At 67.2% G+C, this 56606-nt stretch carries 50 protein-coding genes and 3 tRNA genes; 26 read left to right on the plus strand and 27 right to left on the minus strand.

Annotated elements, in window-relative coordinates; translation table 11 throughout:
• Positions 1-153: 153 nt before the first annotated feature.
• Positions 154-1371: an RNA polymerase-binding protein DksA gene (dksA, locus tag DI041_RS16570; RefSeq protein WP_136639856.1), complete on the minus strand. Its 1218-nt coding sequence runs from the start codon at positions 1369-1371 to the stop codon at positions 154-156.
• Between the two features lie 272 nt (positions 1372-1643).
• Here dksA and yidD point away from each other — a divergent pair, with 272 nt between their 5' ends.
• Genes yidD through DI041_RS16585 form a run of 3 tightly spaced genes read left to right on the plus strand, consistent with a single transcriptional unit; the run spans position 1644 to position 4091 of the window.
• Entirely contained in the window at positions 1644-1898 is a 255-nt protein-coding gene (gene yidD, locus DI041_RS16575; RefSeq protein ID WP_005414016.1) for a membrane protein insertion efficiency factor YidD, read from the plus strand.
• Between the two features lies 1 nt (position 1899).
• Positions 1900-3246, plus strand: coding sequence for a dihydroorotase (locus DI041_RS16580; protein WP_136639855.1), 1347 nt, complete (start codon positions 1900-1902; stop codon positions 3244-3246).
• Positions 3246-4091, plus strand: coding sequence for a M23 family metallopeptidase (locus DI041_RS16585; protein ID WP_046988150.1), 846 nt, complete (start codon positions 3246-3248; stop codon positions 4089-4091). Before DI041_RS16580 ends, DI041_RS16585 begins: the two co-directional genes overlap by 1 nt.
• Positions 4092-4178: 87 nt before the next feature.
• On the opposite strand, the gene DI041_RS16590 is transcribed toward DI041_RS16585, so the two are convergent.
• The 5 genes from DI041_RS16590 to efp form a co-directional block, all read right to left on the minus strand.
• Positions 4179-4883, minus strand: a complete 705-nt coding sequence (locus DI041_RS16590) for a squalene/phytoene synthase family protein (RefSeq protein WP_136639853.1) — start codon at positions 4881-4883, stop codon at positions 4179-4181.
• Positions 4884-4894: 11 nt separating this feature from the next.
• A complete protein-coding gene (locus DI041_RS16595; protein WP_046988148.1) occupies positions 4895-5590 on the minus strand; it encodes a phosphoglycolate phosphatase in 696 nt (231 codons plus the stop codon).
• Entirely contained in the window at positions 5587-6303 is a 717-nt protein-coding gene (ubiG, locus tag DI041_RS16600; RefSeq protein ID WP_046988147.1) for a bifunctional 2-polyprenyl-6-hydroxyphenol methylase/3-demethylubiquinol 3-O-methyltransferase UbiG, read from the minus strand. The genes DI041_RS16595 and ubiG overlap by 4 nt, the downstream gene beginning before the upstream one ends.
• A 25-nt stretch (positions 6304-6328) precedes the next feature.
• On the minus strand, positions 6329-7672 hold the full coding sequence (locus DI041_RS16605; protein WP_136639852.1) for a TRZ/ATZ family hydrolase: 1344 nt from the start codon (positions 7670-7672) through the stop codon (positions 6329-6331).
• 219 nt (positions 7673-7891) lie between these two features.
• The gene (efp, locus tag DI041_RS16610; protein WP_046988145.1) at positions 7892-8458 is read right to left on the minus strand and encodes an elongation factor P; all 567 of its coding nucleotides are present in this window, start codon (positions 8456-8458) and stop codon (positions 7892-7894) included.
• Positions 8459-8555: 97 nt separating this feature from the next.
• Here efp and epmB point away from each other — a divergent pair, with 97 nt between their 5' ends.
• Positions 8556-9596, plus strand: a complete 1041-nt coding sequence (gene epmB, locus DI041_RS16615; RefSeq protein WP_211195226.1) for an EF-P beta-lysylation protein EpmB — start codon at positions 8556-8558, stop codon at positions 9594-9596.
• A gap of 60 nt (positions 9597-9656) precedes the next feature.
• Here epmB and DI041_RS16620 read toward each other — a convergent pair whose 3' ends face one another.
• The 3 genes from DI041_RS16620 to DI041_RS16630 form a co-directional block, all read right to left on the minus strand.
• The gene (locus tag DI041_RS16620) at positions 9657-11783 is read right to left on the minus strand and encodes a putative bifunctional diguanylate cyclase/phosphodiesterase (protein WP_046988143.1); all 2127 of its coding nucleotides are present in this window, start codon (positions 11781-11783) and stop codon (positions 9657-9659) included.
• Positions 11780-12682 carry a phosphate/phosphite/phosphonate ABC transporter substrate-binding protein gene (locus DI041_RS16625; protein WP_426355553.1) on the minus strand — a complete coding sequence of 301 codons (903 nt, stop codon included), beginning with the start codon at positions 12680-12682 and terminating at the stop codon, positions 11780-11782. The genes DI041_RS16620 and DI041_RS16625 overlap by 4 nt, the downstream gene beginning before the upstream one ends.
• Before the next feature lie 76 nt (positions 12683-12758).
• The gene (locus DI041_RS16630) at positions 12759-13529 is read right to left on the minus strand and encodes an RNA methyltransferase (protein WP_136639850.1); all 771 of its coding nucleotides are present in this window, start codon (positions 13527-13529) and stop codon (positions 12759-12761) included.
• 120 nt (positions 13530-13649) lie between these two features.
• On the opposite strand from DI041_RS16630, the gene DI041_RS16635 reads away from it, so the two are divergent.
• Positions 13650-14477 (plus strand): inositol monophosphatase family protein, encoded by an 828-nt coding sequence (locus DI041_RS16635; RefSeq protein ID WP_136639849.1) that lies wholly within the window; start codon positions 13650-13652, stop codon positions 14475-14477.
• A gap of 787 nt (positions 14478-15264) precedes the next feature.
• Here DI041_RS16635 and htpX read toward each other — a convergent pair.
• Positions 15265-16131 (minus strand): protease HtpX, encoded by an 867-nt coding sequence (gene htpX / locus DI041_RS16640; protein ID WP_136639848.1) that lies wholly within the window; start codon positions 16129-16131, stop codon positions 15265-15267.
• A gap of 93 nt (positions 16132-16224) precedes the next feature.
• On the opposite strand from htpX, the gene gluQRS reads away from it, so the two are divergent.
• From gluQRS to phaR, 3 genes are all read left to right on the plus strand, one after another.
• Positions 16225-17145 carry a tRNA glutamyl-Q(34) synthetase GluQRS gene (gene gluQRS / locus DI041_RS16645; RefSeq protein WP_136639847.1) on the plus strand — a complete coding sequence of 307 codons (921 nt, stop codon included), beginning with the start codon at positions 16225-16227 and terminating at the stop codon, positions 17143-17145.
• A gap of 17 nt (positions 17146-17162) precedes the next feature.
• Positions 17163-17903: a beta-ketoacyl-ACP reductase gene (locus DI041_RS16650; RefSeq protein WP_136639846.1), complete on the plus strand. Its 741-nt coding sequence runs from the start codon at positions 17163-17165 to the stop codon at positions 17901-17903.
• A gap of 183 nt (positions 17904-18086) precedes the next feature.
• Positions 18087-18632 (plus strand): polyhydroxyalkanoate synthesis repressor PhaR, encoded by a 546-nt coding sequence (gene phaR / locus DI041_RS16655; RefSeq protein WP_012511655.1) that lies wholly within the window; start codon positions 18087-18089, stop codon positions 18630-18632.
• Positions 18633-18707: 75 nt separating this feature from the next.
• Here the strand turns inward: phaR and DI041_RS16660 are convergent, their stop codons facing one another.
• The 6 genes from DI041_RS16660 to DI041_RS16685 all read right to left on the minus strand — a co-directional run bounded on the left by DI041_RS16660 (position 18708) and on the right by DI041_RS16685 (position 26218).
• Positions 18708-19661 carry a TraB/GumN family protein gene (locus tag DI041_RS16660; protein WP_046985043.1) on the minus strand — a complete coding sequence of 318 codons (954 nt, stop codon included), beginning with the start codon at positions 19659-19661 and terminating at the stop codon, positions 18708-18710.
• 1 nt (position 19662) lies between these two features.
• On the minus strand, positions 19663-20592 hold the full coding sequence (locus tag DI041_RS16665; protein ID WP_136639845.1) for a DUF1684 domain-containing protein: 930 nt from the start codon (positions 20590-20592) through the stop codon (positions 19663-19665).
• A gap of 11 nt (positions 20593-20603) precedes the next feature.
• Complete coding sequence (gene mutL, locus DI041_RS16670) at positions 20604-22508, minus strand: DNA mismatch repair endonuclease MutL (RefSeq protein ID WP_136639844.1); 1905 nt, start codon at positions 22506-22508, stop codon at positions 20604-20606.
• Positions 22509-22606: 98 nt separating this feature from the next.
• Positions 22607-24172, minus strand: a complete 1566-nt coding sequence (locus DI041_RS16675; protein WP_136639843.1) for an N-acetylmuramoyl-L-alanine amidase — start codon at positions 24170-24172, stop codon at positions 22607-22609.
• Between the two features lie 82 nt (positions 24173-24254).
• Positions 24255-24737, minus strand: coding sequence for a tRNA (adenosine(37)-N6)-threonylcarbamoyltransferase complex ATPase subunit type 1 TsaE (gene tsaE, locus DI041_RS16680; RefSeq protein WP_046985047.1), 483 nt, complete (start codon positions 24735-24737; stop codon positions 24255-24257).
• Positions 24734-26218 carry an NAD(P)H-hydrate dehydratase gene (locus DI041_RS16685; RefSeq protein WP_136639842.1) on the minus strand — a complete coding sequence of 495 codons (1485 nt, stop codon included), beginning with the start codon at positions 26216-26218 and terminating at the stop codon, positions 24734-24736. Before DI041_RS16685 ends, tsaE begins: the two co-directional genes overlap by 4 nt.
• Positions 26219-26241: 23 nt before the next feature.
• On the opposite strand from DI041_RS16685, the gene queG reads away from it, so the two are divergent.
• Complete coding sequence (queG, locus tag DI041_RS16690; protein ID WP_136639841.1) at positions 26242-27312, plus strand: tRNA epoxyqueuosine(34) reductase QueG; 1071 nt, start codon at positions 26242-26244, stop codon at positions 27310-27312.
• A gap of 44 nt (positions 27313-27356) precedes the next feature.
• A complete protein-coding gene (gene xseA, locus DI041_RS16695) occupies positions 27357-28688 on the plus strand; it encodes an exodeoxyribonuclease VII large subunit (protein ID WP_136639840.1) in 1332 nt (443 codons plus the stop codon).
• Positions 28689-29232: 544 nt separating this feature from the next.
• Here the strand turns inward: xseA and DI041_RS16705 are convergent.
• Together DI041_RS16705 and DI041_RS16710 are read right to left on the minus strand one after the other, a co-directional pair.
• Complete coding sequence (locus DI041_RS16705) at positions 29233-30129, minus strand: M48 family metallopeptidase (protein ID WP_046985306.1); 897 nt, start codon at positions 30127-30129, stop codon at positions 29233-29235.
• Positions 30130-30217: 88 nt separating this feature from the next.
• Positions 30218-32104, minus strand: coding sequence for a formylglycine-generating enzyme family protein (locus DI041_RS16710; RefSeq protein ID WP_136639756.1), 1887 nt, complete (start codon positions 32102-32104; stop codon positions 30218-30220).
• An 84-nt stretch (positions 32105-32188) separates the two neighbouring features.
• On the opposite strand from DI041_RS16710, the gene rnd reads away from it, so the two are divergent.
• Together rnd and DI041_RS16720 are read left to right on the plus strand one after the other, a co-directional pair.
• Positions 32189-33265 carry a ribonuclease D gene (rnd, locus tag DI041_RS16715; RefSeq protein ID WP_046985304.1) on the plus strand — a complete coding sequence of 359 codons (1077 nt, stop codon included), beginning with the start codon at positions 32189-32191 and terminating at the stop codon, positions 33263-33265.
• A 177-nt stretch (positions 33266-33442) separates the two neighbouring features.
• Positions 33443-34195 (plus strand): hypothetical protein, encoded by a 753-nt coding sequence (locus tag DI041_RS16720; protein ID WP_248298509.1) that lies wholly within the window; start codon positions 33443-33445, stop codon positions 34193-34195.
• Positions 34196-34284: 89 nt separating this feature from the next.
• On the opposite strand, the gene DI041_RS16725 is transcribed toward DI041_RS16720, so the two are convergent.
• Together DI041_RS16725 and DI041_RS16730 are read right to left on the minus strand one after the other, a co-directional pair.
• On the minus strand, positions 34285-36615 hold the full coding sequence (locus DI041_RS16725; protein WP_136639755.1) for a TonB-dependent receptor: 2331 nt from the start codon (positions 36613-36615) through the stop codon (positions 34285-34287).
• A gap of 180 nt (positions 36616-36795) precedes the next feature.
• Positions 36796-37377 (minus strand): TetR/AcrR family transcriptional regulator, encoded by a 582-nt coding sequence (locus DI041_RS16730; RefSeq protein WP_046985302.1) that lies wholly within the window; start codon positions 37375-37377, stop codon positions 36796-36798.
• A 101-nt stretch (positions 37378-37478) separates the two neighbouring features.
• On the opposite strand from DI041_RS16730, the gene DI041_RS16735 reads away from it, so the two are divergent.
• The 4 genes from DI041_RS16735 (at position 37479) to DI041_RS16750 (ending at position 40528) form a co-directional block, all read left to right on the plus strand.
• On the plus strand, positions 37479-38534 hold the full coding sequence (locus DI041_RS16735) for a sugar phosphate isomerase/epimerase family protein (RefSeq protein WP_136639754.1): 1056 nt from the start codon (positions 37479-37481) through the stop codon (positions 38532-38534).
• A 20-nt stretch (positions 38535-38554) separates the two neighbouring features.
• The gene (locus tag DI041_RS16740) at positions 38555-39448 is read left to right on the plus strand and encodes an alpha/beta fold hydrolase (RefSeq protein ID WP_046985300.1); all 894 of its coding nucleotides are present in this window, start codon (positions 38555-38557) and stop codon (positions 39446-39448) included.
• The gene (locus tag DI041_RS16745) at positions 39438-40364 is read left to right on the plus strand and encodes an alpha/beta hydrolase (protein ID WP_136639753.1); all 927 of its coding nucleotides are present in this window, start codon (positions 39438-39440) and stop codon (positions 40362-40364) included. The genes DI041_RS16740 and DI041_RS16745 overlap by 11 nt, the downstream gene beginning before the upstream one ends.
• Before the next feature lie 88 nt (positions 40365-40452).
• Positions 40453-40528 (plus strand) — tRNA-Ala (locus DI041_RS16750).
• Positions 40529-40589: 61 nt separating this feature from the next.
• Here DI041_RS16750 and DI041_RS21275 read toward each other — a convergent pair.
• On the minus strand, positions 40590-40763 hold the full coding sequence (locus tag DI041_RS21275) for a hypothetical protein (protein ID WP_169050363.1): 174 nt from the start codon (positions 40761-40763) through the stop codon (positions 40590-40592).
• Between the two features lie 160 nt (positions 40764-40923).
• On the opposite strand from DI041_RS21275, the gene DI041_RS16755 reads away from it, so the two are divergent.
• Entirely contained in the window at positions 40924-41409 is a 486-nt protein-coding gene (locus tag DI041_RS16755) for a hypothetical protein (RefSeq protein WP_136639752.1), read from the plus strand.
• Between the two features lie 6 nt (positions 41410-41415).
• Here the strand turns inward: DI041_RS16755 and DI041_RS16760 are convergent, their stop codons facing one another.
• On the minus strand, positions 41416-42177 hold the full coding sequence (locus tag DI041_RS16760; protein WP_136639751.1) for an SDR family oxidoreductase: 762 nt from the start codon (positions 42175-42177) through the stop codon (positions 41416-41418).
• A 132-nt stretch (positions 42178-42309) separates the two neighbouring features.
• Here DI041_RS16760 and DI041_RS16765 point away from each other — a divergent pair, with 132 nt between their 5' ends.
• Positions 42310-43152: a bifunctional transcriptional activator/DNA repair enzyme AdaA gene (locus DI041_RS16765; RefSeq protein ID WP_046985297.1), complete on the plus strand. Its 843-nt coding sequence runs from the start codon at positions 42310-42312 to the stop codon at positions 43150-43152.
• 71 nt (positions 43153-43223) lie between these two features.
• On the opposite strand, the gene DI041_RS16770 is transcribed toward DI041_RS16765, so the two are convergent.
• Positions 43224-44249 carry an NADP-dependent oxidoreductase gene (locus tag DI041_RS16770; RefSeq protein ID WP_136639750.1) on the minus strand — a complete coding sequence of 342 codons (1026 nt, stop codon included), beginning with the start codon at positions 44247-44249 and terminating at the stop codon, positions 43224-43226.
• A 334-nt stretch (positions 44250-44583) separates the two neighbouring features.
• Between DI041_RS16770 and DI041_RS16775 the strand changes: the two genes are divergently transcribed.
• The 5 genes from DI041_RS16775 to DI041_RS16795 all read left to right on the plus strand — a co-directional run bounded on the left by DI041_RS16775 (position 44584) and on the right by DI041_RS16795 (position 48009).
• Positions 44584-44659: transfer RNA gene (locus DI041_RS16775), tRNA-Phe, on the plus strand.
• Positions 44660-44732: 73 nt separating this feature from the next.
• Positions 44733-44808, plus strand: a tRNA-Phe gene (locus DI041_RS16780).
• Between the two features lie 159 nt (positions 44809-44967).
• Positions 44968-45519, plus strand: coding sequence for a lipocalin family protein (locus DI041_RS16785; protein ID WP_136639749.1), 552 nt, complete (start codon positions 44968-44970; stop codon positions 45517-45519).
• Between the two features lie 162 nt (positions 45520-45681).
• Positions 45682-46158 carry an LEA/WHy family protein gene (locus tag DI041_RS16790; RefSeq protein ID WP_006380397.1) on the plus strand — a complete coding sequence of 159 codons (477 nt, stop codon included), beginning with the start codon at positions 45682-45684 and terminating at the stop codon, positions 46156-46158.
• 60 nt (positions 46159-46218) lie between these two features.
• Complete coding sequence (locus DI041_RS16795; protein ID WP_136639748.1) at positions 46219-48009, plus strand: acyl-CoA dehydrogenase C-terminal domain-containing protein; 1791 nt, start codon at positions 46219-46221, stop codon at positions 48007-48009.
• 392 nt (positions 48010-48401) lie between these two features.
• Here the strand turns inward: DI041_RS16795 and ppk1 are convergent, their stop codons facing one another.
• The 4 genes from ppk1 to DI041_RS16815 form a co-directional block, all read right to left on the minus strand.
• Positions 48402-50489 carry a polyphosphate kinase 1 gene (ppk1, locus tag DI041_RS16800; RefSeq protein ID WP_046986953.1) on the minus strand — a complete coding sequence of 696 codons (2088 nt, stop codon included), beginning with the start codon at positions 50487-50489 and terminating at the stop codon, positions 48402-48404.
• A 4-nt stretch (positions 50490-50493) separates the two neighbouring features.
• Positions 50494-51825, minus strand: coding sequence for a phosphate regulon sensor histidine kinase PhoR (gene phoR / locus DI041_RS16805; RefSeq protein ID WP_046986954.1), 1332 nt, complete (start codon positions 51823-51825; stop codon positions 50494-50496).
• Between the two features lie 106 nt (positions 51826-51931).
• Positions 51932-52621, minus strand: a complete 690-nt coding sequence (gene phoB, locus DI041_RS16810; RefSeq protein ID WP_004146035.1) for a phosphate regulon transcriptional regulator PhoB — start codon at positions 52619-52621, stop codon at positions 51932-51934.
• Between the two features lie 116 nt (positions 52622-52737).
• A complete protein-coding gene (locus DI041_RS16815) occupies positions 52738-54438 on the minus strand; it encodes a M48 family metalloprotease (protein WP_211195224.1) in 1701 nt (566 codons plus the stop codon).
• Positions 54439-54526: 88 nt separating this feature from the next.
• Here DI041_RS16815 and grxC point away from each other — a divergent pair, with 88 nt between their 5' ends.
• The 3 genes from grxC (at position 54527) to DI041_RS16830 (ending at position 56568) form a co-directional block, all read left to right on the plus strand.
• Positions 54527-54817 (plus strand): glutaredoxin 3, encoded by a 291-nt coding sequence (grxC, locus tag DI041_RS16820; protein WP_004146039.1) that lies wholly within the window; start codon positions 54527-54529, stop codon positions 54815-54817.
• Positions 54814-55206, plus strand: a complete 393-nt coding sequence (locus tag DI041_RS16825; RefSeq protein ID WP_136639747.1) for a carboxymuconolactone decarboxylase family protein — start codon at positions 54814-54816, stop codon at positions 55204-55206. The genes grxC and DI041_RS16825 overlap by 4 nt, the downstream gene beginning before the upstream one ends.
• A gap of 357 nt (positions 55207-55563) precedes the next feature.
• Positions 55564-56568, plus strand: coding sequence for an isocitrate dehydrogenase (locus tag DI041_RS16830; RefSeq protein WP_136639746.1), 1005 nt, complete (start codon positions 55564-55566; stop codon positions 56566-56568).
• Positions 56569-56606: the final 38 nt, after the last annotated feature.

Raw genomic sequence — 56606 nt, forward strand, 5'->3', positions numbered from 1 at the left:
TACAGGGATGTACTGGCAGCGTTTCCTGCCCGGACCCACCCGCAGCCCCCCCCCCCCGATACCCGGAAGGCGCCGTTCTACCCAGCCAACCACCACCCAACAAAAAACCCGGCCGAGGCCGGGTTTTTCGCATGACCATACAACGACCGGGAATCAGTCGCCCTGCTGCTTCTGCAGGTGCTCCCAACGCTCCTGGGCGTCGATGGTGCGCTCGGCGGTGAGGCGCGCTTCCAGGCGCTCCAGGCCGATTTCTTCACCGGTGTCCACGCAGTAACCGTAGTCGCCCGCTTCCAGGCGCTTCAGGGTGCTGTCGATCTTGCCGATCAGCTTGCGGTAGCGGTCACGGGTACGCAGTTCCAGCGAGTTCTCGGTCTCGCGGGTCGCACGCTCGGCTTCGTCGCCGATGTCACGCACTTCCTCGCGCAGGTTCTCGATGGTCTGCTTGGACTCTTCCACCAGGTCCGCACGCCAGTTCTGCAGGCGCTGGCGGAAGTATTCCTGCTGCAGCGGGCTCATGTATTCCTCTTCCGAGGACGGCTTGTAGCCAGCCGGCAGGATCGGGCGGCCAGTGGCCTCATCGGTCTTGTATTCGACCACCTTGTACTTGCTGCGCGGGGCCGGCGCGGCCGAGCGGGCGGCGACGGCCACGGCGACCTTGCCGACAGGACGCGGCACGGTCTTCGGGGCGGAATCGGATTTCACGGCGGTTTTGGCAGGCGATTTCGAAACGGGCACGGGATTCTTGGATTGCGGGGCGGTCGATGCTGCAGGAGCGGCGGCCGGGGCCGGCTTGGGAGCCGGTTGGGCTGCTGCCACTGCCGCGGTCTTGGCCGGGACAGACTTGGCCGGAGCCGGCTTCGCAGCTGGCTTCGGTGCGGACTTCACAACGGGGGCCGGGGTCGGCTTTACGGCCGGCGCGGCGACATTCTTGGCAACTTTCTTTACAGCAGCAGGCTTGGCCGCAGCGACTTTCTTCGCTACAGGCTTGGCGACCGGCTTGGCCGCAGCCTTCTTCACCACCGCCTTCGGCGCTGGCTTGGCTGCTGCCTTCTTCGCCACCGGCTTGGCGGCGGCCTTCTTCACCGGTGCAGCCTTGCTGACGGCTTTCTTCACCACCGGCGCCTTCCTGCCGGCAGCGGCAGGCTTGGCCTTGGCAGGCGCAGCGGCCTTCTTCGCCACCGGCTTGGTTGCCTTCACCGGCGCTTTCTTTGCGGTGGCCTTCCTGGCCGCCGGTTGCGAGGACGCTGCCTTGGTCACCGGCTTGCTGGCCGGTTTCTTGGCAACGGGCTTTGCCGCCAACTTCTTCACAACAGGCTTGGCGGTTTTCTTGGCGGCCGTTACGGCCTTCTTTGCAGTTTTTTTAGCAGCCACGAAACGCTCTTCCTTGGATTCCCCGGGGCCCGGGAAAGCGGGCCTTTATAGCCTACCCGACCCGCAGCAGCAACCTCGGTGGCCCACTCCATTCAGTCCAGGAGACAACGGGCCCAAGGTGCGGTCCGACCAACACGGACCGCCCTGCGCGGTACGGAACCTGTCCGGCACCTGGAGGGTGCCGCGAGCGGTCGCAGGCCATTGGCGACATGCGACCAACGGCCCATCCTGCACAAATGCGGCCTTCATGCCAACTGGCATAAGATGACTGGGTGATCTCGCGCCTGCTCATCGCCCTGCTGCGCTTCTACAAGCGCTTCATCAGCCCCCTGCTTGGGCCGCGCTGCCGTTTCGTACCCAGTTGCTCTGAATACGCGATGGAAGCGATCTCGCGCCATGGCCCGCTGCGCGGCAGCTGGCTGGCGGCGCGACGGCTGGGCCGCTGCCATCCGTTCCACCCAGGCGGCTTCGATCCAGTGCCCGAATCTCCCAACGCCCCCTCTTGCCGTTGCACAGGAAAACACTGACATGTCCTCCACGCTCATCACCAACGCCCGCATGGTCAACGAAGGCCGCACCTTCGACGGCGACCTGCGCATCGAGAACGGCCGCATCGCGCAGATCGGTTCCGGGCTGGCGCCGCGCGACGGCGAGCAGGTGGTGGACGCGGCCGGGCGCTGGCTGCTGCCCGGCATGATCGACGATCAGGTGCACTTCCGCGAGCCGGGCCTGACCCACAAGGGCGACATCGCGAGCGAATCGGCGGCGGCCGTCGCCGGTGGCCTGACCAGCTTCATGGACATGCCCAATACCAATCCGCCGACGCTGGATTCGACCATCCTGGAAGCCAAGTACGAGCTCGCGCGCGGCCGCGCCTGGGCCAACTACGGCTTCTACCATGGCGCCAGCAATGACAACCTGGAGGCGATCCGCGCACTGGACCCGAAGAAGGCACCGGGCGTGAAGGTGTTCATGGGCGCCTCCACCGGCAACATGCTGGTGGACAACCCGGAAACGCTGGACGCGATCTTCCGCGAATGCCCGACCCCGATCATCACGCACTGCGAAGACACGCCGATGATCGATGCCAACCTGAAGGCGTTCCAGGAGAAATACGGCGACGCGCTGACCCCGGACATGCACCCGGACATCCGCTCGCGCGAGGCCTGCATCAAGTCGACCCGCCTGGCGATGTCGCTGGCACGCAAGCACGACACCCGCCTGCATGTGCTGCACATCTCCACCGCCGACGAGCTGGCGCTGTTCGAGAAAGGTCCGCTGATCCGCGCCGACGGCAGCCGCAAGCAGATCACCGCCGAGACCTGCGTGCACTTCCTGCACTTCGCGCGTCCGGACTATGCGACCAAGGGCAACCTGATCAAGTGCAACCCGGCGATCAAGGAAGTGTCCGACCGCGAGGCGATCACTGCCGCGCTGGCCGATGACGTGCTGGACGTGCTGGCCACCGACCACGCGCCGCACACCTGGGAAGAGAAGCAGAAGCCCTACGCGCAGGCGCCGTCGGGCCTGCCGCTGGTGCAGTACGCGCTGGTGGCCGCACTGGAACGCGTGCACGAAGGCAAGCTGACCCGCGAGCAGGTGGTGCAGAAGTTCGCCCACGCCCCGGCGCAGCTGTTCGACGTGGAAGAGCGCGGCTTCCTGCGCGAAGGCTACTTCGCCGATCTGGTCCTGGTCGAAGACGTGCCGTTCACCGTCAAGCGCGAGGACGTGCTGTCCAAGTGCGGCTGGTCGCCGTTTGAAGGCACCACCTTCCGTTCGCGCATCGCCTCCACCTGGGTCAACGGCCAGCTGGTGTGGGATGGCAGCAAGCTGGTGGGCGAACCCGCCGGCCAGCGCATGACCTACGACCGCTGATGCGCTCCGTTCTCCTGATCGGGGCGCTGCTGGCGGCGCCCTTGTTTTCCGCACCTTCGGCGCAGGCACAGGATGGCATCGGCAGCCTGATCGACAGCCGCGTGGTGTTCCCGGCCAGCGCGTCGCAGGGCGCGCTGGTGATCGGCAAGGTACCCGCCGGCAGCCGCGTGCAATACGCCGGCCGCCAGTTGCGGGTGAGCGGCTATGGCAGCGTGGTGTTCGGCATCGGCCGTGACGAGAAGGGTCCACTGCGCGTGCAGGTGCAACGCCCCGATGGTGGCAGCGAGACCGCAACCATCACGGTGACACCGCGCGACTGGCCCACCGAACGTGTCAACGGCGTGCCGCCGAAGACGGTCAATCCACCACCGGCCATCGCCGAGCGGATCAAGCGCGAGCAGGCGCAGGTGACGGCTGCACGCGCCCGTGATGACGACCGCACTGACTTCACCCAGACCTTCATCTGGCCGGTGCAGGGCCGCATCAGCGGCCGCTTCGGCAATGCGCGCGTATACAACGGCCAACCCGGTGCCGGGCATTCCGGCATGGACATCGCGGTGCCGACCGGCACTCCGGTGAAAGCACCGGCTGCCGGCATCGTCACCTTCGCCGGCCCGGACCTGTACCTGACCGGCGGCACGCTGCTGCTCGACCACGGTTTCGGGGTCAGCTCCAACTTCCTGCACCTGTCACGCATCGACGTGAAGGTCGGTGACCGTGTGGAACAGGGCCAGGTGATCGCCGCCGTCGGCGCCACCGGCCGCGCCACCGGCCCGCACCTGCACTGGGGCATGAACTGGTTCGATACCCGTATCGACCCGCTGCTGGTGCTGGAACGCAAGTAACGCGCGCAATGCACTTTGGTGGGTGCCGACCTTGGTCGGCACAATCTCATACAGCGTGCGGACCAAAGTCCGCACCCACCTAAGCAGTCAGCCGCGCGCGGCCCACCACACGCGCAGCAGGGTGCGCACCGGCGTCGCTTCAACCGGCTTGCCTGCGGCCTGCGCGGCGACGCGGGCACGCGCCAGGCTGGACCACACGCGGCGCGGGCGCGGGCCGGGCACCCGGCTGCCCCACCCCTTCAACAGATGCTGTGCCCAGCGCTGCGCGGCGGTGCTGGAATCCTCGTCCAGCAGGCTGCGCGGCACACCAGCCACGCCGGCGTCCTGCAGGCGCTGGGCCAGGGTCTGCAGCAGCACCGCACGGCCTGCGCCGGTGCGCGGCTTGTCGGCAAAAAGCGCCGCTTCCACGGCGGCTACGGCCTCGGCGTAGTTGGCCAGCGCACGCTCGGCACCAGCCGCATCCAGCGCGACGGTACGCGCTTCAACCAGATCCGGAAGTGCTTCGGCCAGTTGTGCCCACGGCGCACGCACCGGCTCCAGCAGACGGCCCAGCGGATGGCGCGAACGATGCGCGGCCCAGCTGCGCAGCTCCTCGCCCCACCACGCCAGCTTGGCGTCGGCCGGCAGCGGGTCGCCGCTGGTGTTGAGCATGTCGTCGAATTCCTGCAGCAGCGCAAACCACGCCACTGCGATATCGCGTTGCGGTTCGGCCACGAACGGGGCGGCCACCGACCATTCCGGCCAACGGCTGCGCCACTTGTCGAGGAAACTGTCCAGCGCGGTACTGCTCACTACGTGATTCCTTACGGCTGGGCCGGGGCTGCCGGCCGGGTCGGCCAGAGGCTGGCCAGTTGCAGAAGTTCGGCGTTCTCGACCAGCACGTCGGCCTGCCAGGCCAGCGGATCGTCGCTGTGCAGGCGGTAACCCCACAACGCCGCGACCGACGGCATGGCCGCAGCACGCGCGGCGATGATGTCGCGCTCGTCGTCACCCACGTACACGCAGTCTTCGGCGGCGATGCCGATGGCCTGCGCGGCGTGCAGCAACGGCAGCGGGTGCGGCTTGCGCTCGGCCAGGCTGTCACCGCCGACCAGCACCGCACAGCGCTGCTGCCAGCCGTACTGCGGCAGGATCAGCCGCGCCAGGTACTCGGGTTTGTTGGTGACAATGCCCCACACCGTACCGGCCTCATCCAGCGCGGCGAGCATGCCGGCCACGCCGTCGAACAGCACTGCGTGCTGGCCGATCAGCGCTTCGTAGCGCTGCAGGAACTCGGGGATCAGAGCATCGCGTTCAATGGCTTCCAGCTCAGGGAAGGCCACCGACACCATCGCGCGCGAGCCCTTGGACACTACCGGCCGCAGCAGCACCGGATCGACCGGCGGGCGACCACGCTCGGCCAGCATCGCATCAAGTGTGGCGACGAAGTCCGGTGCGCTGTCCAGCAGGGTGCCGTCCAGGTCGAACAGCACCGCGCGCGGGAACTGCACGGTGGTCATGCAGCCTTGACCGCGTGGGCCAGGTAGTTGATGTCGGTACGGCTGCTCAGCCGCGCGCGGTTGCGCCAAGGCTCGTAGGCCATGCCGCTGACGTCGGCCAGCTGAAGGTCAGCCTCGCGCAACCAGCGCGCCAGCTCGGCCGGCTTGATGAATTCCTGGTAGTGATGGGTGCCCTTGGGCAGCAGCCGCGCCACGTACTCGGCACCAACGATCGCCACGGCAAAAGCTGCAGCGGTGCGGTTGATGGTCGACAGGAACAGGTGACCGCCCGGCTTCAGCAGGCGCATGCAGGCCTCGATGATCGCGCCCGGGTCCGGCACGTGCTCGAGCATTTCCATGCAGGTGACCACGTCGAAGCTGCCCGGCTGCTCGGCGGCCAGGTCCTCGGCGGCCTGTACCCGGTAATCGACCGTGGCACCGCTTTCCAGCGCGTGCAGCCGCGCGACCTTTACCAGTTCCGGGGCCAGGTCGATGGCGGTGACCTCGGCACCGGCCTGGGCCAGTGCTTCACTCAACAGACCACCACCACAACCGATGTCGAGCACGCGTGCGCCGCGCAGCGGCACGCGGTCGGCCACGTACTGCAGGCGTACCGGGTTCAGCGCATGCAACGGCTTCTGCGGGCCGTCAGCGTCCCACCAGCGGTTGGCCAGTGCGGCGAACTTGTCCAGCTCGGCCTGATCGAAATTGGAAGATGCTTGGGGGGCAGTCATGAGGGAGTCCTTGCGGCGCCGGGGTTCAGGCGCGGATATGACGGATGCGCTCGCGCCACAGGCGCGCGTTGGCGATGATGCCCGGCAGGTCCATGCCGACCAGCTCGCGCTGCACCAGCTTCGGCTTGCCGGCAATCCAGACGTCGCTGACCTGCTGGCGGCCGGTGGCGTACACCAGCTGCGACAGCACGTTGTGCAGCGGCTGGGTTTCCAGCGCGGACAGATCAACGCAGACCAGGTCGGCCTGCTTGCCGACTTCGATCGAACCGATGCGGTCGCCGAAGCCCAGCGCACGGGCGCCACCGAGCGTGGACGCGCGCAGTGTGGTCGCCGCGTCCAGCGCGGTGGCATCGTCGGCCACGGCCTTGGCCAGGATCGCCGCGGTGCGGTTCTCGCTGAACATGTCCAGGTCGTTGTTGCTGGCGCAGCCATCGGTACCGATGGCCAGGTTCACGCCTGCGCGTTGCAGGGCGCAGGCCGGGCAGAAACCGGAAGCCAGTTTCAGGTTCGATTCCGGGCAGTGCACCACGCTGACGCCACGCTCGGCGCACAGGTGGATCTCTGCTTCGGTGAGCTGGGTCATGTGCACCGCGATCAGGCGGTCATTGACCAGGCCGAGCCGATCCAGCCGTGCCAGCGGGCGCTGGCCGTGCAGCTTGATCGAATCGGTGATTTCCTGCGCGGTCTCGTGGGTGTGCAGGTGCACCTGCATGTCGAGCTGGTCGGACAGCATCCGCACCCGCTCGAAATTGGCATCGTTGACCGTGTACGGTGCATGCGGGGCAAACGCGGTGCCGATCAGCGGATCGTTGCGCCACTGGTCATGCAGTTCACCGGCCTTGGCGAAGTACTCGTCGTCGGTCCTGGCCCAGGCGGTGGGGAAATCGATGATGACCGCGCCTACCAACGCGCGGAAACCGTGCTTCTTGTAGATCGCTGCCTGCACGTCGCCAAAGAAGTAGTTCTCGTTGGCGCAGGTGGTGCCGCCGCGCAGCATCTCGGCAATGGCCAGCGTGGTGCCGTCGGCAACGAATTCGGGGCCGATCACCGCCGCTTCCACCGGCCAGATGTGCTGCTGCAGCCAGGTCATCAGCGGCAGGTCGTCGGCGACGCCGCGCAGCAGGGTCATCGGGTTGTGCGTGTGCGCGTTGACCAGGCCCGGCATCAGCGCGGCCTCGGGGCGGCTCACCACCTGGGTGGCGCGGAAACGCGCACGGGCTTCGGCACGCGGCAGGATGGCCACGATCTCGCTGCCACGGATGGCCACGGCATGGTCTTCCAGCACCACCGCATGCGGCTCGATCGGAACAACATAACCGGCTTCGATGAGCAGGTCGCAGGCTTCAGGGAGGTGCGGGCTATCGCTCATGCGGGCTCACTGGGCTGTGGGAGGAGGGACCATTGGCGGCCTTGGGTCTGCCGGGCGACTGATCTCCGGCCGAACGGCTACCGCTGAGCTTCTGGAGGACGAGCCCCTGAGTCAGGGGCGGCCGCGAAGCGGCGGGGTGTGGGTGCTGGTAAGTGGGGCCCACGATCCGCATCGCGGATCGTGGGAGCGCCAGCGCGAATGCGCCAGCGCGTACCCGGATTACTTGACGCGCGAGGAGTACTCGCCCGAGCGGGTGTCGACCTTGATGATTTCATCCTGGTTGACGAACAGCGGCACGCGGACCACTGCACCGGTTTCCAGGGTGGCCGGCTTGCCGCCGCCACCGGAGGTGTCGCCACGGACGCCCGGATCGGTCTCGGTGATCTTCAGTTCGACGAAGTTCGGCGGCTGCACGAAGATCGGCGAGCCGTTGAACAGGGTCACGATGCAGGACTCTTCGCCCTTCAGCCACTTCTCAGCGCCGCCCATGCCGGACTTGTCGGCCTGGACCTGCTCGAAGGTTTCCGGGTCCATGAAGTGCCAGTACTCACCGTCGCTGTACATGTAGTCCATGTTGGTATCGACCACATCGGCCACTTCCACGTCATCGGTCGCCTTCATGGTCATTTCGACCGTGCGGCCCGACTTGATGAAGCGATAGCGCACGCGGGTGAAGGCCTGGCCCTTGCCCGGCTTGATGAACTCGGTCTCGGAGATGACGGCCGGTTCATTGTTGACCAGGATCTTCATCCCGTTCTTGACATCGTTCATGCCCGCAGTGGCCATGCTCAAGCTCCTCAAATGGCGAAACCGCCGCGCGTGCGGCGAGCCGGATAGAATGGAAAGCCCACCGGAACCCCGGCGGGCAACTGTTTATGTGTCCATGATAACCGCAGGCCCCCTGTCCATGCAGCTTTCCGCCTTCCCCCGGACCCCGTCGCCAGGCGCGCCCGCACGCTGGCAGCAGCTCTGGCGCCAGGCGCTGCGCGACCCGCACGCCCTGCTGGCCCGGCTGCAGCTGGACCCGGCCGCGTTGGGTGTCTCGGACGAAGCCATGGCCCAGTTCGCGCTGCGCGTGCCGGAGGGCTTCGTGGCCCGCATGCGCAAGGGCGATGCGGCCGACCCATTGCTGCGCCAGGTGCTGCCGATCGACGAGGAAATGCGTCCGGCGCCCGGGTTCAGCTTCGACGCGGTGGGCGACGGCGCGGCAAAGAAGGCCACCGGCGTCATCCAGAAGTACCGCGGCCGTGCCCTGCTGGTGGCCACCGGCAGCTGTGCGATCAACTGCCGCTACTGCTTCCGCCGGCACTTCGACTATGGCGCGGAGAATGCCGCCAAGGGCGGCTGGCAGGAGGCGGTGGCGGCCATCGCGGCCGACCCGGACATCGACGAGGTGATCCTGTCCGGCGGCGACCCGCTGTCGCTGGCCACGCACAAGCTGGCTGAGCTGACCGAAGCGCTGCGCCAGATCCCGCACATCCGTCGGCTGCGCATTCACACGCGGCTGCCGATCGTGCTGCCGGAGCGGGTGGACGAGGAGCTGCTGGCCTGGCTGGGCGGGCTGCCCTGGCCGCTGGCGATCGTGGTCCATGCCAACCACGCCAATGAATTCGATGCCAGCGTCGATACGGCGATGGCCCGCCTGCGCGGCATCGGCGCCCAGCTGCTGAACCAGGCAGTGCTGCTGCGCGGGGTCAACGACAGCGTGCAGGCGCTGCAGGACCTGAGCGAACGCAGCTTCGCTGCCGGCGTGCTGCCCTATTACCTGCATCAGTTGGATCGGGTTGATGGCGTGGCCCACTTCGAAGTGGACGACATCCAGGCCAAGGCGTTGATCGCCGGCCTGACCGCGCACCTGTCCGGTTACCTGATCCCTAAGCTGGTGCGCGAACTGCCCGGCGACCCTAGCAAGCGCCCGCTATAACACGGGGCCGAGGTCAGATCCCTTTTCCCGCGGAAAAGGGATCTGACCCCAAGACAACGGCTACAGGCCCGACTCGATCATCCGTACCACTTCGGTGGCGGTCACCGGGTGGCTCAGCCAGTAACCCTGGCCGAGGTCGCAGCCACGCTGGGCCAGCAGTTCGAATTGCGCCTGCTGCTCGATGCCCTCGGCCACCACCGTGATGCCCAGCGCATGGGCCATGGCGATGATCGCCGTGGTCAGAGCAAGGTCGTCGGGGTCGCGCTGCATGTCGGCGACGAAACTCTTGTCGATCTTTACCCCATCCACCGGCACCTGGCGCAGATGGCTGAGGCCGGAGAAGCCGGTGCCGAAATCATCCAGCCAGACCTTCACACCGGTGCGGTGCAACTTGTCCAGCAGTTGCGCGGCCACCATCTCATCGCCGATCACCGCGGTCTCGGTCAGCTCCAGGTGCAGGCGCGAAGCCGGCAGCCCGGACTCATGCAGGCACTGTGCCACCAGTGCCGGCAACTCGCCGCCGCGCAGCTGCCGAGGCGATACATTGACCGATACGAACAGGTCATCGCCGCCCGCTCCGCGCGGCCACTGCGAGGCTTCCATGCAGGCCGCGCGCAGCACCTTCGGGCCGATGATCTCGATCAACCCGCTCTGCTCGGCCACTTCGATGAACACCGACGGCGGGATCGTACCAAGGGTCGGGTGCTGCCAGCGCAGCAGCACTTCGACACCTACCATGCGGCGGTCGCGCATGCGGAAGATCGGCTGGTAGGCCAGGCGCAGCTCGCCGCGCTCCCAGGCACCGCGCAGCTCCTGCTCCATGTGCACGCGGCGCTCGACTGCATGGTCCATCGCGCGGCTGTAGTAGCGATAGCAGTTCTTGCCGGCCATCTTCGCCTGGTACATGGCGATGTCGCCGTTCTTCAGCAGCGTGGTCGCATCGGCCGCGTCGTCGGGGAACAGGGTCACGCCGATCGAGGTTCCGAGGAACAATTCCCTGCCCTGCACCACCAGCGGCTTGCCCAGCTCGCGCACCAGCACTTCGGCCAGCAATCGCGCATTGGCAGCCACGTCACCGTCGCCGACCAGGATCACGAACTCGTCGCCACCGAACCGCGCCAGCAGCGCCTCATCGCCACCGGCTTCGGTCACTGCGCGGCCGATGCGCTGTGCGAACTGCAGCAACGCCTCGTCGCCTGCCTCGTGGCCAAGGGTATCGTTGACCCGCTTGAAGTCGTCAATGTCGGCAAACAGCAGGCCCAGCCTATGGTTGGAAGCGCGCGCAGCCATCAACCGGTGATCCAGCGCCTCGCGGAACGCCAGCCGGTTGGTCAGCCCGGTCAACGCATCGGTATAGGCCATGCGCCGCACTTCGCGATCATGGCGGGCGATCGCATCCCGCATGCTGGCGAAGCCGCGTACCAGCTCACCAACCTCGTCATCGCGGCTGTTCTCCGCCAGCGGCGCCTGGTAGTCCCCGGCTTCGATACGGCGTGCCGCCGCGGCCAGGTCACGGATCGGCGCCACCAGGGTGCGCTGCACGTAGAGGATCACCACCACGCCGATCACCACCAGCAGCCCCAGCATCAGCAGCAGCCAGCCCAGGTGGCGGCTGCCGACCTGCTGCAGGCGCTCTCCGAGCGTGGCGTTGGCAGCCTGCTCGCGCTGCTGCACCTCGTCCAGCGCCATGCCGACGCGGACGCCACCGATGCGCTGGTTGCCGACCATGATCGGCATCGCGTTGTCGAGCACCTTCGGCGATTCCTGCACCACCAGGGCCCGCGCGGCCACTGCTCCGGGCGCCAGCGGGTCGGCCATGGGCTGCCCGAAACCGGCAACCTCGACCGTACCGTCATGCACCAGCCGGCCATGGTCATCGAACACCAGCACGTAGCGCACCACCTGCTGGCGGGCAGTATTGCGCACCAGCGCACCGATCTGGTCCAGATCGCGGTAGTACAGCGGGTTGGCCAGCGCATCGGACAACTCGCGCGCCATCGCCTCGCCACGGCTGCGCACGCCGCGATCGAACAGTTCATGGATGACACTGCCACTGAGGTTGCGCACCTCGCTCTGCATCGCCGTCTGCCGCCCCAGCAGTACCGCCAGGATCGCCACGACCACGATCATCGCCCCGCCCATCGCAAGCAGGAACCGGGCCTGCATTCCCGAGCCGAGCCACTTCATTCCACTTCCATCCGCACGCGCGTCAATCCTTGTTTCAATTCATCCAGCCGCTGCTGCGCATGCGCATCGACGCGGTGGAAACCGGAAGTGCCAAAAAACCGATGCAACGCCCCCTGCGCCCGCGGATCGCTGGCCGCCTCCAGCAGTACCTGCTGCAGGCGGTCACGCACCCTCGGATCGAGGTCGGCGCGCACCATCTCCACCGCACGCGGGTACGGCTCGGTGCGCAGCAGTTCGCGGAAGTCGCGACGGAACGCCGCCGGCACCCGCCGTTCGTCGTTCCAGTCCACGCTGCTCACCGCTCCCACATCGGCCATCCCCTTGTGCACGTAGGTGGCGATGTTCAACTCACTGCGCACGAACACATAGCCCACGCTGTCCCGGCCCGGCATATCCCAGACCCCGGCAAGGATCTGTGGTGACAGCCCGTCCTGCAGCAGGGTCATCACCGGCACCAGGTAGGCACTGGTGGACGCGGTGTTCTGCAGGGCCAACCGATGGCCGCGCAGATCCTGCACGCGCTGGATCGGGCTGTCGCTGCGCACGAAGAACACCGTCTGGTATTCACGCACGCCATTGCGCTCGGTCAGCAGCAGCGGACGAGCGCCACTGCGCTGGCCCAGCGCCATGGCCGTGCCCGATGTTTCGGTGACCCAGTCGACCCGTCCCCGCCGCAGGTAGCTGGCCATCTGCTGGGGGTCGCGCGCCATCAGGATCCTCCCCTCCTTGATCCCGACGTCGTGCATGCGCGGCACCACATAGTCCAGCAGTGGCTGCAGCTGCTCGTAATGGGCCTTGGGATCATCGCTGATCCGGCCCAGCACCAGCACCGGGTCCGGTGCTGCACGCACCGTCCCGGCCAGCAGGACCATGGCCAGGCTCAGCAGTCCCCCCTGCATTGCCTTTCGAAGACCTGACACAGGCTTCATCCCCCCTGGGTATCCGGACAGACTACCCGAAAAAATGAGAACGTCGTCAGCTGTCCTTGTTGCCCGCCTGGGCCAGCCGCGCCATGCGCTGGGTATCGGCGAGGATGCCGCGCAGCAGGCGTACTTCCTGCTCGCTCGGCTCGCTACGCAGGAACAGGCGGCGCAGCTTGCGCATCGCCGATTCCGGCGCGCGGCCCTTGTGGAAATCGATCTCGTCCAGGGTGTCGCCGAGCTGGGCGAAGAAGCTCTCCATCTGCTCATGGCTGGCGACCTGTTCGCGGACGCCGGTCCCCGGCTCAGCCACCGGCTGTGCGCCAAGCAGCTGCATGCGGGTTTCATAGGCCAGCACCTGTACGGCTGCCGCCAGGTTGAGCGAGCTGAACTCCGGATCGGACGGGATGTGCACCGCCGCGTGGCACAGCTGCAGCTCTTCGTTGGTCAGCCCGGTACGCTCGCGGCCGAACACCAGCGCTACCTCGGCACCTTCGCCGGCCTTGGTCACGGCGCGGGCAGCGGCCTCGGCGGGCAGGTACTCCTCCAGCTGGACGCGGCGCGCGCGGGCAGTGCAGCCCAGCACCAGGCGGCAGTCGGCCACGGCCTCGGCCAGGGTGGCCACCACCGGGGCGTCACCGAGTACGTCTTCGGCACCGGCCGAGCGGCGGAAGGCCTCCTCGTCCAATGGCTTTTCGGGCGCGACCAGCACCAGGCGGGCCAGGCCCATGGTCTTCAGGGCACGGGCGGCGGCGCCCATGTTGCCGGGGTGCTGGGTACCGACCAGGACGAATCGGAGGCGGGTGGCGACGGGAAACTGGGACATGAACAGGGAAAATGTCGAGCTGGACGAAGACCAATGGTAAACTGTGCGGCCGGCCACTGCGCCGGACCCGCTCTTTTCCCCCGCCAGCCCTTCTCTTCTGCCTTTCCGGGAGCCCACGCCATGCAGAAACCCGCCGTAACCGTCATGGTCAAGGCCGCCCGCCTCGCCGGCAACGTCCTGTTGCGCAACATCAACAAGCTCGAGGCGCTGAACGTGGTGCAGAAGGGCCGGATGGACTACGCCAGCGAAGTGGACGCGGACGCGGAAAAGGTCATCGTCAAGGAACTCAAGCGCGCCTATCCCGAATACGGCATCTTCGGCGAAGAAGGTGGCGTGCAGGGCGAGCGTCGCCAGATGTGGGTCATCGACCCGCTCGATGGCACCAGCAATTACCTGCGCGGCGTGCCGCACTACTGCGTGTCGATCGCCCTGGTCGAGAACGGCGAGCCGACCGATGCGGTCATCTTCGACCCGCTGCGCAATGAACTGTTCACCGCCAGCCGTGGCGCTGGTGCCGTGCTGAACGACCGCCGCATCCGCGTTGCCGACCGCAAGGACCTGGAAGGCACCATGATCCACACCGGCTTCGCCCCGCGTGAGCGCGCCCGCGCCAGCGCCCAGCTGAAGTCGGTCGACACCCTGCTGGTCCAGGCCGAGGACATCCGCCGCACCGGTTCAGCCGCGCTGGACCTGGCCTACGTGGCCTGTGGCCGCGCTGATGCCTACTTCGAAGCCGGTGTGAAGGCATGGGACATCGCCGCTGGCCTGCTGCTGGTCCGCGAGGCCGGTGGCAAGGTCTGCGACTTCAAGGGCGCAACCCTGGGCCGGATGGACAACCGCGGCCCGGACAACCACCAGATCGTGGCCGGTAACCTGAAGGTGGCCGAATCGCTGCAGAAGGTGCTGGTGAACACCGGCTACGCGGCGGAGTTCGACGCGAAGTTCTGAGGTTCCGTGTAGAGCGGTTCATGGAAACGGCACCTGCGAAGGTGCCGTTTTTGTATCCGCGGTGATCGTGCTTGTCACTTTCTTTGCTCGTGCACCGCGCTGCAGGAGCAGCGTGGAACGGCGTAGCCGGCCCGTAGGGTGGCGCACATGGATGTGCGCCATCAAGAAAGTAACCAAAGAAACACGCCGCCAGGCCGCGAGCCGTCGCTCCGCGCCGGCACCCTGCGCTTCTCGGCGAATCAGGGGACGGCGCCGAACTCGCTTCGCTCAGACACCGGCGCCTCTGCGCCCCTGATTCCCCTGCGATGCTCGGCTCGCTCAAGGCGGACCCAACATCAAGAGCAACAGCTACACCCGGAAGATCCACGCCATGCATGGATGCTGTTGCCGTTGATCTTGATCTTCCAGTCCGCCTTGAGCGAGCCGAGCACCGCAGGTCCGGCGAGGGCGAAGAGGTGCGGGTGTCTGAGCGAAGCGAGTTCCCGCACCGTCCCTCGACGGACCGAGGAGCACAGGGCACCGGCGTGCGCAGCACGGCGGCTCGCGGCCGGCGGAGCGTTTCTTTGGTTACTTTCTTGATGGCGCACATCCATGTGCGCCACCCTACGGGCCGGCTACGCCGTTCCACGCTGCTCCTGCAGCGCGGTGCACGAGCAAAGAAAGTGACACCTCTCCGCAGACGCGGAAACGATCCGCCGGGCACGACCCGGCATCAGCAATGCATCCCCGCAAACAAAAACGCCCGGCGCGAGGCCAGGCGTTCCTGCACTACCTTGGAAGCGGAGGCTTACGCCACCGTAGACGCCCGCAGTGCGGCAATGCGCTCTTCCAGCGGCGGGTGGCTCATGAACAGCTTCTTCGCCGTCGAACCGGCAATACCGAAGGCGGCGATCTGGGTCGGCAGCGTGCTCTGGCCGTGGTTGAGCTGCAGGCGCTCCAGCGCGGCGATCATCTTCTGGCGGCCGGCCAGCGAGGCACCGCCGGCATCGGCACGAAACTCACGGTGACGCGAAAACCACATCGCGATCATGGTGGCGAACAGGCCGAACACCATCTCCAGCACGAACACGATGATGTAGTACGCAAAACCGCGGCCGCCGCCTTCGCGGTTGCCCGACAGCGCGCTGTCGATGATGCCGCCGACCACGCGGGCCAGCACGATCACGAAGGTGTTCAGCACACCCTGCAGCAACGCCATGGTGATCATGTCACCGTTGGCGACGTGGGCGATCTCGTGGCCCAGCACTGCTTCGGCCTCGTCTTCGCTCATGTTGTGCAGCAGGCCGGTGGACACCGCCACCAGCGCATTGTTGCGGTTGGCACCGGTGGCGAAGGCGTTGATCTCCGGGCCGTCATAGACCGCCACTTCAGGCATGCCGATGCCCGCCGCCTTGGCCTGGCGCTCGACGGTGGCCAGCAGCCAGCGCTCGGTCTGGTTGCGCGGCTCGGTGATCACCACCGCACCGGTGGAGCGCTTGGCCATCCACTTGGACAGCAGCAGCGAAATGAAGGAGCCACCGAAACCGAAGATGCCGGCCATGATCAGCAGGCCGCTCATCTTGCTGGGGTCGGTTCCCGTCAGCGACATCACGATGCTGGCCAGGATCAGCACGGCAAAGTTCGTGGCCAGGAAGAGGGCTATACGGGTGAACATGGGAAATTCCGGCTCGGAAGGGGTCGATATCGATCAATTTGCGGTGCGGTCAGCTTGAATTCAAGCGCCAACCTGACCGACGATTCAGCCTGCATGACCTCCCCCATTCCCTGCGGCCGCTTCGCGCCCTCGCCGACCGGCCTGCTCCACCCCGGATCCCTGCTCGCCGCCTTCGGCAGCTGGCTGCTCGCGCGCCATCACGGCGGCTTGTGGCGGCTGCGCATCGAAGACGTCGATCCGCCGCGCACCGTGCCCGGTGCCGCCGAGTCACAACTGCGGGCACTGTCCGCGTTCGGCCTGGTCCATGATGGCCCGATCCTCTGGCAGAGCGCCCGTGGCGAGGTCTACCAGGCCGCACTGGATGTGCTGCTCGCCGATGATCTGGCCTTCATCTGCCACTGCAGCCGCAGCGAGCTGGCTGCCAGCGGCGGCATCCACCATCGCTGCGTTGCGCGGCAACCAAGACCGGACCCGGCCGTCCGCTTCCGCGTGCCGCCTGGCAGCCTCGTGCACTTCGACGATGGCCTGCGTGGCCCACAGCAGCAGGACGTGCATGCCGAGGTCGGCGACTTCGTGCTGCGCCGCGCCGACGGCTGCTGGGCGTACCAGCTGGCGGTGGTGGTGGACGACGCTGCACAGGGCGTGACCGAAGTGGTGCGTGGCGCCGACCTGCTCGATTCCACCGCGCGGCAGATCCTGCTGCAGCAGGCGCTGGGCCTGGCGGTGCCGCGCTACTGGCATCTACCCCTGCTGCTGGATGCACCGGGCCACAAGCTGTCCAAGTCACTGGCGGCGCTGGCGGTCGACAGCACGCGACCGGTGCCGGTGCTGCGCCAGCTCTGGCAGCTGCTCGGCCAGGCCCCCGCCGCGCTGGACCACGCGCAGGATCTGGACACGCTGTTCGCCGCCGCGCAACGGGCCTTCGACCCGGCGCGGCTGCCGCGTACCGATATCCTGCTGCCGGCCGGCGCACTTTCCGCGCCGATGTTGCAGAATCCCCCTTCCCCCACCTGATTCCCGGACAGCATTCCATGACATCTCGCGTCGCACTGGTCACCGGCGGAACCGGCGGCATCGGTACCGCCATCTGCCAACGCCTGGCCGACCAGGGCCACCGGGTCGCCACCAATTACCGCGACGAAGCCAAGGCCCGTGCCTGGCTGCAGGCGATGACCGAACGCGGCTACAGCGTGTCGATCTTTCCAGGTGATGTCTCCGATCCGGACAGCGCCGAGGCGATGGTGCGCGCGGTCGAGGCCGAGCTCGGGCCGGTCGAGATCCTGGTCAACAACGCCGGCATCACCCGCGACACCACCTTCCACCGCATGCGCGCGGACCAGTGGCACGATGTGATCAACACCAACCTCAATTCGGTGTTCAACGTCACCCGCCCGGTGATCGAGGGCATGCGCCGCCGCGGCTGGGGCCGGGTCATCCAGATCAGCTCGATCAACGGCCTGAAGGGCCAGTATGGCCAGGCCAACTACGCAGCGGCCAAGGCCGGCATGCACGGCTTCACCATCTCGCTGGCCCGCGAGAATGCCGGCTTTGGCATCACCGTCAACACCATTTCGCCCGGCTACGTCGCCACCGACATGGTGATGGCGGTGCCGGAGGAAGTGCGCGCCAAGATCATCGCCGACATCCCCACCGGGCGCCTGGGCAGGCCGGAAGAAATCGCCTACGGCGTGTCGTTCCTGGTGGCCGACGAGGCCTCGTGGATCACCGGCAGCAACCTGGACATCAACGGCGGCCACCATATGGGCTGGTAAGCCGCGCACGGGGTGGTTGCAGCGCGCGCTGCCGCCCCCTGCCGAGAGTCATGCTGCGCAGCACGCAAACCCTTGTTGCGCAACATGATCGCCGCCGAAAGCCAAGCCTGGCGGGGGCTGAGGCGGTTGCAACGGCTGCTGCACTGCGCCATGCTGCGCGTCTACTGTGACGAGTACCGCTTCATGGCTGCGACCCGCATCATCAAGAAGTATCCGAACCGCCGTCTCTACGACACCGAGATCTCCAGCTACATCACCATCGAGGACGTGCGCCAGCTGATCCTGGACGGTGAAGACTTCGAAGTCCGCGATGCCAAGAGCGGCGACGACCTCACGCGATCGGTCCTGCTGCAGATCATCGCCGACCAGGAACAGGACGGCGAACCGATGCTGTCCACCCAGCTGCTGAGCCAGCTGATCCGCTTCTACGGCGATTCCCTGCAGGGCTTCATGGGCAACTACCTGGAGCGCAGCATGCAGGTCTTCCTCGACCAGCAGCAGCAGTTCCGCCAGCAGATGGGCAATCTGCTGGGGCAGACCCCGTGGGCGATGATGAACCAGCTGACCGAGCGCAACCTGGAGCTGTGGCAGGAGTTCCAGCGCAACATGGGCACCGGTTTCGGCGGCCCGCGTCCGGGTGGTACCGGAACGGGTACCGGCACCAGCACAGGTAACAAGCCGAACGAACCCGGCACCGGTACGGGTACCGGCGGCAAGACGCGCCGCTGAGCCATTGCTCCGGCTGGAACGAAAACGGCGCGCCCCTTGGCGCGCCGTTCTGTTTTGCAGTCCAGCCGCGATGCGTCAGCGTTTCGCCTTGCACCCCGTGCACACGCGCTCGACCTTGTAGCCCTTCGCCTTCAGCTTTTCGACCACGCCATCATTGCCGAGCAGGTGCAGTGTTCCAACCACGACCAGCGTACCGCCCTGCCCGGCCTGCAGGTACGGCAGCAGCTTGGGCACCCATGCATCATTGCGACCGGTGTTGATGCGCTGGTACAGCTGCGGATACTGCTGGCGCATCTCCGCCGCCATCTTGGTCCACAGCACGCGCTCATCGCCACGGCGCCAGGCGTCGTGCAGCTGGCGGGCCTGCTCATCGCCCTTGCCAGCCTGGTCCAGCGCCTCGGACAGCATCTGCCGCTGCTCCTGCACCGTCATGCCGTCGAGCATGCCGATCTGGGTATCGATGTCTTCCAGGCCCGCCGTCTTGCGGCCAGTCTTCTGCGCTCGCTCCATGAAGTGCCGATCCAGGCCAAGGGCCGGGTCCAGCCCCATCTTCTGCATCTGCCCGACCGAAATGCTCAAGCCGACAAACCACGGCTTCATGCCCTGCATCTGCGCCAGTGGCAGCTTGTTCTCGATGGCGAACGTCTGCAGTTTCTGCCAGGTGGCGGCATCAAGATCGCGCTTGAGTTCGCTGCCATCGGTACGGACCGCTGCCTGCACCATGCGGCTGGCCAGCTGTGGCGACTGCATGTCTTCCGGCGACAGCTCGAATACCACCCGCTGCGAGGCCTCGAACGCCTGCTCGACTTCGGGCGACAACGGGTAGTCCTGCGGCTTCAGCAGGTGGAAGGAGCCGAGCAGGTAGAGGCGCGAGTCACCCGGGCCGGTCACTTTCCACAGCAACGGCACCGGCGGCTTGGCCGCCGCTGCGCCAGCGGTGTCGGCTTGCACGGTACGCGCTGCAACCAGCGGTGCCAGCGCACAGGCCGCCAATACAACGGCGGTACGCAACAGGGATCTGATCGGCATATCAGCCTTCTCCTTCAGGCAGGTGGTAAGCCTTCTCGCCCGCTTCCACGCGCAGGTCCAGCCGGTTTTCCGGCGGCGCCAACGGGCAGGTCGCGTAGGCGGTGAACGCGCACGGTGGGTTGTAGGCGTGATTGAAATCGATGCGTACCGTGCCGTCGGCGCCGGGCGCATCGGTGTCCAGGTAGCGGCCGGCCGGATAACTGCCGCGGCCGCTGGTGCGGTCGGCGAAGATCAGGAACAGCGGCTGCCCGGGAGCACCGATCGCCTCCAGCCGCCAGGCGCGTCCATCGCGCTCGAACTCAACCGCACCGGCATTCGGCATCTCAGTGGTCAGGCCGGTGATATCAACGATCGGCAAGGTCTTGCCCGGCGGATGCGGGATGAAGCGCGCCTGCACCTGCCAGTCCGGACCACCCGGCCAGTACTCCAGGCCGGCGAAATCGCGGCGTGCCGGTGCGTCAGCGTGCTTGACCCGCAGCGCATCGCGCGGACCGCGGCGAATGATGCCGAGCTGGCCCTTGCCACCATCGAAGGCCAGCAGGGTCGGCTGCGGATCCTTGTCGGTGTCGATGCGGATGCGGCCGCGCACCGGCTGGCCGTCATGGCTGATCTCGGCGCCCGCTTCCGGGGTGAACCACCACTGGCTGCCTTCGCGGCGCAGCAGGCCCAGCTTGTCCGGGCCGACCGCCAGGCGGATGCCATTGGTGGCGCCGCTTCCGACGAAATGCGATTTGTTCGGCAGCCAATGCAGGCCAACCAGTGCTGTCCAGCCATCGGGCCGGGTCAGGTCCTGGTAACGCGCCACGCGCCACTGTTGCTGCGCGGTGGCATAGGCTGGATCTTCAGCAACGGCCGGTGCCGGCGGCGTCGCCGGGCTGCAGGCCGCCAACAACAAGGCGGCCAGCAGGCCGCCCATTCCCCGATAACGCATCGATGCTCCCCTCAACGTCCGCGCAGGAACCAGCGGTCGATCTCCGCCAGCGAAAAACGGGCCCAGGTCGGTCGGCCGTGGTTGCACTGACCGGACCGCTCGGTGATTTCCATGTCGCGCAGCAGCGCGTTCATTTCCGGCACGGTCAACCGCCGGTTGGCGCGCACCGCGCCGTGGCAGGCCATGGTCGACAGCAGCTCGTCACGTGCAGTTGCCACGCGGCGGCTCTGGCCATGCTCGCGTAGGTCGGTCAGTACGTCACGCAGCAGGCCTTCCGGTTCGGCGTGGGCCAGCAGCGCCGGAATACTGCGTACATGCAGCGAGCCAGGGCCGGCGCGGGTCACCTCGAAGCCGAGTGCGGCCAATGTATCCGCCTCGCTCTCGGCGGTATCCGCCTCGCGCTCACCCACCGCCAGCGTGATCGGCACCAGCATCGGCTGCGACTGCAGGCCGATGCCATCGTGCGCGTTCTTCAGCCGCTCGTAGCCGATGCGTTCGTGCGCCGCATGCATGTCGACCACGATCAGGCCTTCGGCATTCTCGGCCAGGATGTAGATGCCGTGCAGCTGCGCGATCGCATAACCCAGCGGCGGCACGCCGGCGTCGGCGCTGGTCACCGGCAGCCCGCTCTCGGTCGGCATCGGCGGTAACGCCGCCCCGCGTTCTGCACCGGAGGGCGCGGCATACAGCGCAGCGTAGGCGGCCGGTGCATCGGCTACCTGCAGGCCCAGCGGCTGCTGCGGGCGCCAGCCTGAGAATCCGCCACCACCACCACCGGAGCCAGCACCGGGTGCGGGACCGCGCACCAGCCCGAAACCGGAGGCGCCCGCGGTCGATGCCATCGGTGCAGCGGCCGCATCCACCGGATGCATGGCGCCAGCACCGATCTCCTGCGCCGACATGCCGGCGCGGGTATCGGCCAGCGCATCCTTCAGCGTGCGGTAGACGAAGTCATGAACCAGCCGCGAATCACGGAAGCGCACTTCGTGCTTGGCCGGATGCACGTTGACGTCGACGCGGGTCGGATCCAACTCCAGGAACAGCACGTAAGCCGGCTGGCGGCCGTGGTACAGCACATCGCCGTAGGCCATCTTCACCGCGTGGGCGACGCTGCGGTCGCGCACCGAACGGCCATTGACGTACAGGTACTGCTGGTCGGCGCTGGCCCGAGAATAATGCGGCTGCGCGATCCAGCCGTGCAGGCGCAGTCCGGCACCGCTGTGGTCCACGCGCACCGCCTGGTTGGCGAAGTCCTCGCCCAGTGTTTCAGCCAATCGCGTATCGGAATACAGGTCGCCCGGCTTGTAACGGCGTGACGCCTTGCCGTTGTGCGACACGCGCAGTTCGACATCCGGCCGCGCCAGCGCCAGCGAACGCAGCCACTCTTCGATATGACCCAGTTCGGTGCGCTCAGCGCGCAGGAACTTGCGCCGCGCCGGCACGTTGTAGAACAGCTCGCGTACTTCCACGGTGGTGCCCGGCGCATGCGCGCGCGGGGTCACTTCGCCGATCTTGCCGCCTTCGATCTGCAGCGCCGAGCCATGCTCGTCATGCGCGCGGCGCGAGGAAAGGGTGAAGCGACTGACCGAGGCGATCGACGGCAGCGCTTCACCGCGGAAGCCGAGCGTGGCCACCGATTCGAGATCGTCGAGGTCGGCGATCTTGCTGGTGGCGTGGCGTGACACCGCCAGCGGCAACTGCTCCGGCGCGATGCCACTGCCGTTGTCGCGGATGCGGATCAGGCGCACGCCGCCCTCTTCCAGGTCGATATCGACGCGGCTGGCGCCCGCATCGATCGCATTCTCGACCAGTTCCTTGACCACCGATGCAGGACGCTCGACCACTTCGCCGGCGGCGATCTGGTTGATCAGGATGTCCGGCAACGGCCGGATCGGACGCGGGCCGGGCGCGCTCATGGGACGGAATGGGCAGCAGACTTCATGGGTTGATGATAGCGGAGCCGCCCCTCCGCCGGGCATGGCCCGGCGCTACCCTACGCAATGCGTACCACGGGTTACTTGCTGCCACCGGCCATGGTGCCGGCGGCGTCGATCTCGGCCTGGGCGCGGGCCGCGTAGAGCGTGCCCGGCGGCGGCTGCCGGCTGAAGAAGGTATGCACGCCATCGAGCACCGCACCGGCGATCTTGCGCTGGTAGGCCGGGTCGATCAGGCGGCGCTCTTCGTCCGGGTTGGAGATGAACGCGGTTTCCACCAGCATCGCCGGCATGTCCGAAGTACGCAGTACCGCGAAGTTGGCACGCTCGATGTTCGGCTTGTGGTTGTTGCCGATCCGCTTCAGCCCGCCCAGCACGTGGCCGGCCGCGTCCTCGGACGCCTTCATGTAGCCGCTCTGGGCCAGGTCCAGCAGCACGTTGGCAAGCGTGCCTTCGGTCTGCTGCAGGCGCACGCCGCCGACCAGATCAGCCGCGTTTTCCTTGTCCGCCAGCCAGCGGGCGCGCTGCGAAGAGGCGCCCTTGGTCGACAGCACATACACCGATGAACCTGTTGCCGAGCGGTTCTCGGCAGCGTCAGCGTGGATCGAGATGAAGATGTCGGCCTTGTTCGCACGCGCCTTCTGCGCACGCATCGGCAGCGGAATGAACACGTCGCTGTCGCGGGTCAGGTAAGCCTTCAGGCCCGGCGTCGCGTTGACCTGGCGGGCCAGCTCACGCGCCACGGCCAGGGTCACATCCTTCTCGCGCTTGCCGGTCGGGCCGATCGCACCGGGGTCCTGGCCGCCGTGGCCCGGATCGATGGCCACCACCAGGTGGCGCATGCCGGCCTGCATGCGGATGCGCGAGGCATCGCTGGGCATGACCGGGCGCGGCGGCACGACCGTCGTCGGTACCGGCGCGGGGGCCGTAGCCGGCGGATTGGTCACTACCGCAGCAGTGCGCTGGCCGGCGAGGATCGCGGCCGGCGAGGAAGAAGGCGTGCTGCTGGCGGTGGTACCGGCGGCGGCGACCTGGGCCGGCGCGGTGGACGGTGCCGGCGTCGGCGTGGCCGGTGCGGCAGCGGCCGCGCTGGCCTGCTGCTGCACCTGTGCCGTCAGCAGCGCCGTGGCACGCGCGGCGTCTGAACGCGACTGCGCGCTTTCGGCAGGCGTCGGCGCCGGTGCGGCAACCGGTGCCTGCGGCGGCGGCACGGTCGGCGTCGCCGCCGGACGGCTGGCGGCCACGGCCGGGCCATCACCCGGCCATTCGATCACCAGCTTGGATTCATTGCCCTCGCGCTGCATCTGCGGGCGGAACGGCGCCACCGATTCAGCGAGGTCGAAAACGACACGGAAGGTACCCGGCACCGGCTGTCCGGTACGCACCGCCGTGACCACGCCCTGCGCAGCCGGCATCTTCAGATTGCGTATCGCGCTGGAGTCCGGGAAATCGACCACCAGCCGGTTCGGACCCGCCAGCGACAAGGTCTTGTAGCCGCCGCTGCCAACCAGCGAGATTTCGGCGCGGGTACCGGTCGCGCCGGTGTTCAGCAGGACCTGGCGGACTTCGCCGGCCCACGCACTGACGCTCGCCAGACTCAGTCCGACGGCGGCACAGATGGCAATGAGACGGTTCCCCGGGCGCATGGCTCAGGATTCAATCACCGCGCTGAACGGAATGCAACACCTTTTTCCTTAATAATCCGTAACCTGCCGGTGTTTGTTCTCGTCAGCCGGCAGAAATGGCCTGCAAGTCGCCCCCTTTGGGAAGCCGTTCCAGCCATTCACGTCCTGCGTCGCTGGCCCCAGTGAGACGAACACGCCGCCCTTGCCCCTCGATTTCCAGGGCTACCACCAGGTCAGTCGGCGGCAACGCACCGGCCCCGCGCTCGGGCCATTCGACCAGCCACAGCACCGCGCTGCCCTCGTCCAGGCCGAGAAAATCCAGTTCGCCGGCCTGGCCGATGCGGTACAGGTCCAGGTGCCAGGCCTCGCCGCCACTGGCCAGTGGATAGCGCTCGACCAAGGTGTAGGTCGGGCTGCGGATCGCACCCTGTACCCCCAGCGCGCGCAGCAGTGCCCGCGCAGTGGTGGACTTGCCGGCGCCCAGGTCGCCACGCAGTTCGATCAGCGCCTGCGGCGGCCGGGTGGCCGCCAGCCACTGCCCGAGCAGTTCGGTGGCATCGCTGTCGGCAAGGAAGAAATCGATCATCGAGAGAGTTCCGGGTTGGCCAGTCGCCGCAGCGGCGACAGCAGATCAGTAGGAAGCAGGCCGCGCGCGCCATCGGCGGCAGCTACATCGCCCGCGAGCGCATGCAACAGCGCACCGGCCGCAGCGGCGTCGAAGGCGGCCAGGCCCTGCGCGCGCAGGCTGGCGATGATGCCGGTGAGCAGGTCCCCCATGCCACCGACAGCCATGCCGGGATTGCCGGCGGCAATCAGTCGTGGCCGATGTCCTGGGGCGGCCACGATGCTGCCAGCCCCTTTCAGCACCACCACCGCGTGGAAACGTTCGGCCAGCGCCTGTGCGCAGGTGAAGCGGTCGGCCTGGATATCAGGCGTGCTGCAACCGAGCAGACGCGCAGCCTCGCCGGGGTGCGGCGTGAGAATGGCTTCGGGCAGTGCGCGCGGGTCCTGCGCCAACAGATTCAGGGCATCGGCATCGATCACCAACGGCTTGCCGCATGCCAGCACCCGCGCAAACAATGCGCGTGCCCACTCGTCCTGGCCCAGCCCGGGCCCGATCGCCACCACCCTGGCCTTGTCCAGCAGCGCCGGCAGTGCGTCGCCGTCTTCCAGCGCGTGGGTCATCGCCTCGGGCAGGCGTGCCAGCAACGGGCCGACATGGTCGCGGCGGGTGCCGAGGCTGAGCAGGCCAGCGCCCGCCCGCAGCGCCGCTTCGGCGGCCATCGCGATGGCGCCGCCGCTGCCGTGGTTGCCACCCACGCACAGCACATGGCCGGATTCGCCCTTGTGGGTATTGGCGCGGCGCGGCGGCAGCAGTACCGGCAAGCGAGCCTGGGTCCAGTGCTCCGCGGCGGGTGACACGCCCTGCCATGCGGCCGCGGGTAGCTGCAGCGGCGCCAGCACCTTATGGCCACAATGATCCAGCGCGTCGCCGGTATACAGGCCGCGATGCGGCACGATGAACTGCAGGGTCAAAGCGGCCTTCACGGCCACGCCCGGTACGGCACCGCGATCGGCATCGACGCCACTGGGGACGTCCAGCGCCAGCACCGGCGCCGTTTGCGCGTTGAGCGCGGTTATCAACGCCTGCGCCGCGCCCCCCGGCGCGCGGTCGAAGCCCAGCCCGAACAGGCCATCGACCCATATATCGGCCTCGGGCAGCGTGCCGTCGAATGCGGCAACAATGCCCCCCGCGCGGGCGAATTCCGATGCTGCACGCTGTGCCAGCACGGTTGACGGCGACTTCCCCGGCAAGGCGATCACCATCACCTCGCGCCCGGCCTGCAGCGCGTGACGGGCCAGCACATGGCCATCGCCGCTGTTGTTGCCCGCGCCGACCACCACGCCGATCCGCTGCGCCTGCGGCCAGTGCTGCAGCAGGCACTGCCAGGCGGCCTGGCCGGCCTGCGCCATCAGGCCCCAACCGCCCTCGGCGGCAAGCGCCGAGGCCTGCTCATCAAGCGCACGTGCGGCAGCGGAATCGAACAGATCGGCAAGGTTGGCCATGCGGGGATTTTATACTGGTGCACATGTCCCCCGTCCCCGCCCCTGTCGATCCGGCCAAGGCCGTGCAGCGCATCCGCGAACTGGCCCGTGCGCATGGCTTCCAGCGCTGCGGCATTGCCGGCATCGAGCTGGGCGAGGATGAAGCACACCTGGCCGACTGGCTTGGCCAGGGCCTGTACGGCACGATGGACTGGATGGCGCGCCACGGCACCCTGCGCGCCCGCCCGGCCGAGCTGCTGCCCGGCACCGTGCGGGTGATCTCGGTGGGCATGGATTACAGCCACAAGGACGACACCGAAGCCTGGGCAACCCTGGCCGATCCCGGCCGCGCCTACGTGGCCCGTTACGCGCTGGGCCGCGACTACCACAAGCTGATGCGCAACCGCCTGCAGAAGCTGGCCACGCAGATCAACGACGAAGTGGCCCCACTGGGCTACCGCGTGTTCGTCGATTCGGCGCCGGTGCTGGAACGCGCACTGGCGCGCAACGCTGGCCTGGGCTGGATTGGCAAGCACACCTGCCTGATCGACCGCCACGGCGGCTCCTGGTTCTTCATCGGCGAGATCTACATCGACATCCCGCTGCCGATCGACACCCCGGCCAGCGCCCACTGCGGCACCTGCACGCGCTGCATCGATGTCTGCCCCACCCGCGCGATCACCGGCCCGCAGCGCCTGGACGCGCGTCGCTGCATTTCCTACCTGACCATCGAACATGATGGCGCCATCCCCGAGGACATGCGGCCGTTGATCGGCAACCGCATCTACGGCTGCGATGACTGCCAGCTGGTCTGCCCCTGGAACAAGTTCGCCAAGCGAACCGACGAAGCCGATTTCCGTGCGCGCAACCATCTGGACACCGCGCGCCTGGACCAGTTGTTCGCCTGGGACGAAGCCGAGTTCCTGCGCCGTACCGAAGGCAGCCCGATCCGCCGCAGCGGCCACGAGCGTTGGCTGCGCAACATCGCCGTGGCACTTGGCAACGCGCCGGCCTCGACCGATGCGCTGGCCGCCCTGCACACCCGCATCGACGATCCCTCGCCCGTGGTGCGCGAGCACGTGCAGTGGGCGCTGGCCCAGCACGGCGCGCGCTGACGTGCGATCCTGAGCGCCCTGCTCTGCCCGTCACCGCCGTACCCATGCAGCCACGCAACAACGACGTCCTCACCCCCAGCCAGCTCAACACCCTGGCCCGCGACCTGCTGGAAGGCAGCTTCCCGGCGATCTGGGTCGAAGCCGAGCTGGGCAGCGTGGCCCGCCCCGCGTCCGGGCACCTGTATTTCACCCTGAAGGATGCGCGCGCGCAGCTGCGTGCAGCGATGTTCCGGATGAAGGCGCAGTACCTGAAGTTCGTGCCGCGCGAGGGCATGCGCGTGCTGGTGCGCGGCAAGGTGACGCTGTACGACGCGCGTGGCGAGTACCAGATGGTGCTGGACCACATGGAGGAAGCCGGCGAAGGCGCACTGCGCCGCGCCTTCGAGGAACTGAAGGCACGCCTGGAAGCCGAGGGCCTGTTCGACCCGGCACGCAAGCGCCCGATGCCTGCACACGTACAGCGCCTGGCGGTGATCACCTCGCCCACCGGTGCCGCCGTTCGCGACGTACTGAGCGTGCTGGGCCGCCGTTTCCCGCTGCTGGAAGTGGACCTGCTGCCGACCCTGGTCCAGGGCAACAGCGCCGCCGCGCAGATCACCCGCCTGCTGCAGGCCGCTGATGCCAGTGGCCGCTACGACGTGATCCTGCTGACCCGCGGTGGTGGATCGCTGGAAGACCTGTGGGCGTTCAACGATGAAGCGCTGGCCCGTGCGATCGCCGCCAGCCGCACCCCGGTGGTGTCGGCGGTGGGCCACGAAACCGACTTCAGCCTCAGCGATTTCGCCGCCGACCTGCGCGCACCAACGCCTTCGGTGGCAGCTGAACTGCTGGTACCCGATCAACGCGAACTGGCGTTGCGCCTGCGCCGCACGGCCGCGCGCATGGTGCAGCTGCAACGGCATACGATGCAGCAGGCCATGCAGCGCGCCGACCGCGCCCTGCTGCGCCTGAACGCACAGAGCCCGCAGGCCCGGCTGGACCTGCTGCGCCGCCGCCAGCTCGATCTGGGCCGGCGCCTGCATGCTGCATTCAATCAGCAGCAGGAACGCCGTGCCGCGCGCCTGCGGCATGCGGCGGCGGTGCTGCGCGGTCACCATCCACAGCGCCAGCTCGACGCGATGCAGCGCCGTCTGGCTGCCCTGCGTGGGCGTCCGCAGGCCGCGATGCAGCGCCTGCTGGAGCGTGACGCACTGCGCCTGCGCGGGCTGGCGCGTTCGCTGGAAGCAGTCAGCCCGCTGGCCACCGTGGCCCGTGGCTACAGCATCCTGACCCGCAGCGACGATGGCGCACTGGTGCGCCAGGTCGATCAGGTGCAGCCGGGTGACGCCCTGCAGGCTCGCGTCGGCGACGGCGTGATCGACGTGCAGGTCAAGTAAAGGGTTGTTCGGCAGGGCTGCGCCCTGCACCTGCCGAAGCGTTCAAGCGACAGCAACAGCCGAAGCAACAGCCAAGCTGGTATTCCGTGGGATGGCGGGGCGGTGTGGCTGTGCAGGACACGCCGTAAACCCATCCATGGGGGCTCGATGGCGCCATCCATGGCGCCAACGGTCCTGCACAGCCACACCACCCCACCCTCGACAGTTTCCCGGTGACGGTCGGTAGATCCACGCCACGCGTGGATGAATCTCCATCGAAATCGAATATTTCGAGTTGAGATCGACAGGCATCCACGCATGGCGTGGATCTACCGTGTCGACCAAGGTCGACACCTACCAACAGCAGCAGAAATCTGTCGAAGGCGGGGTGGGTCCGGTTGCGGGAGTGTCCGCGGCATGGATGCCGCGGCCAAGCCCCCATGGATGGGTTTACGGCGTCTCCCGCAACCGGACCCACCCCGCCATCCCACGGAATGCACGCTGTTGCTGTTGCTGTTGCTCTGGCTTGTAGCAGGTGCAGGGCGCAGCCCTGCCGAACAACCCTTTACTTTGCCCGCTCGCAGAACTTCTGCCGGTACTCGAGCGCCTTGGGCATCAGCGCCTGCAGGTTCTGGATGCGGGTACCCGGGTTGGGATGGGTCGAGGAGAATTCCGGTGGTGCCTGACCACCGCTGGCCTGGCCCATGCGCTGCCACAGCGGGACCGCCTCGCGTGGATCGAAGCACGCCGCCGCCGCCAGCATCAGCCCCACTTCGTCAGCCTGGGTCTCGTGGCTGCGCGCATACGGCAACAAGTAACCGTAGCCCATCGCCGACATCATCATCTGTTGCTGCTGCGCGTCCATGCCGCTGGCTGCGCCAGCCACCTGCCCGATCTGGGTCAGCTTCTGCTGGGCCATGCGCTGTGCACCATGGCGTAGCAGCGCATGGGCGATTTCATGGCCCATCACCACCGCCATCGCATCGCGGGTGCGCGCCACCGGCACCAGGCCGGTGTACACCGCCATCTTGCCGCCCGGCAGGCAGAACGCATTGGCCTGCTCGGACGGGATCACGTTCACTTCCCACTGGAAATCACGCGCGAAATGCGCCGGCTGCACACCGTGCTCCTGCGCCAGTGCGGTCTCAACCACGTCCACTTTGGCGATCAGTCGCTGGGCGATGTCGCGCACGTCGCGTGCGATCGGCGCATTCGGGTCCATCGGCCGTTCCTGCGACAGGATCTGCTGGTAGGCCTGCAGCCCCAGTGCAGTCTCCTGGCGCGCATCCAGGCTGCTGTCGATCATCACCTTCTCGCCGGTGTAGGGATCGATCGTGCGGTTGGAGAACCAGTAGAACGCGGCGTAACCGGCGGCCAGCAGCAGCACCCACCAACGGATGTTGCCGAACAGGCCGCGCCGCTGCGGGCCCTGCTGCGAGCGGGAGAAGGGATCGTTGCTCATCGGGAGATCTTCCAGCAGCCCCGCCGGCCGGCGGGTACGGCGCAATCTTAGTGCGCCGATGCCCGTAGCGGGTGAAGCCGGACGCCGATCAGATGCCGCGCACCAGGCGGAAGCCGATGCGCGCGTTGGTGGTGTCTGAATCCTGTGACTGCCGCCAGGCGGCGCGGGTCTGCTCGGGCGCGTTGGCCCAGTTGCCGCCACGGATCACCCGGGCCCGGCAGCCCGGGTTGAACCAGGCCGCGCCATCGGAGGGCGCACGCCGGTAGCTGGCATGCCAGCAATCGGCCACCCATTCGCTGAGGTTGCCACCCATGTCGTGCAGGCCGAACGCATTGGCCCGGAAGCTGGCCACCGGTGCCGGCCCCCACCAGCCATCGCCATAACCGACGAAGGCGTTGTGCCAGTGCCGCCCCGAGGGCGACACATCCTTGCTGCCGGTAAAGTTGCCGCTGCCAGGCGGCGGTATGCCGGCGTCGCCCCACGGATAGCGGCCACTGCTGCCGCCACGCAGCGCGTACTCGAACTCAGCCTCACTGGGCAACCGGTAGCTGCGACCGGTCTGCTCGGACAACCAGGCCGCATAGTTCTCGGCGTCGCGCACGCTGACATGCATCACCGGGGCATTGCCCAGCGCGCGGGCGCCGTCGTAATCCGAACGCCAATCCACGCCGCTGCGGCGGATGAAATTGCCGCTGCGCTCGTCATAGACCACCGAATGTCCGCGACGGCTCGCACGTGGCCGCGCGTTGGTCGCCTTCACGTAGCGCTCGAAATCGCCAACCGTGACCTCGGTGATCGCCATCGCGAAGCCACGATCGAAACGCACGTAATGCGAGGGACGTTCGGAATCAGAGGCGCCCGGCTCCGCATCGCCTGCGCCCATCTGGAAGCCCCCATGCGGGACCACCACCATCTGCGGACCGCGGCCGCCGTCACGCATCGCATCGCTGAACACCTGGCCCGGTCGGAAGCTGCCATAGTGCGTGGCCAGGTCGATACGCTCGCGCAGCTGGGCTACCACCGGGTCACCCGGCAGGGCGATGCGCAGGGCTTCGCCCAGCTTCTCACGCGCCGGCTTCAGACCCTGTGGCGTGGTCAGGTCACGCAGGCCGTCGTCACGCAGCTGCAGCAATACGGTCGCCCGGATCTGCTCGATGCGCTCGAATGCATCGGCAATGGTCGGCGACGAGTCCCGGACCTTGCTGGCCTCGGCCAACCAGCTGCCGGCGCTGGCGAAATCACGCGCGCGCGCGGCCTCTTCTGCACGCCGGATCAGCCCGCTCTCAGCCGCTGCCAGGCCCTGGCGCGCCCGGCTGTTGTGTTCATCCAGCGCCAGCGCCTCGCGGAAATTGCCGATCGCACCGTCGCCGTCCTCGCCAATCCGGTCGGCGCGCAGGTCCTCTTCGCCGGCACGGTTGTAGGCCACCACCCGCTGCGCGTTCTCCACCCGGCCCTGCAGCGCCCGCACGATCTCGTCCTTGGGCGCCAGGGTCAGCAGCACCAGTGCCTGGCGGCTGGCCTCGGCCAGTGCTTCGCGCTGTTTCAGCGGGCGTACCAGCAGCGCATCGGCCTGCTGCTGCAGGCGCTGGCGCGCGCGCTGCAGGCCCAGTCGCGCCTGGCGGTCATCCGGGTCTTCTTCCTGGACCGCCAGCCACAGCGGGATGGCCGCGTCGGCGTCCTCGTACAGGCGGCCATCGGCGTACGCCTGCGTTGCGGCACGGCGCAACTGGGCCAGGCTGCGGCCCTGCCGGTCCACCCTTGGCGGCGTCCACTGCTGCACGTCCTCGGCGGCATCCTCGCCGGCGATGGTCACACTGCCCCGGGCCACCTGCGGGTTGTCATCAGCGCCCTTGTCCGCGGCCGGACGCGCTTCATCAGCAGTCGTCCGGTCCGCCGTCGCGGGGGGCGACGGCGTGCAACCGGCCAGGGCCACGGCCAGGGCGGTGCACAGCACGGACGACAGCGGAAAACGCAAGCGGGATCTCCTTCAGCACGGACGCGGACCGACGTTAGGCTATTCTCCCCTCCCTGAGCAAACCCGAGTAGTAGGCCCTGACCCGTGGCAACCTGGATCACCACCCCCACCGAGCTGGATGCGTACTTCCAGCAGCGCCCCTCCCGCATCGGCCTGGACACCGAATTCATTCGTGAACGCACCTTCTGGCCGCAGCTGGCGCTGGTGCAGATGGCGGTCGGCCAGGACATCCTGCTGATCGACCCGCTGATTCCCGGCATGACCGAGGCGCTGGCACCGTGGCTGGCCGACGAATCAATCATCAAGGTGATGCACAGCGCCAGCGAAGACCTGGTCGCCTTCAAGTGGGCCTGTGGCGTGCTTCCACGACCGCTGTTCGACACCCAGATCGGTGCGTCACTGGCCGGCATCGGCGGCGGCATGGGCTACCAGAAGCTGGTGGCTGAGATCACCGGCGTGGCATTGGCCAAGGGCGAGACCCGCTCTGACTGGATGCGCCGGCCGCTGTCGGAGTCGCAGCTGCAGTACGCCGCCGACGACGTCGAGCATCTGTTCGCGATGCATGACGCCATCGATGCCAAGCTGCAGGCGCTCGGCCGCCAGCAGTGGCTGCATGACGACGGCGAGCGCCTGCTGGCCAGCGTCGCCAATGACGAGGACCGCTGGCCGCACCTGTCGATGCGCTCGGCGCAGTTCCTTGATGCCGCCGCGCAGCACCGCCTGCTGCGCCTGCTGCGCTGGCGCGATGTGCAGGCACGCAGCAGCGACCGCCCGCGCAGCTGGATCCTGGACAACGAACTGGCGGCGACCCTGGCGCGTACGCCACCGGCCGACGCCGACGCGTTGGCCAAGCTGTTCGAGCAGTTCCCCAAGGCACCGCGCAAGCTCGCCGCTGCCGTGTGGCAGGCGCTGGACACTCCGCTGGCTGACGAAGCCGAAGCGCCACTGGCGTTGCCGGCCAACGACAGCAACAAGCAGGCGCTGAAAAAGCTGCAGGATGCGGTGGCCGAACGCAGCCGAGAGCTGGGCCTGCCCGATGGCATCCTAGCCTCGCGCAAGCACCTCGAAAGCTATCTGGAACGTCGCCAATGGCCTGCCGCACTGGCCGGCTGGCGCCAGCAGGAACTGGAATCGCGGCTGCAGGCACTGCTGCCCGCATAAGAAAACCGACCGCATCAGCCGCCCGGCAGGGGCGGCCCTGCCGATGATCGACAAGGACGTTGCTGCATGCCTGCGTGGCTCCAATCCGGCACATCACGATGGATGACAGCCTCGCTGCTGATGCTGGCGTCCAGCAGCATTGCAGCACCTTCCTGCCCACCCGCATCCGGAGTTGCCGTGGCACAGACGCCCGAGTCCATCAGCGAAGCCCTTTCGCGGGGCGACCTGCAAGCCGCAATTGAGGTGCTGCGCGATCCACAGCGTTATCGCGTGTTGTTCAAGGATCCGCACGGCGCGGAGCGCTACATCGCGCTGGCACAACAGGTCGCCGACGATGCCCCGCAGAACCCCTGCATCGATCGCAGCAGCCTGCTCAATGCCTACACCGTACTGGCCAGCGGGCTGGATCTTTCCCGCTCGGTCCACTACCTGGCACTGTCGGCCGCACTGATCGAACAGGATGCCGATGCCAGCGAGCAGGACACGCTCGAGCCTGCGCTGCACCCGCATGCCCTGATGCATGGCTACTTCGAAGCCGGCGGTGGACTGGCACTGGAAGGTGCTGTACCCGGCATCGATCGCGCCGAAGTCACCGCGTGGCGCTACGGCCACACCACACTGGCCTACCAGCCGGACCTGCTGCTCGCGTTCCCGCTGCGCATGGATGCCCGCCAACGCCAGCGCCTGTTCGAGGTGACCGGCTTCACCCTGCTGCCGGCATCGCAATGGCATGACGCCGCCGCACTTCGCGCCATCATCCGCAGCGATGCCTACCTTGACTGGCTGGAGTCGGCGCCCCTGCATCTTGCCTCGCGCTTGTCGATGGCATTGGAAGAAATGGCCACGCCGCCCTGGCCGGAGCATCTGCGTGCAGCCGGCTATCGGGTCCATGGCGGGACACCCGGGGATGATGGGGCCGATTCCGATTGAGCAACGAAAAGGGCGGCCCGGATCACCGGACCGCCCTTTGCATTCCGTCGATGCGATGGCGGGACAGTGCCCGCCATCGCGACAGCGCATTACCAGTTCATGTTCAGCGAGACACCCACGGTGCGCGGCTCGTTGTAGACCGCAGCCATGTAGTTCTCGATCACACCCTTGAGGTTCTTCTCGTTGGTGATGTTGCGCGCGAACAGCGCCACTTCGTAGGCACCGTAGTTGCCCGAGTAGCCGATCTTCAGGCCACCCTCGAAGTCACCCTTGGAGTTGAATTCCTTGCTGTCGTACAGCACGAAGCTGGTGTAACCCTGCTTGTTCCAGTCGGTGGAAACGAACATGGTGCCTGCGTCGCTGACCGGGAAGTCGTAGCGGGCGGCCAGGTTGACGTTGTACTTCGGCGCGTTCGGCAGCGGGTTGCCATCGATCTGCGCGAAGGTGTTGGCACCGACCTTGATGGTCGGGTCGCCGACGGTGCAGACCACCTGGCCGTTGAGGCCGCAGACCTGCGCGTACACGCGCTTGTCCTTGATCTCGCTGTGCAGCAGGCTCAGGCCGGCGCTCAGGGTCAGGTTCGGGATCGGGCGCAGCTCCATGTCGGCTTCGAAACCGTAGGCCTTTGCCTTGTCGGCGTTGAACAGCACGCCGTTGCCGTCCGAATCGTTGCCGTTGAGCTGGATGTCGTTGACGGTGTAGGTGAACGCGGTGGCATTCAGGCGCAGGCGGTTGTCCCACAGGCTGCTCTTCACGCCCGCTTCCCAGGACAGGATGGTCTCGGAATCGGCGGTGGTGAAGTCGGCATTGAACACCGCCGAACGGCCCTGGATGGTCGGACCGCGGAAGCCACGCGCAACCTTGGCGTAGACGCTCACGTCCGGGGTGATCTGATACATCGCGCTCAGATCCCAGCTCGGGGTGGTGTCGGACATCTTGACGTCGGTGCGGCCCTTGTAGGTAACCACGCCGGCGGCAGTGTCAGCGGTCTTCAGCAGGCGCGTGTGCTTCTCGTCCTTGGTCTGGCGCAGGCCGGCGGTGACGGTGAACTTGTCGGTGAACGCGTAGCTGAGCTGGCCGAAACCGGCCCACGAGGTGTTCTTGTTGCGCAGGCGCACCCAGTTGTTCGGGTTGCGTGCAGCACCGTTGAGGAACCAGGCGCGCTGGTAGAAATCGGTGGTGTCGCTGCCATTGAAGTAGAACGCACCGGCCTGCCACTGCAGGGCGCTGTCGTCATGGCTGGCCAGGCGGAATTCCTGGGTCCACTGGTCCAGATCACGGATGCGGCCCATCGACTGGCCGTAACCGTTCGGTACGCCATTGACCGGGAAGTTCACCGCAGCGCCGCCGTCGGTGTCACCGCGGCTATAGCCGGAGGTGGTTTCGTAGGCGGTGATCGAGGTGAAGTCGATCGCGCCGAAATCGTAGCGTGCCTTCACCGAGCCGCCGTAGGTCTTGTAGGCCTGCGGGTTGTTGCCGGCTTCGTCGTAGGCCACCTGGTCACGCGGCACGTCGGTCTTGTTCGAGCCCTTGGTCAGCGCACCGCGCAGGAACAGGGTCGAGGTGCCTTCGTAGTCACGGGCGTGGGCCGAGGCCAGGATCGAGAACTGGTCGCTCGGGGTCAGCAGCAGCTGTGCGCGCACGTTGCGGTCATCGAAACCGCCCATGGCGTTCTTCTTCGGGCTGACCGTACCGTCCGCACTCGGGCCCTTGTAGGTATTGTCGACGTAGTCGTCGCGGTGCTGGTACAGGGCCGACACGCGGAACGAGGCGATGTCGTTGATCGGGCCACCGAAGCCGCCGTCGATCGACACGCTGTTGTAGGTCGCGTAGCTGGCGCTGACGCGGCCGCTGTACTCCTGGGTCGGCTTCAGGGTGTCGAACTTGATGATGCCGGCGGTGGTGTTGCGGCCGAACAGCGAGCCCTGCGGTCCGCGCAGCACTTCCACCTGGTCCACGTCATAGACCGGGTTGGACTTCAGCACTACATGCTCGAGGACTACATCGTCCTGGATGATCGACACCGGCTGCGAGGCACCCAGGTAGAAGTCGATGTTGCCCAGGCCACGGATGTAGAAGCGCGGGAAGATGCGGCCGGTGGTGGTTTCCGCATACAGGCTCGGAACGCGGCCGGACAGCGCCAGCAGGGTGTCGTCACCCCCAGCGGTGAAGTCGCGCATGCGCTCGCCCTGCACCACGCCGACCGAGACCGGCACTTCCTGCAGGTTCTGCTCACGGTGTTCGGCGGTCACGGTGATGGTGTCCAGCCCGGTCGGGGTCGGCGCACTGTCCTGCGCCGAGGCGCCGAAGCTGGCAGCCAGGGCCACGCCGGCACAGGCCAGCGCCAGCGGGTGGCGGCGGAAGGAAACGAAGGAAGACGACATACCCGACAGGCGGCGGGAATCGGAATGGGAGGGCATGGAATGCTCTGAGGAGGCGTCCGTGCGGCCTGCGCGGGCCGGGCGGCAAAAAGGAGGAAAACTGCGCAAGCCGCCATTATCCCCCAAATTGTTACGATTTCGTTGCGCGGCGCCCAAACACGGCGAAACAAGCGATTTCGGCACAGTCACCGGGCATTCCGCACGCCCTGAAGGCTTGACTCAGGGCAGCGGGGTCAACGCCACATCGACCATCGCCAGCAGTCGCTCGCGGCTGATGCCGTCACGGGCCTGCACCGAAATGCCGTGCAGCACGGTGGCGAAGTGATCGCCCATGGCCTGCACCGCCGCATCGTCGGCCAGCTCCCCTTCGGCCTGGGCCTGCTGCAGGCGCGCAATGATCGCCGCGGTTCGCTGGCGGCGGTGGCTGGCCAGCCAATCCCGCATGCCCTCGCCATCGGGCGACACGCTGCTGGCCGAAGACACCACCAGGCAGCCATGCGGTCGGCCACGTCGGGTGTAGGTCAGCACCGCATCGCGCAGCATGCTGCCGATCGCCTCGCGCAGCGTGGCCTGCTCCAGCGCGCGCGGCGCGAAGCCGCCTTCGCCTTCCTCGTACAGCGCAACGGCTTCGCGGAACAACTGCTCCTTGCTGCCGAACGCGGCATAGATGCGCGCCGATGCAATGCCCAGTGCTTCGACCAGTGCCGACATCGAGGTGCCTTCATAGCCGTGCTGCCAGAACAGCAGCATTGCCTTGCGCAATGCCTGGTCCCTGTCGAATTCGCGCGGTCGCCCTGCCATCTGCCTGCCTGCCGTTCTGAGGCGCGCAGTGTAACGCGGGTGTTGACCGCATCGATGCTCGCGCCTATTCTTTGTTGATCGACAAACAATTGGAGCAACACATGCAGACCCTCAAGGGCCCCAGCCTGCACCTGGCGCAGTTCGCCGGCGACCAGGCCCCGTTCAACTCGCTTACCGCCATTGCCGCGTGGGCGGCCGGCCACGGCTTCAAGGCGCTGCAGATTCCGGCCTGGGATGCACGCCTGTTCGACCTGGCCACCGCTGCCGACAGCCAGGACTACTGCGACGACATTCGTGGCACGCTGGCCGAGCACGGCCTGCAGGTCAGCGAGCTGACCACCCACATTCTCGGCCAGCTGGTGGCCGTGCATCCGGCCTACGATGAACTCTGCGACGGCTTCGCCCCCGAAGCACTGCGCGGCAATCCGAAGGCTCGCAGCGAATGGGCGCAGCAGCAGCTGCACCTGGCCGCCCACGCGTCGCGCCGCTTGGGCCTGCAGGACATGGGCACCTTCTCCGGCTCGTTCGCCTGGCCCTACCTGTTCCCGTTCCCGCAGCGCCCGCCGGGACTGATCGATGCGGCCTTCGATGAACTGGCACGGCGCTGGCGGCCGATCCTCGATACCTGCGAGGACAACGGCATCAACCTCTGCTACGAGATCCATCCCAGTGAAGACCTGCACGATGGCACCAGCTTCGAGCGCTTCTTCGAGCGTGTCGGCCAGCACGAGCGCTGCCGCATCCTGTTCGATCCCAGCCATTTCGTGCTGCAGCAGCTGGACTACCTGCAGTACCTGGACATCTACCACCCACTGATCCGCATGTTCCATGTCAAGGACGCGGAATTCCGCCCCAGCGGCCGCCAGGGCATCTACGGCGGCTACGCCGACTGGACCGAGCGGGCGGGCCGCTTCCGCTCGCTGGGCGATGGCCAGGTCGACTTCAAGTCGATCTTCTCCAAGCTGGCCCAGTACGATTACCAGGGCTGGGCAACGTTGGAATGGGAGTGCTGCCTGAAGGACCAGGAGGCCGGTGCACGCGAAGGTGCCGCTTTCATCCGTGACCACATCATTCCGGTCACCGACAAGATCTTCGACGATTTCGCTGGTGCACCGATCAGCACCGCACAGATGCAGCAGATGCTCGGCATCGCCTGAGCCCCAACGGAGCAACCCCCATGAACACCCTTTCTTCCGCTGGCACTGCCGGCGACGATGCCCTGCGCCATCACTACCTGCGTATCGACGGCCAGCGCGTGCATTGCGTGTCGGCAGGCAGCGGCCAGCCCGTGCTGCTGATCCCTGGCTGGCCGCAGACCTGGTATGCCTGGCGCCATGTGCTGCATGCACTGGCAGCCGCCGGTTTCGAGGCCATCGCGGTCGACCCGCCAGGCATTGGAGAATCCGATCGCCCCGTACATGGCTACGACACCGGCAGTGCCGCCGCAGTGCTGCACCAGACCATGCAGGCGCTGGGTCACGAACGCTACCAGGTGGTCGGCCACGACATCGGCATGTGGATCGCCTATGCGCTGGCCAGCGACCAGCCGCAGGCCGTGCAGCAGCTGGCCGTCACCGAAGCAGTCATCCCCGGGCTGGCGCCGGAGCCGGGCATCTTCGCTGCGCCGGCCGACAACATCTTCCTCTGGCACTTCATGTTCAACCAGGTGGCCGACCTGCCGGAAGCACTGATCACCGGACGCGAGCGCGCCTATCTGGAATTCATGTTCGACCGCTGGTCGTACCGCCGTGATGCTGTTGCCGCCGATACCTACATTGCCGCCTACAGTCGGCCCGGTGCACTGCGCGCCGGCTTCGCATGGTACCGCGCGATTCCGGAAACGATCCGCCAGAACAAGCTGCGTGCGCAGCGCCGGCTCGCAATGCCGGTGCTGGCGATCGGCGCCGAGCATGCCACCGCCGATGCACCGATGCTGACCCTGCAACCACACGCCGATGACCTGCGCGGCAGCATCGTACCGGGCTGTGGCCACTTCATCATGGAGGAAGCACCGCAGGCGTTCCTGGAACAGCTGCTGCCGTTCCTGCAGGAGGCGCGTCATGCCGCTTGAACCCGCACTGCAGCAGTTCGTCGATGCAGTCGCGGCCCATCCGCTGCCCGAGGACCTGCGCGAACTGCGTGCGATCAGCGAGACCGCACTGCCGCAATTGCAGGGTGCACCGCAACCGGTCGCACACGTGATCGAGCACAGCGTGGCCGCACGTGACGGACAGCCGCTGGAAGTGCGCCTGTACACCCCGGACGGGCTGCCCGACGGACCGGCACCGGCCCTTTTGTTCGCGCATGGCGGCGGCTGGTTCCAGTGTTCGTTGGCAGTCTATGACGGTCCTTGCCGTGCGCTGGCCAATGCCAGCGGCTGCGTCGTGGTGGCGGTCGGCTACCGCCTGGCCCCGGAGCATCCGTTTCCGGTGCCGCTGCAGGATGTAGCAGACGCCTGGCAGTGGCTGCAGATCAACGCCGCTGGCCTGGGCCTGGACCCGCAACGACTGGCGATCGGGGGCGACAGTGCCGGTGGCAATCTCGCTGCCGCCTGCTGCCTGCTGCTGCGTGATCTCGGCCTGCCGCAGCCGCACCACCAGCTGCTGCTGTACCCCGCGCTGGATGCCGGCATGGGCAGCGACTCCTACCGCGAGTACGCCAGCGGCTACTACCTCAGCGCCGAACTGATGCAGCGCTGCTGGCAGGCCTATCTGGGCGACATGGATCCGCCGCCCGCACTCGCCTCGCCGGCCCACGCAACGGACCTGTCCGGCCTGGCACCGGCTTCCGTGCTCAGCTGCGAGCACGACCCGCTGCGTGATGAGGCCGAGCACTACGCGGCGCGCCTGCAGTCTGCGAACGTGGCGTGCACGCTGGAGCGGTTGCCCGGGATGATCCATGCCTGCATCCATCTGCACGGGGTGGTCACCTCCACGGACGCGGCGGTACAGCGCGCGGGCGCCCGGCTGCGTCAGGCTCTGGCCTGAACAGGTGGGCCGGTGGCGGGGCCAATACCGCCGCCCTGCCCTCCGCTTGGCAAGCCCCACTGGCAGCGCTACACTGAAACCCTGCCGTGGGGCCATAGCTCAGCTGGGAGAGCGCGTCGTTCGCAATGACGAGGTCAGGAGTTCGATCCTCCTTGGCTCCACCACTATTCGGAAGAACCCGTAGATCCACGTGATCTGCGGGTTTTTTCTTTTCAGCATCCCGGCTCAGGCCGGCTCCTGGCCTCCGTCCTTGCGCTGCGGGCTCCGCGAGTGCGTATCGCGCACCTGTTGATCGCGCTGCCCCGGCCGCTGCTTGGCCACATCGTCCTGCTTCCTGTCCTGGCGGCTTTCCTGCACGCCCTGCTTCGGGTCGCCGTGGTCTTTATCGTGCTCGCTCATCGAAAACTCCCTCGTCGGCGGGAGCCGACGCTGCCTCCACGCTAGAGCGCATCGGGTAAGCCGCCAGTCAGTTCGGTGCGAACGCTGTGTGCAGCCCGCGGCTTGCAGCCATCGGCAAGGTACATCCAGAATCCGACGCACTATGCATACCGGGTGCACCATGCCCTCTTCCGTCCAGCACGCAGCACACGCCGTGCCGATGATCCTCGATGCGACCGACGGCAGCCTCCGTCTCGGCAATCTACCGGCCTTGATCTGCCCCACCCTCTCACTGGATGAAGCGCGCGTCGCCTTTGCCGCCTTGGTAAGTGGGGAGCGCGATGTCGGCACCGGCTACCACTGGCTGAGCCTGCACCGGCTCAGCCTGGGCGGTGCGCCTGCCGGCATCAGCCTGTGCTTCCACGGGCAACGGCTCGACATGGTGACGATGAGCGTCGATCTACCCGGTGCAACACTGGAAGACGGCTGGCCGACCCAGGCAGCGATCGACGCCGAAGTCGCCTTCATGCGCCGCACGCTGGGTGCGGCGCTGGGTTGCAAGCTGAGCGGCGGCCACGCCCACTTCAACTGGGGCGAGGCCTGGGCCCGGTTCGACCCGAAAGGCTTCATGGCCAGCAGCGGCATCCGCTACGCGCCACGCACGTGACCGCGCTCAGGTACGGGTGATCGACACCCCACCCTCCACGCGCATCGCGCTGCCGGTAACGAAACTGCTTTCATCGCTGGCCAGGAACAACGCCGCATTGGCGATCTCCTCCGGCTCGGCGAGGCGCTTGAGCGCGTGCAGCGAGCGCACGAAGTCGCGGGCATCGCCGGTGGGTGCCGCTTGCCGGCCCATCTCGGTATCCGTGCCCCCGGGCAGCAGCACGTTGCTGCGCACGCCACGCGCCCCGTATTCGGCGGCGATCACCTGGCTCAGGCCAATCAGCCCAGCCTTGCTCGACGCATAGGCCGCCATGCCCGGGAATCCCACCGTATGACCAACGAAGGTGCCGACGAACACCAGCGAGCCACCGCCGCGCGCCAGCATCGCCGGCAACTGCGCGCGTGCGGCGTGGAAGGCGGCATCCAGGTTGGTCGCCATCACCTCGCGCCAGGCGTCCACCGGGAACTCCGCGGCCGGCACGCCCAGGCCGAGCATGCCGGCATTATTAAGGGCGATGTCGAGGCCACCGAATGACTGCTGGGCGAGATCGACCAGCGTCTGCGCCGTGCCCGGATCAGCCACATCCGCCGCATGCACTACCACCTCGCCACCAGCGGCGCGGATCTGCTCGGCCAGTTCCTGCAGCGGCTCCGGCCGCCGTGCGTTGAGCACCAGCTTTGCGCCTTCAGCAGCGAAGCGCAGGGCGCTGGCGCGACCGATGCCGGCACTGGCACCGGTGACAAGGGCGATCTTGTTGTTCAGGCGCATGGTCGTGGTACCGGTTGTGAAGTGGCCGCCACGATGCCGTGCCTTCGGCCTGCCAACACTCCGTTTCCGGGCCTGACCCGTCGGTGCAGGAAACGGAGTTTCCGCAGAACCGGCACGTGCCAGAATCCAGCCATGGACAGTACCGCCACCACCGCCCTCGATGCCCGCGTAGAACGGGTCTGCCGCCACCTGCAGACCAGCCTCGACGAACCCTCGCTGCAGGAGCTGGCCGACATCGCTGGCTGCAGCCCGACGCGCCTGCATCGCCTGTTCAAGCAGGCCACCGGGCTGACCCCCAAGCAGTACGCCGCCGCGCTGCGCGCCGACCGCCTGCGCACCGGGCTGGAACAACAGGAACGCATCACCGACGCCTTCCACGATGCTGGCTTCGGTTCCAGTGGACGCTTCTATGAGAACGCACCTAAGTTGCTGGGCATGACTCCCAAGCAATGGCGCGCAGGTGGTCGCGGCGAAGTCATCCACTTCGCGCTTGCCGAAAGCTCACTGGGCAGCGTGCTGGTGGCCAGCAGCGGGACCGGCGTGGTCGCGATCCTGCTCGGCGACGATCCGGAGACCCTGCTGCAGTCGCTGCAGCAACGCTTCCGCCAAGCCGAACTGGTCGGCGCCGACCAGGGCTATGAGCAACTGGTGGCACAGGTCGTAGGCCTGGTCGAGGATCCTTCGCGGGGCGCCACGCTGCCGCTGGACATCCGCGGCACCGCGTTCCAGCAACGGGTGTGGCAAGCGCTGCAGCAGATTCCGCGCGGGCAGACCGCGTCGTATGCGGATGTCGCCGCGCGCATCGGCGCCCCGCGCTCGAGCCGTGCCGTAGCCCGCGCATGCGCAAGCAACCCGCTGGCGGTGGCAGTGCCCTGCCACCGCGTGGTGCGCCGCGACGGCGACCTGTCCGGCTACGCCTGGGGCGTGGCCCGCAAGCGCGAACTGCTACGCCGCGAAAAGGCCTCGACTGCCTGAGGTGGGTGCCGACCTTGGTCGGCGCCCAGCTTCCGGTAGGTGCCGACCTTGGTCGGCACACCGCCAAGCCCTCAATCCAGCTTCACCACCAGCTTGCCGAAGTTGCGCCCCTGCAACAGCCCGAAGAACGCCTCCGGTGCATTCTCCAGTCCTTCCACCACATCCTCGCGGTACTGGATGCGGCCGTCGCGCAGCCACTGCGGCATCTCGCGTTCGAAGTCCGGCCACAGGTGGTTGAAGTCGTGCACGATGAAACCACGCACGGTCAGGCGCTGGCGCAGGATCTGGCTGAACAGTGCGGGCAACCGGTCCGGGCCGGGCTGCTCGACGCCCCGCTCGTTGTAGGTCGCGATGGTGCCGCACACCGGAATGCGGGCGAAGTCGTTGAGCAGCGGCAGCACTGCATCCAGCACATGCCCGCCCACGTTCTCGAAATACACGTCGATACCCCTGGGCACCGCCGCGCGCAGCTGCGCGGCGAAATCAGCGGCGCGATGATCCAGCGCCACGTCCACGCCCAGTGTCTGCAGATAGGCACGCTTGGATTCGCCACCGGCGATGGCGACCGCGCGCGCGCCCTGCAGCTTCGCCAGCTGCGCCACAGTCGCGCCGACCGGCCCGGTCGCGGCGGCCACCACCAGCGTCTCGCCCGGCTTCAGGCGGGCGATTTCATGCAGGCTGGAATAGGCGGTGAAACCGGGCATGCCATACACGCCCAGCGCCGTACTCAACGGCAGGCCGGCCGGATCCAGCCGACGCCCCAGCGCCTTGGCCGGCAGCACCGCGTGGGTCTGCCAGCCACCCGGCGCCAGCACCAGATCACCTGCGGCTACACCCTCGGCGTGGGACTGCAGCACCTCGGCCACGGTTTGCCCTTCCATCACCGCGCCCACCGCCACCGGCGCGGCATACGAGGGGCCCTCGTCCATGCGTCCACGCATGTACGGGTCCAGCGACAGGTAGCGGTTGCGCAGCAGCACTTCGCCATCGGCCAATGACGGCAACGCAACCTGTTCCAGGCGGAAGTTGGCTGCACTTGGCGCCCCCTGCGGACGCGACGCAAGCACGATGCGGGAGGTGGTCGAGGGATCGGACATGGCCAGGTCTCTGCTGTTGCCAGCATCAGGAAAGGAGTGCCGACACTACGCCGCAGCCATCCCCGATGGCGGCCACGAAAACAGCGTTCCATCGCCCGGACCGGCGCGGGTCCGGCGCAGCCCCTGCCCTTGCAGCTTTGGCGATGGCGGCGACCTGCTGATTTCCACCGCAGAGGATGATCGATTGACCACGCCCCGCCCCACAACGGAGGATCAAGCACTTGCGAGCGCGCAGACGGCAATGTGAAGAAATCTTGGCAAAACGCTTGCCGAAGGCAGCCGACCTCCGTAATATACGCGTCCTTGGCAGCGACCTCGCTGCAACGAAACATGTGGCCGAGTAGCTCAGTTGGTAGAGCAGGGGATTGAAAATCCCCGTGTCGGCGGTTCGATTCCGTCTTCGGCCACCATTTTCGAAGGCCTGCAGAAATGCGGGTCTTTTTTTTCCGGAAACCGGGTTTGATCACGGTTGCCGCACAATTTGGCCGAGTAGCTCAGTTGGTAGAGCAGGGGATTGAAAATCCCCGTGTCGGCGGTTCGATTCCGTCTTCGGCCACCATCTTTCGAGACCTGCAGAAATGCAGGTCTTTTTTTGTCTGCGATCTGCCATCCTCGCAAGGCGTGGATCCAGGCCCGGCCAGCGCCGCCTGGTTGACGAAACATTTACACCACCTCACGCCGTGCCACCTACGCTCCAGACTCCTGCCTGGAGCCGCCCATGCATCTTCGCCCCGCCCTGCTCGCCTGCCTGCTGCTGGCCGCCTCCCCGGTGATCGCCGCCGAACCGGTGCGCGCAGTCGACACGCTGGACATCGATCGCTACGCAGGCCAGTGGCACGAGATCGCGCATCTTCCGGTGTCGTTCCAGAAGCAGTGCGTCGGCGAGATCACCGCCAACTACGGGCTGCGCCGCGATGGCCGCATCAGTGTCACCAATGCCTGCCGCAACGGCGACGGAGAACGCGTGGTTGCTGAAGGCGTGGCACGCCCGGTTGCCGGCCATCCCGGCCAACTGCAGGTGCGCTTTGTGCCGGACTGGCTGAGCTGGGTGCCACTGGTCTGGGCGGACTACTGGGTCCTGGCACTGGACCCGGACTACCAGTGGGCGCTGGTCGGTGAACCCGACCGGAAATACCTGTGGATCCTCTCGCGCCTGCCGGAAATGGATCGCGCCCGGTTCGAACAGTTGAAAGAGAAAGCCGAGACGATGGGCTACGACCTCGGCCCACTGCGCCTAATGGCTCCGATTCGCAACACGCCTGCCGACTGAATCGCCCCGCATACGGCGCACTGCGCGCGACCGATCCGGCGCCACGCACGCCCGGCCGCCATCTTCACGCGCTACCCTCTGCGACGGGTCGCCACAGGCGATCCAAACGACCATACGCCGTAGTATGCTTATCCAACGCACCCCTTCAGAGGACCTGCGCCCATGCTCCACCGTTTCCGTATCGCCTTGATCGTCCTGTGCACCCTCGCCCTTGTTGCCTGCAACAACGGCATCGTCAAGCGTGTTTCGGAACCGGCGGCCAGCCTGCAGCAGCTGACCGTGCGCGCCGACGGCAACTGGACCGTGGCCCTGCGCCTGCAGAACTACAGCTCGATGCCGATGACCTTCGATGACGTCTCCCTGGCCCTGACCGTCGGCGACACCGAAGCCGGCACCCTGCAGGCCAAGCCCGGCATCTCCATCGGCGGCACCTCCGCCGACGTCATCAATGTCGACCTTGTGCCCAGCTCGGCCGCACGCCTGGTGGTGGCCGATGCGCTGGCTGGCAATCGCACCCTCGCTTATGGCCTGAAGGGTTCGGTGGCGGCCACGCCGCAGGAAAAGAAGCAGCGCAGCTTCGACATCAGCAGCCGCAGCACCCTCAACCAGGCCCCGGGCCTGCCGGGCGTGCTGCGCTGACTCCACTTTCCGCCGCGGCGCCTGCCGCCGCTCCCCCTGTCCCTGATCGAGACGTACCTGATGAGCAGCTACACCGCCCCGCTTTCCGACCTCCGTTTCGGCCTGCACGACGTGCTCAAGGTCGAACCCCTGTTCGCCCGCCTGGGCTTCACCGACGCCACCGCCGACGTGGTCGATGCCGTGCTGGAAGAAGCCGGCCGTTTCAGCGCCACCGTGCTGGCACCGCTCAACAGCGTCGGCGATGAGATCGGCTGCGTGCTCGACCAGGCCAGCGGCGAAGTGACCACCCCGCCCGGCTTCAAGCAGGCCTATGACCAGTTCGTGGACGGCGGCTGGACCGGCCTGACCGCCGCACCGGAACTGGGCGGACAGGGCCTCCCGCACACCCTGGGCGTGCCGCTCAACGAAATGATCAATGCCGCCAATCTCGCCTGGGGCAATTTCCCGCTGCTCTCGCACGGCGCCATCGAAGCACTGAAGCAGCACGGCGAAGCATGGCAGCACGAGGCCTTCCTGAAGCCGCTGATCGAAGGCCGCTGGACCGGCACCATGTGCCTAACCGAACCGCACTGCGGCACCGACCTGGGCCTGCTCAAGACCAAGGCCGAGCCGAACGCCGACGGCAGCTATTCGATCACCGGCACCAAGATCTTCATCACTGCCGGCGAGCACGACCTGACCGGCAACATCGTGCACCTGGTGCTGGCCAAGCTGCCTGATGCGCCCCCGGGTGCGAAGGGCATTTCGCTGTTCGTCACCCCGAAATTCAAGGTCGACCGCGATGGCAACGTCGGCGAGCGCAACGCGCTGCGCTGTGGCTCGATCGAACACAAGATGGGCATCAAGGGTTCGGTCACCTGCGTGATGAACTTCGATGGTGCACAGGGCTACCTGGTTGGCCAGCCGCACAAGGGCCTGCAGGCCATGTTCACCATGATGAACACTGCGCGCCTGGGTGTCGGCCTGCAGGGTATCGGCCTGTCCGAGCGCGCCTATCAGAACGCACTGAAGTACAGCCGCGAGCGCCTGCAGTCGCGTTCGCTCAGCGGCGCCAAATTCCCGGACAAGCCGGCCGATCCGATCCTGGTGCACCCGGATGTGCGGCGCATGCTGCTGACCATCAAGTCGCTGGTCGAAGGCAGCCGCCTGCTGGCACTGCACGCGGCCACCCTGATCGACGTCGCCCACCACGCCGACGATGCCGCCGAGCGTGAGCGCGCTGACACCCTGGTGAGCTTCCTGACCCCGATCTCCAAGGCCTGCCAGACCGAATGGGGCATCGAGAACACCTACAACGCCCTGCAGTGCTTCGGCGGCCACGGCTACATCCGCGAACACGGCATGGAGCAGCTGGCCCGCGATGCGCGCATCACCACGCTGTATGAAGGCACCACCGGCATCCAGGCGCTGGACCTGATCGGTCGCAAGACCGCGTCCAGCCAGGGTGCCGGCCTGAAGCTGATGCTGGCCGAGATCGAGGCGTTCGCCAAGGCCAACGAGGGCAACGAAGCGCTGGCCGAGTTCATCGGCCCGCTGCGCGCCAAGGCCGCCGAATGGGGCAAGCTGACCATGGATGTGCTGCAGCGCGCGGCCGCCAACCCGGACGAACTCGGCGCGGCCAGCTACGACTACCTGTTCTATTCGGGTTACGTGGTGCTGGCCTACTGGTGGGCCCGCAGCGTGGCCGCCGCCGATGCCAGCGCGCATGGCGCCGCCTTCGCCCAGGGCAAGCGCGAGACCGCACGGTTCTACTTCACCCGCGTGCTGCCGCGCACGCTCAGCCACGCCGCCGCGATCCAGGCCGGCGCCGCCCCGCTGATGGCGATGGACGACGAACGCTTCGGCGCCTGAGCCGGGCTGCCGCCCGGCACCCGCAGAAGCCAAGGCTGGAGCTAAAGCAACAGCAATAGCTGGCTTCCTGCGGGATGGCAGGGCGGGTCCGATTGCGGGGGACGGCGCAAGTACGTCCTTGTAGCCTCGATCGCCGCTTGCTCGTGTGCTCAGTCCTGCGCACACGGCAAGACCGGGGTTGGGCGTCCTGCCCAACCCGCCCGAGGCATGCCTCGGGCCCATGCGGCTCACGCCCCCGCAACCGGACCCACCCCGCCTTCGACAGTTCTCTGCGATCTGCCAGGACGGCGTTCTGCGCGACTGTTGGTGGGTGTCGACCTTGGTCGACACGGTAGATCCACGCCATGCGTGGATGAATCCAAACGTGCCGACCAAGGTCGGCACCTACCGGGTCAGAGCCCCTGCATCAATGCCATCTGCGCAGAATGCGGGGCTTCGTCGTGGGCCGGGGTGCGCTTGTGGTAGATACCGTCGGCGTCCAGGTCCCAGGCGTTGAGATTGTCATCGAGGTAGTTCTGCAGGACCTCGCGGTACACCCGCTTGGCCAGTCCCGGGTCGAGGATCGGGAAGCAGGTCTCGACCCGACGCAGCAGGTTGCGTTCCAGCCAGTCGGCGCTGGCGCAGTAAAGCTCCGGTGCACCGTCGTTGCCGAACCAGTACACGCGGCTGTGCTCGAGGAAGCGGCCGACGATCGAGCGCACGCGGATGTTGTCCGACACGCCCGGCACGCCGGGGCGCAGGGTGCAGGCTCCACGGATGATCAGGTCGATCTGCACACCGGCCTGCGAGGCGGCGTACAGCGCGCGCACCACCTGCGGTTCGTTCAGTGCGTTCATCTTGGCGATGATCCGCGCCGGGCGCCCGGCAGCCGCGATGCGCGTTTCGCGTTCGATGCGGCCGAGGATGCCGGTGTGCAGGGTGAAGGGCGACTGCAGCAGGCGCTTGAGTTTCATCTTCGAGGCCAGCCCGGACAGCTGCTGGAACAGCAGGTGCACGTCGTTGCCGATGTCCGCGTCGGCGGTGATCAGGCTGATGTCGGTGTACGCCCGGGCAGTGCCGCTGTGGTAGTTGCCGGTGCCCAGGTGCACGTAGCGGCGCAGCTTGCGGCCCTCGCGGCGCACGATCAGCAGCATCTTGGCGTGCGTCTTGTAGCCGACCACGCCATACACCACCTGCACGCCGGCTTCCTGCAGGCGATCGGCCAGGCCGAGGTTGGCCTCTTCATCGAAACGGGCGCGCAGCTCGACCACCACGGTCACGTCCTTGCCGTTGCGTGCGGCCTGGATCAGTGCGTCCACGATCAGCGAATCCTTGCCGGTGCGGTACAGGGTCTGCTTGATCGCCAGCACGTTGGGGTCGATCGCCGCCTGCCTGATCAGGTCAAGCACGGCGGTGAAGGCATCGAACGGGTGGTGCAGCAGCAGGTCCTGGCGGGCCGTGGTCTCGAAGATGCCGTCGCTGTCGCGCAACGTGCGCGGGGTCATCGGCGGGTACTTCAGGTCGGGCTGTGCGATCAGGTCGTACAGCTGGATGATGCGGTTGAGGTTGACCGGGCCGTCAATGCGGTACACCGCGTTCTCGGTCAGGCCGAAATTCTGCAGCAGGGTGCGCACGATCTCGCGCGGCATGTCATGGGCGATCTCCAGCCGCACCGCCGGGCGGTAGCCACGGTCGACCAGCTCATCGCGCAGGGCCAGCGCCAGGTTCTCCACTTCTTCCTCGTCCACCACCAGCTCGGAGTTGCGCGTGACGCGGAACTGGTAGGCGCCCTGGACTTCCAGGCCAGGGAACAGCTCGTCGACGAAGGTGGACAGCACCGAGGACAGGAACACGAAGTTCTGCGGCCCGCCGAGCTTCTCCGGCAGCTGGATGATGCGCGGCAGCGAGCGCGGCGCGCGCACGATGGCGAGGTGGCCTGTGCGGCCGAACGCATCGGTACCCTTCAGCACCACCACGATGTTCAGCGACTTGTTGAGGATCTTCGGGAACGGGTGCACCGGGTCCAGGCCCAGCGGTGACAGCACCGGCATGATCTCGTTGCGGAAGTACGCGCGCAGCCAGCGCTTCTGGCGGTGCGTCCAGGAGTGACGGCCGAGCACGCCGATGCCGGCCTCCATCAATGCCGGGCGCAGTGTCTGGTTCCAGCAGCGGTATTGCTGGTCCACCAGTTCCGCGGCGCGGTCGTGGATGGCGTTGAGGATGGCCTGCGGGCTCATTCCATCCGGCGCCGGTGGCAGGCCGAATTCCTGCGCATGGCGCACCGCGGCGGCGCGGATCTCGAAGAACTCGTCGAGGTTGGTGCAGGAGATGCACATGAAGCGCAGGCGCTCCAGCAGCGGCACCTGCGGGTCCATCGCCTGCGCCAGCACACGGAAGTTGAAATCCAGCTGAGACAGTTCGCGGTTGATGTACAGCGCCGGGTCGCGCAACGGATCGTTGTCCGGGCTCACGGGGAGGGGGAGGGATCCGAGGCTGCTCATGGCGTCATTCTTCGATGGAGGTCAGGGGGGCGGACTCGCGCGGGCGCACGTGGTCGGCATCGAAATGGCAGGAGAACACCGAGCCCTTGCCGACTTCGCTTTCAATCTCCAGCCGTGCGTGATGCAGGCCGAGGATGTGCTTGACGATGGACAGGCCCAGGCCGGTACCGCCGCTTTCGCGCGAACGGCTGCTGGAGACACGGTAGAAGCGTTCGGTCAGGCGCGGCAGGTGGCTGGCCGGGATGCCATAGCCGGAGTCGCGTACCGCCAGCACCGCGCCATCGCCTTCGCGACGGAACTCGACCGCGATGCGGCCCTCGGCCGGGGTGTAGCGCACGGCATTGGTGACCAGGTTGGAGAACGCGCTGTGCAGTTCCTTGGTCGAGCCCTGCAGGTCGACGCCGGCCAGGTCGTCGATGCTGATCTGGTGGCGGCCCTGGCTGTGCGCTTCGGCCTCGCGGCGCAGCGTCGCCAGCATCGGCTGCATCGCCACGGTCTCCTCCTCGCTGTGCTCCTGCGACTCCAGCCTCGACAGGGTCAACAGGTCTTCCACCAGCTGGGCCATGCGCTGGCTCTGCTTGCGCATTTCTTCCAGCATCGGTCCGGTTCCCGGGAAATCTTCCGGGTCCATCATGTCCAGGTAGCCGTGGACCACGGTGAGCGGCGTGCGCAGCTCATGTGAAACGTTGGCCACGAAATCGCGGCGCACCTGTTCCAGGCGCAGCAGCTTGCTGACGTCGCGGGCGATCAGCAGCCAGTAATCCGACGAATAGGGGATCAGGCGCAGGTTGAGGCGGATTGCCGGATCGACCGGCGAGGGAACATCCAGGATCGGCTCGGCATTGCGGCCGCCGGCCAGCCAGTGCGCCAGCGGCATCGGCTGCAGGCGCTCAACCAGCGCCTCACCCAGGTCGCCGGGATGGTGCAGGCCGAGCAGGGCGGTGGCGGCCTCGTTGAACCACTGCACACGCTGGCTGTTGCGATCCAGCACCACCACCGCATCGGGAAGCGCGGCGGCCGCGGCGCGGTAGCTGCGCAGCATGTCCAGCAGGCGGCGCTTGCGCACGCGCATCTCCACCTGGTTGCGGTACAGCAGGCGATCCAGCTCGTTCCAGACGCCGGTGCCTTCCTCGGCGGTGTCCCAGCGCTGGCGCGCGGTCAGCCGGCGCAGCACGGTTCGCAGGCGCCAGTAGTGCCAGGTGAGGGTCGCCAGCGCGCCCAGTGCGATGCACAACCACAGGTGGCCCGTGAACCACCCCACCAGTCCGGAGAACAGCAGTACCGCGGCGACAGTGGCCAGGGTCTTCAACCAGGCAGAGCGGATGTGGCGGGGCATTGCGATCTCGTCGTTGAAGTGCGGCGGTTCACTGGGGTGAACCGAGGGTTATAGCAGAGTTGCCGGTGCCGGCACCCGCGGGTGCGCGGCGCCGGCACGACGAGACTCAGGTGGACGTGGAGAAGCGATAACCAGCGCCGCGCACGGTCTGCACCATGTTCTCGGCGTTGAACGGTTCCAGCGTCTTGCGCAGGCGGCGGATGTGCACGTCGATGGTGCGCTCTTCCACGTACACGCTGCCGCCCCATACATGGTCCAGCAGCTGGGCGCGAGTGTAGACGCGTTCCGGATGGGTCATGAAGAAGTGCAGTAGCCGGTATTCGGTCGGGCCGATCGGCACCGGCTGGTCGTTGGCGAACACGCGGTGGGCGGCGCCGTCGATGCGGATCGGGCCGACCGCGACGCTGCCGTCCTCGTCGTCCTCGCGGGCACGGCGCATGACCGCGCGGATGCGGGCCAGCAGTTCGCGCGCCGAGAATGGTTTGACCACGTAGTCGTCAACGCCGGCTTCGAGGCCACCGACGCGGTCGTTCTCTTCGCCACGGGCAGTCAGCATGATGATCGGCACTTCGCGGGTCAGGGTCTCCTTGCGCCAGCGGCGGGCAAGGTCCAGGCCGCTGGTGCCGGGCAGCATCCAGTCCAGCAGGATCAGGTCCGGAACGCGATCGGCGATCGCGGTCTGGGCCTCGCGGGCGTCGCCGGCGTGGACCGGTTCGTAATCGCCCTTGCGCAGGGCGAAGGCGACCATTTCACGGATCGCGGGCTCGTCGTCGACGATCAGGATGCGTTTCTGCACGAGGACACCGTAGGGCTCGGTTACTGGAGTGGTGCCAGTAGACTACGGTTTGATGACATGTTTGTGACCAACCGGCCGGAACCCGCGCTCAGTGCCATCGGCCGGTCATGCAGCGCTCAGCGGCGGTCCAGATCGGGGTCCTGCACGCCCTGCCGGCGCAGTTCCAGCACGGTGGGGGTGATCGCTTCGATGCGCGCGTCCACCCGGGCCCGCCCCACATAGTCCAGCGCCGGATTGCGCTTGAGCGCCTGCAGCTGCATCAGCGACTGTTCCGGCCGCCCGCTGAGGAACGCTGCCTCGGCATAGGCCTCGCTGGCCCGCACGCTGTCACCGGCCAGTTCGCTGGCGCGGGCGTAACGCTGCTGGAAGACCGGATCGTTACCACTTTGCGACAGCAGAGGCCGCAACATGGCCTGAGCGCGCTGGCCGGCCTCGCGGTTGCCCTGTTCGTTCAGGATTTCGGCATAGGTCAGCGCCACCGGGCGGCTGTTGGGGTGTTCGCGCAGCAGCTGCTCGAAGCGGCTGTTGGCCTGGGCGGTCTGCCCGGCGCGCAGTTCGGCCTCACCCAGCGCCAGCGCCAGCCACAGGTTGTCCTGGCGGGTCTGCAGCAGGCCCGCCAGCGTCTGCCGGGCCTGCGTGGCGCCGCTGCGGCCGCCGCGCATCATGGCCAGGGCCTGGCCATAGCGCTGGGCATCGTTGAGGCCGTCCTTCTGGCGTTTGGCCATGTCCGCATACTCGCGCTCCAGCTCAGCGGTGGAATCCGCGCTGAGCACGCGCAGGCGCTCGCGTGCCCAATCGAAGTCGCCGCTGGCGCCACGGCTGAGCTGGCCCATCGGAATGCGCAGCACGCTGCTGGGCAGCAACGGGTTGTTTCCACGCAGCAGCGGTTCGGCCAGGCTTGGATCGGCCGGGTCCACCCGTTCCTTGCGCTCGCCGCTGGGGGTACTGGTGGTCAGCAGCACCGTGTCCTTCTTCATCTGGTCGGCGCGGGCCTTGGCTTCGCTGATGCGGGTGATGTTGACCGGGTGCGTGCGCAGGAACTCGGGGACGCTGTAGCCGCCCTCGTTGCCGCGCATTGCTGCGGACATCCTCTCGAAGAAGCCGGCCATCGCATCCACGTCGTAGCCGCTGCGCGCCAGCGTGCGGATGCCGAGGCGGTCGGCCTCGGACTCGTTGGAGCGGGTGTAGTTGATCTGGCGCTGCTGCATCAGGCCCATGCCCGAGCTGATCGCGGCCATGGTCGCGTTGCCCGAGGAGGTGCTGTTGCTGGCCTGGGCGGCCACTACGGCCGCCAGCATGCCGAGCAGGATCGGGATCTGGTCGCGCTGCGCGCGCTCGACCCCGCGCAGCACGTGCTGCTGGGTGACGTGGGCGATTTCGTGGGACAGCACGGCGGCCACTTCGTCTTCGCGTTCGGCCGTCAGCACCAGGCCGGCATTGACCCCGATGTAGCCGCCCAGCGTGGCGAAGGCATTGATCTGCCGGTCCTTCATGACGAAGAAGGTGTAGGGCTGGCGTGGCTGGTCACTGTTGGAGCCGAGCCGGGTGCCCATGGTCTGCAGCCAGTCGTTGACCAGCGGATCGTCCAGCAGGTAGCCGTAGTTGCGCAGCTCGCGCAGCATCATCGCGCCGTACTCGGCCTGGCGCGCCGGGGTCAGCAGCTCGCCGGCCGAGGAGCCGATGTCGGGCAGCTTCTCCTGGGCCTGGGCCAACGGCATGGCCAGGGCCAGGGTGACGGCGGTAGTCAGCAGCAGGGCTCGCAAGCAGAAGGTCCTCGGGCGGGGCGCACCAAGCGTGGCAGGGCAGGGGGCAACCATTCGTTAATCCACAGTGTTGCGGCCGTGGCGTGGAAATTCCAGCGCACCGGTACCATATATGGACCGTCGATCCATCGTGGAGTTTCCCGTGACAGCCCAGACCGCCGGCGGTGCCCCCGCCATCACCATCTATTCCACCGCCGTCTGCCCGTACTGCGTAGCCGCCAAGAACTTCCTGAAGAGCAAGGGACAGCAGTGGACCGAGGTCCGCATCGACCTGGATCCGGTCGAGCGCGAGAAGATGATGGCCAGGACCCGCCGTACCAGCGTGCCGCAAATCTTCGTCGGCGACGTCCACGTGGGCGGCTACGACGACATGATGGCCCTGCACCGTGAAGGCAAGCTCGAGCCGCTGCTGGCCGGGCAGGGCCAGGCATGAGCGCGGCCGACGACGGCAGCAAGGACCGCATCGCCGAGTTCACCGACTTCCGCAAGCGCATGAACGAGCGCATCCTGGGCGAACCGAACCAGGTGGTGCGGCGCTTCTTCGCGCTGGACACGCAGACCTACCAGGCCGGCGCGCTGGATGTGAAGACCAAGGAGCTGCTGGGCCTGGTGGCCTCGATGGTGCTGCGCTGCGACGACTGCATCAGCTACCACGTAGCCCAGTGCAAGGATGCCGGGGTGACCCGCGAAGAGTTTTTCGAGACCTTCTCGGTCGGCCTGGTGGTCGGCGGTTCCATCGTCATCCCGCACCTGCGCCGAGCGGTCGACTTCCTCGACCAGCTCGAAAGCGGTGCTGCCGCCCCCGAAGCGCACGAGCACTGAGCCTGGCGGGGGCCGGGAACCGGGCCCTGTGGCCCTCCCGGTAGTGCCGGCCGCTGGCCGGCATCCCGTTAACCCGACATGGCCGAGGTTGCTGGCCAGCGGCCGGCACTACCGCACCCGCGAGGGGCCTTTCCCGCGATCCAACAACCCAGGAGCCCCTTCTTGTTGGAGGGGCGCGCCGAAGGCGGGGGTAGAGGAGGAACGCGCGGGCAATTCTGCCTGAGCCGGGGAGTGGGACCATGGTCTATTTGGGACCTCGGCCCCGGCTCAGGCATAATTGCGGGTGAAACTTCCTTTGCGCCGGCGTTTCCGGGCACGTCCGGACGGCGTTTTTCCCCCTGTTCGGAACATCGATCAATGACGCAGAAAATTACGGTCATCCGCGGCGACGGCATTGGCCCGGAAATCATGGACGCCACCCTGTACGTGCTCGACCAGCTCAAGACTGGCCTGGAGTACGAAGACGCTGACGCCGGCCTGGTGGCCCTGGAAAAGCACGGCGACCTGATGCCGGCGGTGACCCTGGAATCGATCGCGCGCAACAAGGTCGCGCTGAAGAGCCCGCTGACCACCCCGGTCGGTGGTGGCTTCACCTCGATCAACGTCAGCCTGCGCCGCCACTTCGACCTGTACGCCAACGTGCGTCCGGCCCATACCTTCCCGAACACCAAGTCGCGTTTCGACAACGTCGACCTGATCACCGTTCGTGAGAACACCGAAGGCGCCTACCTGGCTGAAGGCCAGGAAGTGTCGGCCGATGGCGAGACCGCCTTCTCCGGCACCCGTATCACCCGCAAGGGCTCTGAGCGCATCGTGCGCTATGCCTTCGAGCTGGCCCGCAGTGTCGGCCGCAAGAAGGTCACCGCGGTGCACAAGGCCAACATCATCAAGTCGACCTCGGGCCTGTTCCTGAACGTCGCCCGTGAAGTCGCCGCCCAGTACCCGGACATCGAATTCCAGGAAATGATCGTCGACAACTGCTGCATGCAGCTGGTGATGCGTCCGGAACAGTTCGACGTGATCGTCACCACCAACCTGTTCGGCGACATCATCTCCGACCTGTGCGCCGGCCTGGTGGGCGGCCTGGGTCTGGCCCCGGGTGCCAACATCGGCAAGGACGCGGCAATCTTCGAGGCCGTGCACGGCACCGCGCCGGATATCGCCGGCCAGGGCAAGGCCAATCCGTGCGCGCTGCTGCTGGCAGCCGCGCAGATGCTGGACCATATCGGCCAGCCGGAAAACGCCGAGCGCCTGCGCAAGGCCATCGTGGCCACCATGGAAGCCAAGGATTCGCTGACCGGCGACCTCGGCGGCACTGGCAACACGATGGGCTTCGCCAAGGCGATCGCCAGCCGCCTGTAAGCGGTCTGGATGTGCACAGCGGGACGCGGCACGCGACT

It is taken from the genome of Stenotrophomonas maltophilia (assembly GCF_004920835.1).
In the GTDB taxonomy this organism is placed as follows: Bacteria; Pseudomonadota; Gammaproteobacteria; order Xanthomonadales; family Xanthomonadaceae; genus Stenotrophomonas; species Stenotrophomonas maltophilia_AQ.

Bases quoted from the DNA above. Each gene is read 5' to 3' on its own strand.
- DI041_RS16580 (WP_136639855.1), top strand. From the start codon at position 1,900: ATGTCCTCCACGCTCATCACCAACGCCCGCATGGTCAACGAAGGCCGC.
- DI041_RS16585 (WP_046988150.1), top strand. From the start codon at position 3,246: ATGCGCTCCGTTCTCCTGATCGGGGCGCTGCTGGCGGCGCCCTTGTTT.
- DI041_RS16595 (WP_046988148.1), bottom strand. From the start codon at position 5,590: ATGACCACCGTGCAGTTCCCGCGCGCGGTGCTGTTCGACCTGGACGGC.
- ubiG (WP_046988147.1), bottom strand. From the start codon at position 6,303: ATGACTGCCCCCCAAGCATCTTCCAATTTCGATCAGGCCGAGCTGGAC.
- DI041_RS16605 (WP_136639852.1), bottom strand. From the start codon at position 7,672: ATGAGCGATAGCCCGCACCTCCCTGAAGCCTGCGACCTGCTCATCGAA.
- efp (WP_046988145.1), bottom strand. From the start codon at position 8,458: ATGGCCACTGCGGGCATGAACGATGTCAAGAACGGGATGAAGATCCTG.
- epmB (WP_211195226.1), top strand. From the start codon at position 8,556: ATGATAACCGCAGGCCCCCTGTCCATGCAGCTTTCCGCCTTCCCCCGG.
- DI041_RS16620 (WP_046988143.1), bottom strand. From the start codon at position 11,783: ATGAAGTGGCTCGGCTCGGGAATGCAGGCCCGGTTCCTGCTTGCGATG.
- DI041_RS16625 (WP_426355553.1), bottom strand. From the start codon at position 12,682: ATGCAGGGGGGACTGCTGAGCCTGGCCATGGTCCTGCTGGCCGGGACG.
- DI041_RS16630 (WP_136639850.1), bottom strand. From the start codon at position 13,529: ATGTCCCAGTTTCCCGTCGCCACCCGCCTCCGATTCGTCCTGGTCGGT.
- DI041_RS16635 (WP_136639849.1), top strand. From the start codon at position 13,650: ATGCAGAAACCCGCCGTAACCGTCATGGTCAAGGCCGCCCGCCTCGCC.
- htpX (WP_136639848.1), bottom strand. From the start codon at position 16,131: ATGTTCACCCGTATAGCCCTCTTCCTGGCCACGAACTTTGCCGTGCTG.
- gluQRS (WP_136639847.1), top strand. From the start codon at position 16,225: ATGACCTCCCCCATTCCCTGCGGCCGCTTCGCGCCCTCGCCGACCGGC.
- DI041_RS16650 (WP_136639846.1), top strand. From the start codon at position 17,163: ATGACATCTCGCGTCGCACTGGTCACCGGCGGAACCGGCGGCATCGGT.
- phaR (WP_012511655.1), top strand. From the start codon at position 18,087: ATGGCTGCGACCCGCATCATCAAGAAGTATCCGAACCGCCGTCTCTAC.
- DI041_RS16660 (WP_046985043.1), bottom strand. From the start codon at position 19,661: ATGCCGATCAGATCCCTGTTGCGTACCGCCGTTGTATTGGCGGCCTGT.
- DI041_RS16665 (WP_136639845.1), bottom strand. From the start codon at position 20,592: ATGCGTTATCGGGGAATGGGCGGCCTGCTGGCCGCCTTGTTGTTGGCG.
- mutL (WP_136639844.1), bottom strand. From the start codon at position 22,508: ATGAGCGCGCCCGGCCCGCGTCCGATCCGGCCGTTGCCGGACATCCTG.
- DI041_RS16675 (WP_136639843.1), bottom strand. From the start codon at position 24,172: ATGCGCCCGGGGAACCGTCTCATTGCCATCTGTGCCGCCGTCGGACTG.
- tsaE (WP_046985047.1), bottom strand. From the start codon at position 24,737: ATGATCGATTTCTTCCTTGCCGACAGCGATGCCACCGAACTGCTCGGG.
- DI041_RS16685 (WP_136639842.1), bottom strand. From the start codon at position 26,218: ATGGCCAACCTTGCCGATCTGTTCGATTCCGCTGCCGCACGTGCGCTT.
- queG (WP_136639841.1), top strand. From the start codon at position 26,242: ATGTCCCCCGTCCCCGCCCCTGTCGATCCGGCCAAGGCCGTGCAGCGC.
- xseA (WP_136639840.1), top strand. From the start codon at position 27,357: ATGCAGCCACGCAACAACGACGTCCTCACCCCCAGCCAGCTCAACACC.
- DI041_RS16705 (WP_046985306.1), bottom strand. From the start codon at position 30,129: ATGAGCAACGATCCCTTCTCCCGCTCGCAGCAGGGCCCGCAGCGGCGC.
- DI041_RS16725 (WP_136639755.1), bottom strand. From the start codon at position 36,615: ATGCCCTCCCATTCCGATTCCCGCCGCCTGTCGGGTATGTCGTCTTCC.
- DI041_RS16730 (WP_046985302.1), bottom strand. From the start codon at position 37,377: ATGGCAGGGCGACCGCGCGAATTCGACAGGGACCAGGCATTGCGCAAG.
- DI041_RS16735 (WP_136639754.1), top strand. From the start codon at position 37,479: ATGCAGACCCTCAAGGGCCCCAGCCTGCACCTGGCGCAGTTCGCCGGC.
- DI041_RS16740 (WP_046985300.1), top strand. From the start codon at position 38,555: ATGAACACCCTTTCTTCCGCTGGCACTGCCGGCGACGATGCCCTGCGC.
- DI041_RS16745 (WP_136639753.1), top strand. From the start codon at position 39,438: ATGCCGCTTGAACCCGCACTGCAGCAGTTCGTCGATGCAGTCGCGGCC.
- DI041_RS21275 (WP_169050363.1), bottom strand. From the start codon at position 40,763: ATGAGCGAGCACGATAAAGACCACGGCGACCCGAAGCAGGGCGTGCAG.
- DI041_RS16755 (WP_136639752.1), top strand. From the start codon at position 40,924: ATGCCCTCTTCCGTCCAGCACGCAGCACACGCCGTGCCGATGATCCTC.
- DI041_RS16760 (WP_136639751.1), bottom strand. From the start codon at position 42,177: ATGCGCCTGAACAACAAGATCGCCCTTGTCACCGGTGCCAGTGCCGGC.
- DI041_RS16765 (WP_046985297.1), top strand. From the start codon at position 42,310: ATGGACAGTACCGCCACCACCGCCCTCGATGCCCGCGTAGAACGGGTC.
- DI041_RS16770 (WP_136639750.1), bottom strand. From the start codon at position 44,249: ATGTCCGATCCCTCGACCACCTCCCGCATCGTGCTTGCGTCGCGTCCG.
- DI041_RS16785 (WP_136639749.1), top strand. From the start codon at position 44,968: ATGCATCTTCGCCCCGCCCTGCTCGCCTGCCTGCTGCTGGCCGCCTCC.
- DI041_RS16790 (WP_006380397.1), top strand. From the start codon at position 45,682: ATGCTCCACCGTTTCCGTATCGCCTTGATCGTCCTGTGCACCCTCGCC.
- DI041_RS16795 (WP_136639748.1), top strand. From the start codon at position 46,219: ATGAGCAGCTACACCGCCCCGCTTTCCGACCTCCGTTTCGGCCTGCAC.
- ppk1 (WP_046986953.1), bottom strand. From the start codon at position 50,489: ATGAGCAGCCTCGGATCCCTCCCCCTCCCCGTGAGCCCGGACAACGAT.
- phoR (WP_046986954.1), bottom strand. From the start codon at position 51,825: ATGCCCCGCCACATCCGCTCTGCCTGGTTGAAGACCCTGGCCACTGTC.
- DI041_RS16815 (WP_211195224.1), bottom strand. From the start codon at position 54,438: ATGGTTGCCCCCTGCCCTGCCACGCTTGGTGCGCCCCGCCCGAGGACC.
- DI041_RS16825 (WP_136639747.1), top strand. From the start codon at position 54,814: ATGAGCGCGGCCGACGACGGCAGCAAGGACCGCATCGCCGAGTTCACC.
- DI041_RS16830 (WP_136639746.1), top strand. From the start codon at position 55,564: ATGACGCAGAAAATTACGGTCATCCGCGGCGACGGCATTGGCCCGGAA.